50 protein-coding genes (1 of these 50 running past the window's edge) are annotated in these 57,671 nt (G+C 54.0%); 10 read left to right on the forward strand and 40 right to left on the reverse strand.

Annotation, left to right across the window (positions count from 1 at the left end; genetic code table 11):
- Positions 1-62 precede the first annotated feature (62 nt).
- From msrA to ACE6ED_RS11900, 5 genes are all read right to left on the reverse strand, one after another.
- On the reverse strand, positions 63-581 hold the full coding sequence (msrA, locus tag ACE6ED_RS11880) for a peptide-methionine (S)-S-oxide reductase MsrA (protein ID WP_410827526.1): 519 nt from the start codon (positions 579-581) through the stop codon (positions 63-65).
- An 18-nt stretch (positions 582-599) separates the two neighbouring features.
- On the reverse strand, positions 600-2,168 hold the full coding sequence (locus tag ACE6ED_RS11885; protein ID WP_410827527.1) for an acyl-CoA synthetase: 1,569 nt from the start codon (positions 2,166-2,168) through the stop codon (positions 600-602).
- Positions 2,169-2,473: 305 nt separating this feature from the next.
- Complete coding sequence (locus ACE6ED_RS11890; protein ID WP_410827352.1) at positions 2,474-3,601, reverse strand: DNA alkylation repair protein; 1,128 nt, start codon at positions 3,599-3,601, stop codon at positions 2,474-2,476.
- A 213-nt stretch (positions 3,602-3,814) separates the two neighbouring features.
- Positions 3,815-4,600: an SDR family NAD(P)-dependent oxidoreductase gene (locus ACE6ED_RS11895; RefSeq protein ID WP_410827354.1), complete on the reverse strand. Its 786-nt coding sequence runs from the start codon at positions 4,598-4,600 to the stop codon at positions 3,815-3,817.
- A gap of 215 nt (positions 4,601-4,815) precedes the next feature.
- Positions 4,816-6,540, reverse strand: a complete 1,725-nt coding sequence (locus ACE6ED_RS11900) for an alpha amylase N-terminal ig-like domain-containing protein (RefSeq protein ID WP_410827355.1) — start codon at positions 6,538-6,540, stop codon at positions 4,816-4,818.
- A 100-nt stretch (positions 6,541-6,640) separates the two neighbouring features.
- Here ACE6ED_RS11900 and ACE6ED_RS11905 point away from each other — a divergent pair, with 100 nt between their 5' ends.
- Complete coding sequence (locus ACE6ED_RS11905) at positions 6,641-7,654, forward strand: LacI family DNA-binding transcriptional regulator (protein WP_410827356.1); 1,014 nt, start codon at positions 6,641-6,643, stop codon at positions 7,652-7,654.
- A gap of 88 nt (positions 7,655-7,742) precedes the next feature.
- Here ACE6ED_RS11905 and ACE6ED_RS11910 read toward each other — a convergent pair whose 3' ends face one another.
- The 9 genes from ACE6ED_RS11910 to ACE6ED_RS11960 form a co-directional block, all read right to left on the reverse strand.
- Positions 7,743-10,298, reverse strand: coding sequence for an alpha-amylase family glycosyl hydrolase (locus ACE6ED_RS11910; RefSeq protein WP_410827357.1), 2,556 nt, complete (start codon positions 10,296-10,298; stop codon positions 7,743-7,745).
- Between the two features lie 422 nt (positions 10,299-10,720).
- A complete protein-coding gene (locus ACE6ED_RS11915; protein ID WP_410827358.1) occupies positions 10,721-11,329 on the reverse strand; it encodes a DUF4291 domain-containing protein in 609 nt (202 codons plus the stop codon).
- Positions 11,330-11,369: 40 nt separating this feature from the next.
- Positions 11,370-12,233 carry a TIGR02452 family protein gene (locus ACE6ED_RS11920; RefSeq protein ID WP_410827359.1) on the reverse strand — a complete coding sequence of 288 codons (864 nt, stop codon included), beginning with the start codon at positions 12,231-12,233 and terminating at the stop codon, positions 11,370-11,372.
- A 12-nt stretch (positions 12,234-12,245) separates the two neighbouring features.
- Positions 12,246-13,172, reverse strand: coding sequence for an NUDIX hydrolase (locus ACE6ED_RS11925; protein ID WP_410827360.1), 927 nt, complete (start codon positions 13,170-13,172; stop codon positions 12,246-12,248).
- 150 nt (positions 13,173-13,322) lie between these two features.
- Positions 13,323-14,909: a sensor histidine kinase gene (locus tag ACE6ED_RS29270; RefSeq protein WP_458782631.1), complete on the reverse strand. Its 1,587-nt coding sequence runs from the start codon at positions 14,907-14,909 to the stop codon at positions 13,323-13,325.
- A 3-nt stretch (positions 14,910-14,912) separates the two neighbouring features.
- Positions 14,913-15,620 (reverse strand): response regulator transcription factor, encoded by a 708-nt coding sequence (locus ACE6ED_RS11945; protein ID WP_410827361.1) that lies wholly within the window; start codon positions 15,618-15,620, stop codon positions 14,913-14,915.
- Between the two features lie 19 nt (positions 15,621-15,639).
- Entirely contained in the window at positions 15,640-16,425 is a 786-nt protein-coding gene (locus ACE6ED_RS11950) for a lantibiotic immunity ABC transporter MutG family permease subunit (RefSeq protein WP_410827362.1), read from the reverse strand.
- A 2-nt stretch (positions 16,426-16,427) separates the two neighbouring features.
- Positions 16,428-17,186, reverse strand: a complete 759-nt coding sequence (locus tag ACE6ED_RS11955) for a lantibiotic immunity ABC transporter MutE/EpiE family permease subunit (protein WP_410827363.1) — start codon at positions 17,184-17,186, stop codon at positions 16,428-16,430.
- Positions 17,179-17,895, reverse strand: a complete 717-nt coding sequence (locus ACE6ED_RS11960; RefSeq protein WP_410827364.1) for a lantibiotic protection ABC transporter ATP-binding protein — start codon at positions 17,893-17,895, stop codon at positions 17,179-17,181. Before ACE6ED_RS11960 ends, ACE6ED_RS11955 begins: the two co-directional genes overlap by 8 nt.
- Positions 17,896-18,150: 255 nt before the next feature.
- On the opposite strand from ACE6ED_RS11960, the gene ACE6ED_RS11965 reads away from it, so the two are divergent.
- The 3 genes from ACE6ED_RS11965 (at position 18,151) to ACE6ED_RS11975 (ending at position 19,847) form a co-directional block, all read left to right on the forward strand.
- Positions 18,151-18,879, forward strand: a complete 729-nt coding sequence (locus ACE6ED_RS11965; protein WP_410827366.1) for an AzlC family ABC transporter permease — start codon at positions 18,151-18,153, stop codon at positions 18,877-18,879.
- Positions 18,870-19,196, forward strand: a complete 327-nt coding sequence (locus tag ACE6ED_RS11970; RefSeq protein WP_410827367.1) for an AzlD domain-containing protein — start codon at positions 18,870-18,872, stop codon at positions 19,194-19,196. Before ACE6ED_RS11965 ends, ACE6ED_RS11970 begins: the two co-directional genes overlap by 10 nt.
- Positions 19,197-19,475: 279 nt before the next feature.
- Positions 19,476-19,847: a DUF1304 domain-containing protein gene (locus tag ACE6ED_RS11975; RefSeq protein WP_410827368.1), complete on the forward strand. Its 372-nt coding sequence runs from the start codon at positions 19,476-19,478 to the stop codon at positions 19,845-19,847.
- A gap of 144 nt (positions 19,848-19,991) precedes the next feature.
- On the opposite strand, the gene ACE6ED_RS11980 is transcribed toward ACE6ED_RS11975, so the two are convergent.
- From ACE6ED_RS11980 to ACE6ED_RS12000, 5 genes are all read right to left on the reverse strand, one after another.
- Complete coding sequence (locus tag ACE6ED_RS11980; protein ID WP_410827370.1) at positions 19,992-20,708, reverse strand: ABC transporter permease; 717 nt, start codon at positions 20,706-20,708, stop codon at positions 19,992-19,994.
- Positions 20,705-21,550 (reverse strand): ABC transporter ATP-binding protein, encoded by an 846-nt coding sequence (locus ACE6ED_RS11985; protein WP_410827371.1) that lies wholly within the window; start codon positions 21,548-21,550, stop codon positions 20,705-20,707. The genes ACE6ED_RS11980 and ACE6ED_RS11985 overlap by 4 nt, the downstream gene beginning before the upstream one ends.
- 280 nt (positions 21,551-21,830) lie before the next feature.
- A complete protein-coding gene (locus tag ACE6ED_RS11990) occupies positions 21,831-22,877 on the reverse strand; it encodes a LytTR family transcriptional regulator DNA-binding domain-containing protein (RefSeq protein ID WP_410827372.1) in 1,047 nt (348 codons plus the stop codon).
- 440 nt (positions 22,878-23,317) lie between these two features.
- Positions 23,318-23,695, reverse strand: a complete 378-nt coding sequence (locus tag ACE6ED_RS11995) for a VOC family protein (RefSeq protein ID WP_410827374.1) — start codon at positions 23,693-23,695, stop codon at positions 23,318-23,320.
- A 281-nt stretch (positions 23,696-23,976) separates the two neighbouring features.
- A complete protein-coding gene (locus tag ACE6ED_RS12000; protein WP_410827375.1) occupies positions 23,977-24,714 on the reverse strand; it encodes a spore coat protein in 738 nt (245 codons plus the stop codon).
- A gap of 174 nt (positions 24,715-24,888) precedes the next feature.
- On the opposite strand from ACE6ED_RS12000, the gene ACE6ED_RS12005 reads away from it, so the two are divergent.
- The gene (locus ACE6ED_RS12005; protein WP_410827376.1) at positions 24,889-25,260 is read left to right on the forward strand and encodes a hypothetical protein; all 372 of its coding nucleotides are present in this window, start codon (positions 24,889-24,891) and stop codon (positions 25,258-25,260) included.
- A gap of 296 nt (positions 25,261-25,556) precedes the next feature.
- Here ACE6ED_RS12005 and ACE6ED_RS12010 read toward each other — a convergent pair whose 3' ends face one another.
- The 4 genes from ACE6ED_RS12010 to ACE6ED_RS12025 form a co-directional block, all read right to left on the reverse strand.
- On the reverse strand, positions 25,557-26,873 hold the full coding sequence (locus ACE6ED_RS12010) for a DUF4129 domain-containing protein (protein WP_410827377.1): 1,317 nt from the start codon (positions 26,871-26,873) through the stop codon (positions 25,557-25,559).
- Positions 26,870-27,958 carry a DUF58 domain-containing protein gene (locus ACE6ED_RS12015; protein WP_410827379.1) on the reverse strand — a complete coding sequence of 363 codons (1,089 nt, stop codon included), beginning with the start codon at positions 27,956-27,958 and terminating at the stop codon, positions 26,870-26,872. The genes ACE6ED_RS12010 and ACE6ED_RS12015 overlap by 4 nt, the downstream gene beginning before the upstream one ends.
- A gap of 3 nt (positions 27,959-27,961) precedes the next feature.
- Complete coding sequence (locus tag ACE6ED_RS12020; RefSeq protein WP_410827381.1) at positions 27,962-29,029, reverse strand: AAA family ATPase; 1,068 nt, start codon at positions 29,027-29,029, stop codon at positions 27,962-27,964.
- Between the two features lie 124 nt (positions 29,030-29,153).
- Positions 29,154-30,029, reverse strand: coding sequence for an AraC family transcriptional regulator (locus ACE6ED_RS12025; RefSeq protein ID WP_410827382.1), 876 nt, complete (start codon positions 30,027-30,029; stop codon positions 29,154-29,156).
- Positions 30,030-30,226: 197 nt separating this feature from the next.
- Between ACE6ED_RS12025 and ACE6ED_RS12030 the strand changes: the two genes are divergently transcribed.
- Positions 30,227-31,288: a flavin-containing monooxygenase gene (locus tag ACE6ED_RS12030; protein WP_410827383.1), complete on the forward strand. Its 1,062-nt coding sequence runs from the start codon at positions 30,227-30,229 to the stop codon at positions 31,286-31,288.
- Positions 31,289-31,423: 135 nt separating this feature from the next.
- On the opposite strand, the gene ACE6ED_RS12035 is transcribed toward ACE6ED_RS12030, so the two are convergent.
- The 17 genes from ACE6ED_RS12035 to ACE6ED_RS12115 all read right to left on the reverse strand — a co-directional run bounded on the left by ACE6ED_RS12035 (position 31,424) and on the right by ACE6ED_RS12115 (position 54,722).
- On the reverse strand, positions 31,424-32,521 hold the full coding sequence (locus tag ACE6ED_RS12035; protein ID WP_410827384.1) for a GerAB/ArcD/ProY family transporter: 1,098 nt from the start codon (positions 32,519-32,521) through the stop codon (positions 31,424-31,426).
- A 14-nt stretch (positions 32,522-32,535) separates the two neighbouring features.
- Positions 32,536-33,684 carry a Ger(x)C family spore germination protein gene (locus ACE6ED_RS12040; protein ID WP_410827385.1) on the reverse strand — a complete coding sequence of 383 codons (1,149 nt, stop codon included), beginning with the start codon at positions 33,682-33,684 and terminating at the stop codon, positions 32,536-32,538.
- A complete protein-coding gene (locus ACE6ED_RS12045) occupies positions 33,684-35,135 on the reverse strand; it encodes a spore germination protein (RefSeq protein ID WP_410827386.1) in 1,452 nt (483 codons plus the stop codon). Before ACE6ED_RS12045 ends, ACE6ED_RS12040 begins: the two co-directional genes overlap by 1 nt.
- A gap of 328 nt (positions 35,136-35,463) precedes the next feature.
- Positions 35,464-36,561 carry an efflux RND transporter periplasmic adaptor subunit gene (locus ACE6ED_RS12050; RefSeq protein ID WP_410827387.1) on the reverse strand — a complete coding sequence of 366 codons (1,098 nt, stop codon included), beginning with the start codon at positions 36,559-36,561 and terminating at the stop codon, positions 35,464-35,466.
- A 32-nt stretch (positions 36,562-36,593) separates the two neighbouring features.
- A complete protein-coding gene (locus tag ACE6ED_RS12055; protein ID WP_410827388.1) occupies positions 36,594-38,009 on the reverse strand; it encodes an ABC transporter permease in 1,416 nt (471 codons plus the stop codon).
- A complete protein-coding gene (locus ACE6ED_RS12060) occupies positions 38,006-38,791 on the reverse strand; it encodes an ABC transporter ATP-binding protein (protein ID WP_410827389.1) in 786 nt (261 codons plus the stop codon). The genes ACE6ED_RS12055 and ACE6ED_RS12060 overlap by 4 nt, the downstream gene beginning before the upstream one ends.
- 7 nt (positions 38,792-38,798) lie before the next feature.
- Positions 38,799-41,687: a hypothetical protein gene (locus tag ACE6ED_RS12065; protein WP_410827390.1), complete on the reverse strand. Its 2,889-nt coding sequence runs from the start codon at positions 41,685-41,687 to the stop codon at positions 38,799-38,801.
- A 181-nt stretch (positions 41,688-41,868) separates the two neighbouring features.
- Positions 41,869-42,801: a hypothetical protein gene (locus ACE6ED_RS12070; RefSeq protein WP_410827391.1), complete on the reverse strand. Its 933-nt coding sequence runs from the start codon at positions 42,799-42,801 to the stop codon at positions 41,869-41,871.
- An 830-nt stretch (positions 42,802-43,631) separates the two neighbouring features.
- Positions 43,632-44,741, reverse strand: coding sequence for a GerAB/ArcD/ProY family transporter (locus ACE6ED_RS12075; RefSeq protein ID WP_410827392.1), 1,110 nt, complete (start codon positions 44,739-44,741; stop codon positions 43,632-43,634).
- Positions 44,738-45,958 (reverse strand): Ger(x)C family spore germination protein, encoded by a 1,221-nt coding sequence (locus ACE6ED_RS12080; protein WP_410827393.1) that lies wholly within the window; start codon positions 45,956-45,958, stop codon positions 44,738-44,740. The genes ACE6ED_RS12075 and ACE6ED_RS12080 overlap by 4 nt, the downstream gene beginning before the upstream one ends.
- Positions 45,958-47,604, reverse strand: coding sequence for a spore germination protein (locus tag ACE6ED_RS12085; protein WP_410827394.1), 1,647 nt, complete (start codon positions 47,602-47,604; stop codon positions 45,958-45,960). The genes ACE6ED_RS12080 and ACE6ED_RS12085 overlap by 1 nt, the downstream gene beginning before the upstream one ends.
- Before the next feature lie 201 nt (positions 47,605-47,805).
- On the reverse strand, positions 47,806-48,732 hold the full coding sequence (locus ACE6ED_RS12090) for a hypothetical protein (protein WP_410827395.1): 927 nt from the start codon (positions 48,730-48,732) through the stop codon (positions 47,806-47,808).
- A gap of 134 nt (positions 48,733-48,866) precedes the next feature.
- A complete protein-coding gene (locus tag ACE6ED_RS12095) occupies positions 48,867-50,180 on the reverse strand; it encodes an FtsW/RodA/SpoVE family cell cycle protein (protein ID WP_410827396.1) in 1,314 nt (437 codons plus the stop codon).
- Positions 50,177-50,515: a PadR family transcriptional regulator gene (locus ACE6ED_RS12100; RefSeq protein ID WP_410827397.1), complete on the reverse strand. Its 339-nt coding sequence runs from the start codon at positions 50,513-50,515 to the stop codon at positions 50,177-50,179. The genes ACE6ED_RS12095 and ACE6ED_RS12100 overlap by 4 nt, the downstream gene beginning before the upstream one ends.
- A gap of 158 nt (positions 50,516-50,673) precedes the next feature.
- Positions 50,674-52,134 (reverse strand): DHA2 family efflux MFS transporter permease subunit, encoded by a 1,461-nt coding sequence (locus ACE6ED_RS12105; protein ID WP_410827530.1) that lies wholly within the window; start codon positions 52,132-52,134, stop codon positions 50,674-50,676.
- Positions 52,135-52,259: 125 nt separating this feature from the next.
- Positions 52,260-52,829 (reverse strand): TetR/AcrR family transcriptional regulator, encoded by a 570-nt coding sequence (locus tag ACE6ED_RS12110; RefSeq protein WP_410827398.1) that lies wholly within the window; start codon positions 52,827-52,829, stop codon positions 52,260-52,262.
- A gap of 1,347 nt (positions 52,830-54,176) precedes the next feature.
- Positions 54,177-54,722, reverse strand: coding sequence for a hypothetical protein (locus ACE6ED_RS12115; protein ID WP_410827399.1), 546 nt, complete (start codon positions 54,720-54,722; stop codon positions 54,177-54,179).
- Between the two features lie 351 nt (positions 54,723-55,073).
- Here ACE6ED_RS12115 and ACE6ED_RS12120 point away from each other — a divergent pair, with 351 nt between their 5' ends.
- The 4 genes in view from ACE6ED_RS12120 to ACE6ED_RS12135 are tightly spaced (each overlapping or abutting the next) and all read left to right on the forward strand, a layout consistent with a single transcriptional unit that may run on beyond the window.
- The gene (locus ACE6ED_RS12120) at positions 55,074-55,652 is read left to right on the forward strand and encodes a CD3073 family putative ECF transporter S component (RefSeq protein ID WP_410827400.1); all 579 of its coding nucleotides are present in this window, start codon (positions 55,074-55,076) and stop codon (positions 55,650-55,652) included.
- Complete coding sequence (locus ACE6ED_RS12125) at positions 55,642-56,193, forward strand: CD3072 family TudS-related putative desulfidase (protein WP_410827401.1); 552 nt, start codon at positions 55,642-55,644, stop codon at positions 56,191-56,193. The genes ACE6ED_RS12120 and ACE6ED_RS12125 overlap by 11 nt, the downstream gene beginning before the upstream one ends.
- The gene (locus ACE6ED_RS12130) at positions 56,186-57,028 is read left to right on the forward strand and encodes an ATP-binding cassette domain-containing protein (protein ID WP_410827402.1); all 843 of its coding nucleotides are present in this window, start codon (positions 56,186-56,188) and stop codon (positions 57,026-57,028) included. Before ACE6ED_RS12125 ends, ACE6ED_RS12130 begins: the two co-directional genes overlap by 8 nt.
- Positions 57,013-57,671 carry the 5' portion of an energy-coupling factor ABC transporter ATP-binding protein gene (locus ACE6ED_RS12135; protein ID WP_410827403.1) on the forward strand. The gene runs 223 nt beyond the window's last position, so the window shows 659 of its 882 coding nt (coding positions 1-659); the start codon lies at positions 57,013-57,015; the stop codon falls past the right edge of the window. The genes ACE6ED_RS12130 and ACE6ED_RS12135 overlap by 16 nt, the downstream gene beginning before the upstream one ends.

Raw genomic sequence — 57,671 nt, forward strand, 5'->3', positions numbered from 1 at the left:
AAAAAGAAGGGCTCCGGTAAGAGCCCCCCTGACGGCATAGGAGAAAGCTCCGCTCCCGCAGCCTACTTGTTCCAGTTGGTATCGATAAATTCATCCCGGCCCGACTGGGCACGGTCTTCTTTATAATGCTTCGGGTTCTTCACATGGTAATTCTGATGGTACTCCTCAGCAGGGTAAAATACACCCGCCGGCAGCACCTCCGTTACAATGGGCTTGTCAAACCGGCCGCTGGCCGCAAGTTCCCGCTTCGACGCTTCCGCCGCAGCGCGCTGCCGCTCATTGTGCACAAAGATCGCAGGCCGGTACTGGCTGCCCCGGTCCTGAAACTGCCCGCCGTCATCGGTGGGATCCGTCTGAGGCCAGTACAGCTCCAGCAGCCGTTCATATGGAAAAATGCCCGGGTCAAACGTGATCTGAACCACCTCGTAATGTCCGGTCGTTCCCGTCTTGACCTGCTCGTAAGCGGGCTGCTCGACTGAACCTCCCATATACCCCGATACGATCCCGTGGATCCCCGGCTGTTCTTCAAACGGCGTCACCATGCACCAAAAGCAGCCGCCGGCAAATGTCGCCTGCTCCATCATCCTCCCGCCTTTCTGTCAGTTGCCGCCGAGCACCGCGCGGCGTTCGGCTTCTCTCAGTTCTACGCGCCGGATTTTGCCCGAGCTTGTCTTGGGGAGATCGCTGATGAACTCGATTTTTCGCGGATACTTGTAAGGAGCCGTCAAGCCTTTAACATGGTCCTGCAGCGACTTGACGAGCTCGTGTGTTCCCTCAGTGCCTTCCTTAAGTACGACAAACGCTTTGACCACATGGCCGCGGATCTCGTCCGGACTGGCTACTGCCGCACATTCTTTGACGGCTTCATGCTTCATCAGCGCTTCCTCGACTTCAAACGGTCCGATCGTATAGCCTGAGCTAATAATAATATCATCTCCGCGGCCTTCAAACCAGAAGAACCCGTCTTCGTCCCGGCTGGCACGGTCGCCGGTAATGAAGTATTCGCCGTGCGAGCTTTTTTCTTTGCGGCCCGGATCGAGGTAGTAGGTCCGGAACAAAGCCGGCATTTCCAGATGAACGGCGATATCGCCAACGACGCCCGGAGGCAGCGGCGTACCGTCCTCGCCAATCACTTCCACGAGCCCTTCAGCGATCGAACGGCCCATGGACCCCATACGGAACGGCGCATCCTTCAGGTTGCCGATGAGCAGCGTGCTTTCCGTCTGCCCGTATCCGTCCCGAATCGTAATGTCGAAGCAGCGGCGGAACGTGTTAATCACTTCAAGATTAAGCGGCTCGCCCGCGGAGACGGCGCTTCGCAGTCCCGAAAGATCATAACCTTCCAGCCCTTCCGTCTTGGCCATAATCCGGTATTCCGTCGGTGTACAGCAGAGAACGCCGACAGAATGGTCCTGCAGCAGCTGCAGATAACGTTTAGGGTGGAACGATCCGCTGTACACGAAGCCTGTCGCCCCGTTGCCCAGAACGGACAGGAAAGGGCTCCAGATCCACTTCTGCCAGCCCGGTGCGGCGGTTGCCCACACCAAATCGTCCGGCCGGATGTCGAGCCAAGGCGAGGTAATCCGCAGGTGAGCATAAGCCCAGCCATGACTGTGGACTACACCCTTGGGATGTCCCGTCGTACCGGAAGTATAAGCAAGGATCGCCATGTCATCCCGGTGCGTCTGCACCGTCTCGAACGTATCCGGACGGCCTTCCTCCAGCTCATTCAGCTCCAGCCAGCCTTCCGGGCGCGCTTGATCTTCATCCGCCATAACGGCGATCCGGAACTCCAGCGCGGGAAGATCGTCGCTAATCTGCTCCACCTCGCCGGCGACAGCGGACCAGGCTATCACCGCCCGCGCTTCGGAATGGCGCAGCCGGTAGGATAAATCCTTCGCGCGAAGCATTTCCGACGAAGGGATCACCGCCAGACCCAGCTTCAGGCAGGCCAGATAAATGACGTAAGCGGCAATGCGCCGCGGAACCATAACGAGCACCCGGTCTCCTTTGACCAGTCCCAAACCGGCAAGCCCTCCTGCCAAACGGTTGGCCCGCTTCAACAGCCTGCCATAGGTAATTTCCTCCAGCCCGCCGTCTTCTCCCAAATATTTCAGTGCCGTCCGGTCTGCCGGATGACGCTCCATCTCCGAAGTCAGGTTATACATTTCCGGTGCGATCCATTGCTCATATTTCAAATTGATCCTTCTCCTTTTACATTGGCTTCCTTCTCGTTCCTTATTATAGCACGTAATCCTAGTACCAGGTTCTAAAAATAATCACACTGGTCCTAATTTCTTCTCGGCCTTGCTGATTGTTATTGCCCCTGCTGTGGACATAGTTGAAATAGAAAAAGACGTTCCCGGCCGCTGTGTTGGCCGGGAGCGTCTGATATTGCTGTGTGCGCTGCATTCGTGTTTTACATTTAGGGCTGCTACTAGGACCACTAGTAAGACTGTCAGCTTTAAGTCCGTTAAAGGAGCCGTTCTCCTTCACCCTGCGGGACCAACGTAAACGCCGTTTCCGCCGCTTCCCGGCCATTGATCAGCAGCACGATCCGGTGCAGGCCAGGGTAATGCCGCCGTGTAGTCAGATCTGCCCAACGGTGCATCCGGGTTCCGCTAATCTCGCTGTCCGGCTGGAAGTCCCGGTCAGACAGGAGAAACAGCTTGCGGGACGTCTTGCCGCCGGATTTGACAAAATCGATGGCATATTCGATCCGCAAATGCATCCTCTCCTTACCGCCAAGGCGGATACGGTACCGCAATTCGCAGCTTCCCCCAATTGGAACCGCCTGCGGTTCGGCCTGCAGCCAGGCGCCCCGTACCGCGTTTTCCCCGTCTGCCAGATCGGCGTATCCGAACAAGGACAGGACCGCGGGGTCCGCTTTCCGGATCAGCGTCCGGCAGCCATGGCGGACAATCCAGTCCGTCCCCGGGTCCAAGCCGATCCAGCGGGCGGCGATTTCGGCGACAAGCCCAGGATGATCTTTGGCGATATCGTTCAAATTATTCGCCACGCTTTTGCGGACATAGGGGGATGGGTCGGCTTTCAGCAGCTCCAGCACACGCAGTACCCGGGCCGGATTCCGTTTGAACTCCGGCAGCGATTGCCCCCATGGCAGCCGCGGGCGGCAGCCTTCGCTGGCCAGTCGCCGGACATGCTCGTCCGGACTCAGCGCCCATTGTTCCATCTGACGCATCATCCGCTCCGGCGACTTGAGCAGAAACGGCCTGACCGCAAATTCCGAGGAAGAACCGGACGTAAAGACCTCCAAAGCCTGCATGGAGCGCTCCCAATCGTCTTCCGCTTGGCCGAACACTTCCACAAAATCCGGAAAAAACAAATAGGGAAAACCCGTGCATTCTGGACGCAGCTTATACAGAACGTCAAGCGCCTGCCCATAATCCTGTTGCAGGCAGTTGCCTAGCGCGGTGCTGATGGCGCGAATGCGCGCTTTCAGTTCCAGCTCCCGCCATGGCTCGTCCGTCACGAGCGCCACAAACCGCTCCGTGTCAAAGTTTTGATAAACCCGCTGGACTTTCTGCCCGAATTCGTTCAAAAACGCGCTGCTGTACATATTTTTTAAGGCTTCCGCCATCCTGTCCACTCCTTAGGCTGTCTTTAATCGCCAGTATAGCATGGGGAACAGGACAGCCCAGTGTCAACTTAAACAGTGATTCTCTGTAAGGTGCGGCAGACTTTAAAGCCTTATTTTGGCTTTATCCCACTCTTATTCCACTCTTGTTTAAGTCATATATTCAGCCTGTATCCAGGTTTATTTAGCCTTTTATCCAGGTTTATTGAGCTTTGCTCAGCCTTTAACCAGCGTCTCCGCTCCGTCGATATAAACCTCCGTGCCGGTGATGTGCGAAGCTTCATCGGAGGCGAGGAACAGCAGCAGGGCGGCAACTTCTTCGGGCCGGCCGGGCTCTCTTTTTAAAGGGGTGCCGTTATCCTCCGTTTCTATTGGGATTTGGATCGTGTCTACCGACTCCGTCTGCTTCACGGAATCAAAAATATTCGTAGTGATCAGTCCCGGCGAAATAATGTTCACCCTGATTTTATATTGGGCCAGCTCCAGCGCCGCCATTTTGGCAAATGCGGCAATGGCCGCTTTGGAGGTGCTGTAAGCCGAAAATCCCGCCTGCGCGAACTGGCGGCTTCCGCTGACCGAGCTGGTCACCGTAATGGACCCGCCCTGCTCCTTCATGTGCGGGATGGAATGCTTTACCGTATGAAAGGTTCCGACCAGGTTGTTGTGGATCGTCCTTGTCCAGTCCCGGGTCGCAAAGTCCTCGATGGTGGACAGCACCCCGACTATGCCCGCATTGGCAAACACGCTGTCGATCCGGCCCCATTTTGCAGCTGTTTCGTCCAGCGCACGCTGCACGGCTGCTTCATCGGTAATATCCAGCGAGAATTGAATCAGCTCGCCGCCATGTCCCTGAATCCATTCCGCGGTTTCGCTCAGCCGGGCCTCATGGTTGTCGATCAGGCAGACGCGCGCACCTTCCTCCGCCAGCCGGATCGCGGCAGCCCGGCCTATGCCGGATGCGGCGCCCGTAACAACGGCGACTTTTTGATCCATACGTTTCATTTTTTCGTCTCCCTTCTTTTTACAGGTATATTTTACCCGCTTGAGTACCGGCTAATCCCCCTGTCTGCTGTGCGCTGCCGCTGAATCCCGGCTTGGAGAAAGCCGTAATGAGCATGGTCACTGCACAAAAAACCGGACAGGTTATCCTGTCCGGCTGCCGGTGAGTACAGATTCTGCTGGAGAGACGCGTAGTTTTTCACCAAAAGGAGTGATTCCTACCTGCCGGTTTCCCTGGCCGCTTCCTCCTCCAAAATCAAACATTCAAACGGCCCGATCGAAATCCGAAGATTCTCGCCGCCTTCAATCCTGCGGTTTGACAGCACTTCCGTCATCGGCTGTCCGGTTTCGCTGAACGGACTGACATCCAGTGTATAAGCGTTGGGAGAATTGTTGATCAAGAGCCCTACGCGCTCTTGCCCGCTCTGCCGGACATACCCGATGACATTGCGCGGCTCGTCGGTGAACCAGACCCGAAAGCGGCCGCCCGTAAGGGCTTTGCGGTTTTTGCGGATGCTGATCAGCTGGCGGTACCATGCGAGCATATCGGCAGACTGCCGCTCCGTATCCCAAATCATCGGCCGTCTGCAGTCGGGGTCGGTCCGTCCTTCCATGCCAACTTCATCGCCGTAGTAAATCATCGGAATTCCCAGATAAGTCATTTGAAAAAACACCGCCAGCTTCATCCGCTTCACCGCCGTCGCTTCACGGTCCCAGCCTCTTCCCCGGCTGCAGGCAGTCAGGAACCGCTCAGTGTCATGGCTGCCAATGAGCTGAAAGTTAGCCAGATTCGCGCTGTCGTTGTACAGCGCCTCCACATGCAGCAGCTGCTCCGCAAACCCGGCGGGCCCCAGAGTCTGTTCCGCAAAAAAGGACAACAGCGCATCTCTCAGCACATAGTTCATCACACCGTCGAACCGGTCGCCTTTCAGCCAAAAGCCGGAGGCATGCATAATTTCGCCGATCAGCAGCAGCTCGGGGTTCAAGCCTTTGATTTCGCTGCGCAGCCGGTTCCAGAACAACGGGCTGACCTCGTTGGCCACGTCGATCCGCCAGCCGTCAATGCCCGTTTCCTTGATCCAATATTTTGCCACTTCGATCATATAATCGGCTGCCTCCGGATGTTCCAGATTCAGCTTCGGCATATAAGCCTCGGCGACGCCAAACGTCTCGTAGCTGGGCACCGGCGACTGGACAACCGGAAAGGAGTGAATATGAAACCAATCCCGGTAGGGCGACTTTTCCCCTTGATCCAGCACATCCTTGAAGGCAAAAAACGTATCCCCCGAATGGTTAAAAACCGCATCCAAAATGACCCGTATCCCGTGCTCATGCGCGGTTTGCACCAGCCGCCGCAGGTCGTCCAGCGTCCCAAACGCTTCATCGATTTTGTAGTAATCAGTGGTATCGTATTTATGGACTGAAGGCGAAGCAAAGATCGGTGTCATATAAAGCAGATTGATGCCCAGTTCTTTTAGATAAGGAAGAGTTTCTGTAATACCGGGAAGGCCGTCCTGGCAGTAGGAAGCAGGAAAAATCTGATAAGCCACCGTCCCCTCCGTCCATACGGGCAGCTCAATTGCGGTATCACGGTGCAGATAAGGCATCTGAAACGACCCGGCAAGGTCCCGGTTCTCCGAAATGCCCCGCTCGCCATACCAGGCGTACCGCCCGCTGGCATCTTCTGCGTAAAACACATACCGGCAGCGCCGGTTGGACGTCTCGATTATGGCTTCATGAATCTCATAAGGTCCCGCGGAACCAAGCTTCTCCATCGGAACAGGGGTTTCCCTGCCGGGAGGTTCGTAGCGGTCGCTGTAAGCGACACTGCAGGCAAGACCAAGGCCGTTAGGCGTTTGGAGCCGGATTTTCAGCCGGTTAGGGCCAACGGGAAATACGTACGGATCATCACTGATATGATGCAAAAACCAAGGATGGGACATCTTTCTCTGCACTCCTTTTGCAAAATCTGCTCATTATATTTATGAAAATGTGATAATATGGTTAAAAAATCGGCAGCTGCCTCGGGGAAGGATCTCTGCTATGAAAGTAACCATTGCGGACATCGCCAAAGCGGCGAACGTAGCCAAATCGACCGTATCCAAAGTGATGAACGACTCGCCCAAAATCTCCGCCGAAACCAAAGCCAGGGTGCGGCGGATCATGGAAGAGCTGAACTATATACCCAACGGAATCGCCACCGGCCTCGCCAGGCAGAGCAGCTGCAATATCGGGCTGCTCATCGATATGTCGAAACAGGATGAGTTCCTGAACCAGTTTTTTTACCCGATCATCGGCGGCATCGAGTCGGTAATCGGACCGCTTAAATATGAGCTAACGATCTCCAACGTACAGTCCGGCCCGCAGGGACAAAGCGTGCTGAACCGGCTTGTGCTCAGCAAACGGGTTGATGGGGTGATCGCCAACAGCTCGGTGCTGAACGAAGAGCTGACGGAAGCGCTGCGGCGCAGCGGGGTGCCATTTCTCTCCATTGGCGAAATCGGCTCGCCCGCAAGCTGGGTCGATTTTGACAACGAACTCGGCGGGTATACGCTGACCCGCCATTTGCTGGAGGAGGGCTACAGCAAGATCGCGTTCATAGGCGGTGAGCGGCTGGAGAGCATTTTTTCCCGCAGACATGCGGGATATATGCGGGCTATGTCGGAACACGGAAAGCTCCCCTTAAACACGTGGACAATAAATGGCCAAGCCGACGAACATACCGGATACCGTACGGGCTTGGAACTGCTGGGAGCGGCTGAACGCCCGGATGCAGTGGTCTGCATGAACAATTATGCCGCTTTTGGCCTGCTTCGCGCCGCGGCGGAGCTCGGGGTAGGCATCCCGCAGGAGCTGGGTGTAGCGGCGTTCGACGATTACCCGCTGTCGCGTTACACTACTCCGCCGCTCACGGCGCTTCACATTGACACCTTCCGGCTGGGCGTGGCGGCCGGAGAGCTGCTGATGGAGCGGATTTCGGGAACCCCGCCGCACCGGCAGCTGCTGCTTGTGCCGGAATTAATGATCCGTGATTCCAGCAGGCGTGTATTAGGATGAAGCAAGCCCCTGAGTACAAACGACACTAAAGAGCGGTCCCTTTGCGGGTACCGCTCTTTGGCCGTTTTTCGGCGGCGCCAGGGCCGGTTTATTGATCTTTCCAGCGGGCGACCGTGACATTGACGGACTGAGAGCCTCCGGTAGGCGTCAGCGACCGGTTGGCGACATCGCTGCCATTTGCGTTCACTTCCACCGTTGCCCAGGAGCCGCGGGTGAACTTGTACTGCACTGCGGTTCCTGCCGGCAAGTCCAGCGAAATCGAATATTTGCCGTCCGGTCCTTTAGTCAGCTGATACGCCGGATCGGCTGTATTCCAGCTGTTAAAGCTTCCGGCTACATACACCGGTCCGGATGCCGGTGTCGACGACGGCACCGTTACCCGCAGGGTGACGCCTTCCGGCTCAGGCTGCGGCTCCCCGGCGGTAATGGTTCCTCCGGACAGCGTCCAGATTCCGGCACCGAAGTGATAATTCTGCGTTCCATTATTGTCCCAGGTGTTGCTGCCGTTATTGAAAGCGGCTGTAATACCTTCGGCTCCGTTTAGCGGAATGGTGACCGTACGGTAACCGCTGAAGGCGGATTCCTGCATTTGCACACCGGGCACAGTCGTCCAAGTTGTTGAATTATCACGTTTGTAATGAATGTAAGCGGAAGAGAAGTCCGGATTTCTGTAATACACGGTTACTTCTTCACCAGTGCCCCCCGGCGGAGTCAGCAGGACAAACGCCGCGCTGGCGGCGGAAACATTGCCTGCGGCATCCATTGCTTTGACCGTATAGCTGTAAGTCGTTTCCGGTGTCAGGCCAGTATCCGTATAAGACGTGGTCTGGGACGTCCCGACTTTTACACCGTCCCGGTAAATTTCGTAACCCGTAACGCCTACATTATCCGTCGAAGCTGTCCAGCTGAGGTTCGCGCTGGTCGATCCAGCCGCAGTCCCCGTGAGTCCCGCCGGAACACTAGGTGCCTCCGTGTCAGGTCCAGATGTTTTCTCTACGGCATAAATCTTTGCACTGTTGGCGTCGACGCTAACGTTAATCCGCTTGCCGGTGACGCCGCCAGACTGAACCGTAACTGTGTCGGAAGGATTCAGCTGGTTCACAAGAACGGTACCGGCTGATAATGTGCTCTCTGCACGAAGCGGAATCGTTACGGTCTGCGTACCATGTGAGGCGTTGCTGAAGATCGAGATCACTTCTTGTCCCTGAGCCGCCCCGCTGTCCACCCGGCGGGAGAACGCGTACAGATTTTGCGCGGACCACATCTCGCGCTGCGTGCCGACGCGGAGCGCTTCGAACTTGGCGCGGATGCCATTCAGCTTGGCTACATGCTGATAAGTATTCGTATTCGGATTAAAATAATCCTGAATTACGTTGCCGCTTGCGTCCCGCTTGACCATCGACCAGCGGTTCCACGTATCCGCAATGCCTCCGCTGAGAATTTGGCCATTACCGTTACCTTTGTTTTGCTCGGTGCCTTGAAAGACGACCGGCGTTCCGCGGACCGTAAACAGGAAGGTCAGCGCATTCTGAAGCTTCGCAACACTGCCGCCGGCTTCCGTAAGGAACCGGTTGCGGTCATGGTTGTCTAAAAAGGTGACCATATGGTTTGCATTTCCGCCGTACAGCGAATCCTGGGCAAGTGTGCTTTTAATATTGGCGTCAAAGGACTGCTCATAAGCGAAGCTGTTCAAAATCGAGAAGAATAACGGGAAATCCAGCATACCCCATTCCTTGTTTGGTCCAACCCAGCGGGAAACGAATTCCGCATTCCCGTCAAAGTTCTCGCCAAACGTGTTAACCCCCAGGTAATCCTCCAGTTCCCCCAGATCGGACGGCTTTACCAGCTTGGCCGCATCGACACGCGCACCGTCCGCCCCCGTGTAAGTAAACCAGCCTTTAATCGAATCGAAGATCGCTTGTTTGGCTGCCGGCACGTCCAAGTCAAGGTCATCCAGGCCGCCCAGGTCGTGATTTTCGATGTAATCCTGCGCCCACTGATCATAACGTCCGTCTACCAGTGACCAGTTGATATCTCCGTTATGATGATACCAGGCCGGGTTGTTAAAAGGGGCCGCCGGCTGCAGCGAAGGAATATCATAGTAGTCCTTATTGCCCAGCATATAATCGCCGATATGGTTGGGCACAACGTCGATGATAACCTTGATGCCCTGCGCATGCGCGGCGTCAACCAGTTCTTTCAGCTTTTCCTTGGTGCCGAAGTAAGGATTCGCTTTGTTCGGGTCTTTCACGTTGTAACCGTGATAAGCGGTGTTTCTGCCGCTACCGTTATTGTCCCGGTTGGTCATTTGCGGCTCGGCGACCGGCGAGATCCAGATGGCCGTATAGCCCATTCCCTTAATGTAAGGAAGCTTGTCAATAATACCTTGCCAGTCTCCGCCTTTCATGTGGCGGAAATCCTCTTCCGAAGTTTCGCCGTAGCGGATGGCTGCTCCGGTTGCGTTGTTCGAGGGATCGCCGTCATGGAACCGGTCAACCATGATCTGATAGATGGAGTCGTTTTCCGTTACGGTCCCAATGCTCGCCGCAGCCGCCTTTTGCGGCGGAAGCACGGCCGCTTCAACCAGCAGGCTCATCAGCAGGGAAGCAATTACGAGGGGTGCAAACCAAACCTTCCGTTTCATTCATCCTCTCCCTTTCCCGAATAAAAGCGTTTGCATTCCGGCACCGAACAAGCCTCAACGTCTTGATGCCCTGTTCGTTTTTAACAAGAAAAAAACCAGGTGTGCAGGTGAAATCGCAGATGAGTTAGGGAAACCGGTTTCCTTCTAGAAATTACCATGGTGGCAATTTGATTGTCAACCGTCTTTTGCGAGGTTTATTCCAGACGTTGAAATTATTAGCGAGATCATTCAAGGTAAAATATAGTTAATCACATTAATATCTAATGACTTAAAAAACAAAAAAAGACCTCCCTGTTGTACCGTATGGGAGGCCGTTTCACTTCGCCAGATAAGGCGAAATTGAAGCATTTCAATTAATTAACTGCATGAATTCTAGTTTTTGGGGCTGCAGGCTTACTTCACAATCTGCTCCGGCCATTAGCTCACCATTTACTATTATATGTCTTCTCATTTGGTAACAACTCGTTATTAAACTGGCCGCTATTAATGAGGAGTTTCCATTCCCGGACAGTGCCGGTTATATCGTGAATATCTGTGATCCATTTCTTTACATACTTCTCAACCGCATCTCCCCGGAGTCCAAGCTGAATCGCTTTGCGATCGAGTTTATCCCCATAAATATCTCTGTCAGGATCAAATTGGACGATGATATCAGATGCATCTAATTCTTTTTTCCATTCCGCAGATGAACTGTGAATTTTGGGTTTGTATTTGGTCAATACAGCCTTTGATATAATATGGTCGAATCCTTCTCTTGAAATATTTATAGAAAATATTCTTTCCTGGCCGCTTTTACTGCCCCAGCCGCATCTATACATCATCCACAAAAACGACGGCTTTATCCATGTCATCCTGTCGAACTTGAAGGAAGGGCCAAACGTTCCCGTTTCTTCTATTTCATTTGCAATCGAATGGTTAAACGCTTGGTAAACCGTGACGTATTTATCTGTGTATTTTGCTTGAAAACCCGGATAGATTTGCATTGCCATCTCCATTGCCATTTCCTTTTCCATTTCCATTTCCATTTCCATTTCCTTTCTGCCTTATCACAAAGGAAATTAACGTTGTTAATTATGGCTCAATTTTTTGCTGAAAAGCATGGAGCACCCGTTGGGACGGCGAGGCGTCATAAACGGCAAAAACAATCCGTTCGAACAACCGGCCGTATCCTTCTCCAACAAGCACCTGCCGGAAATAACCGGCTACGTCTTCCGGGTCATTGCGGAATACGCCGCAGCCGTAGGCCCCCAAAACAAGGGCTCCATGCCCCCGCTCCGCGGCGACGGACAAAATATACCGGATTCTCTCCAGCATAACCGAATGAATTTCTTCCGTACGGCCGGGTTCCCGCTCTCTGACTACACCGGCATTGACGGCGGGAGCGGTTATGAATGACAAAAGATACGGCGAATCCAGCAGCTCGCCCCCATCCTCCCGGATCACCGGAACATCCGGCGAATAAATCATATAGTCGGAATAAAGGCAGGACTTAAGGCCTTTATTATGTTTGTACATCTCCGTTTGCGGCTCGATACAGGCAAACAGCGCGGACGAACGGGCCAAACTTTCTTCCTGCGCCTGGCTGCCGCCCAAAAAACCACCGCCCGGATTTTTTGCCGAAGCAAAATTTAGTGCGGCAGTCTGCCGTACGCCTTCCTTCGCAACCAGGCGGCGTGCCGCCTCCAGTGTCGTCTCCGCGGTCACTGTGATCTCCGCCAGCCCGGCCCCGGCGCCGGCAATCCGGCGTTCGGCTGTTTCCTTTAGTTCAGGAAGCATGCCGGGCCGGTACAATATAGTCCGCTTCACGGCTTGGCTTACCTGCTCTTTAATCGTGACAGTCTCCCCCGACGGAGAGATGTAGCTTCCTTCCGTTACAATGCGCAGCGTATCTTCAGCACACCGTGCCCGCTCATCGCGTCCCGGTCTCTTGATCATAGGTGCTCCTCCTTATATCCGTTCCTCTTCCCGATCCGTTTCCTCTCCGGCCTGCCGGTAACGGTACAGCTTGGACGGCCGGTGGCCGCCTTCCCGGGTAAATTCCTCGGTCTCCTCGACTCTGCCGGCGATCTTCCGCCGGAACGCCGCCGCCAGCAGCGGCTTGCCTAATATCACTTCATATACCCGCTGCAGCTCGGATAAAGTAAACAGCTGGGGCATCAGCGCAAATGCGATATCGGTATACTCCAGCTTGCTTCTCAGCCGCTCGATGCCGTATTCGATCATTTTGGCATGATCAAACGCTAACCCGCCTGAATCCACGACTTCTCTGCGAAGTGTCCGGCCGTGCCCTTCCCTGTGTTCGGTAACCTGGACAATCGGCTCCAGCCGCAGGTCTTCATTTTCCAAGACGATCCGGATCCGGCGCTCCCTGCGTTCGCCATCAGCCAGCGGCGTGTTTTTCTCGCTGAGGATTTCGCTGCTGACATCAAACCACCTGGCATCGTCGGCGTCGTCGCCCGCCTGCAGCTGCAGCTGGCTGCGGTCCATAAGCGCCATATAGGAGCAGCTTACCACCCGCATCCGCGGGTCGCGCCCTACCTCACCCCAGGTGTAAAGCTGTTCCAGATAGGCATGGTCAACGCCCGTCTCGCTCTTCAGCTCCCGTTTGGCCGCTTCGTCTACGCTCTCATGAATGCCCACAAAACCGCCAGGCAGCGCCCAACTCCCCAGAAAAGGGTGCTCTCCCCGGCGGATGAGCAGCACTTGAAGCGTTTTGTCGGCTGTCCGCCGGTAATTCTCTGGCGCGCTGCTTAGCACGGTGAAGATCAGCATGTCGACCGTCAAAGAAGGGCGTTCATAATCGCCTGGCCGGTAACTGCGCAAAAATTCTTCTTCCGTCAGACCGTTCCGGTCGACTTTATTTATGCCGGACATTGAATCCCTCCACCCATCTTTTGTTATTATCACTTTGTTATTATCTAAAAAGTAATATATGCCATACGGCGGTCTTTGTCAAGCCAACCGCCTTTTGTGCAACAAAAAAACCGGCAGCCTTCCCCGTTAGGGTAGACTGCCGGCTCAGGATTACTCCGATTGACTCGCTTGAATCGAAAAAACAATCTCCGCGCCTCCGCCATCCGCATTACACGCCGTAATGTCACCGCCGTGCTGCTGCACAAGACGTTTGGCGATGTAAAGCCCCAGACCGGAGTGGCCTTCCCCAATCCCTCTTGCCTTGTCGCTCCGGTAAAAACGGTCAAACACCTTGCCCCAATCCCCCGGGGCAAAACCCGGCCCCGTATCCCGGACAAGAAAACGCAGGATACGGTTCTCCGCCTGCAGCTTTATTTCGATCCTGCCGCCCGGCGGAGTATAAGCCATGCTGTTCATCAAGATGTTTCCCAGGATCCGCTCCAGTTTCTCCGTGTCGACCGAATAATACCCATCGTGGGTTTGTGATTTAGACGTGTGTGCCTCAGACATGTGTATCTCAGACATGTGTACCTCTGACATGTGTACCTCTGACATGTGTACCTCTGACATGTGTACTTCTGACATTTGTACTTCTGACGTTTGTGTCTCTGACGTTTGTGTCTCTGACATTTGTGTCTCAAACTGAAGCCGAATCCCCTTGCTCTCCGCTTCCAGTTCAAACTGCTTCAGCAGGGCTTCGGTCCAAGCAACGACAGGCACAGTGGTAAGGACGAGCTGGCCATCCGAACGTTCCAGGTCGGCGCTGAGCTGCATTTGCCGGACAAGCCGCGCGCTTTTGCTCGCATTGTCGCGAATAACCGTCAAATACCGCTGCCGTTTCGCTGCATTGCCTTCGGAATCAAGCAGCGCTTCCGCATACCCGGAAATAATCGATAAAGGCGTCTTCAAATCATGCGCAAGCGCTTCGCTCATTTCCGCCTGCTCCCGCTCCAGCCGCCATTGGGCCGACAGCGATGTCTGCAGCTCGCTCTGCATTTGCGAAAACGCCGTACACAGCTGCCCCAGTTCATTATCCGAACGGTAGCCGATTTCAAAGTCCAAGTCTTTGTTGGCGATTTTGCGCGAAGCCTCCATCAGCATCCGCAGCGGCTGATTGATCCGCCGGGCCAGACGTCTGGCCAAAAGGGCTGTGAACAGGAGAATATACAGGAACGGTGACAATAGAACCGCGGCATAAAGAATGCCCATCCACCCGCTCCCCTTTGCATAAGTGGGGCTTAATGTGTAACCCAAAAGCACAGCTCCCGACACCCGGCCGTCTTCCCCGATAATCGGCACAGTCTGCACATACCGGCCGTCAAACCGGGTTTGGGTATTCAGGCGGTCGTACAGCGCCTCCCGTCCCTCAATCATCGTGCCTTCCATGGTGCCGTACAGCAGCTGGCCTTCTCCATCCAGCACCTGATAACGGAAACCGTCCGCGGAGACATGCTCCTCCAGCAAAGAACGGCCATCCGGATGCAGCAGTGAAAGATTCGCTTTTTTAATATACGCCTTTATCTCGGGGAGCTGTTTTTCGTAATAATTGGCCGGATAGACTCCTTTGAATTCCATGCTGGAGTATAACAGAACACCGACGACATAGGTGATTGCCGTAGCAACCAGACTAAGCAGCAGAACAAGCAAAAATCCTGCGCCAAACTGCGTTTTCAGCGACCAGTGGGACCATTTTTTCATGCGTTACCCCTTATTCCATTTGTAGCCGATGCCCCATACCGTTTGAATATATTCCCCGGCGGGATCGGCTGCGGACAGTTTGGCCCGGGTTTTTTTGACATGCTCGACGATGGTGGCGGAATCGCCTTCGGCATCCCAACCCCAGATGCGTTCATAAATTTGTTCCCGTGAAAAAACCTGGCCGGCGTGCAGCGCAAGCAGCTCCACGATTTCGTATTCCCTGCGGGTGAGCGGAACTGGCGCACCGCCAACTGTTACGCACATGCCTTTCAAGTCCAGCTCCAGCCTGCCCCAGCGGAGAAGCGAAGCGTTGTTCCTGCTGCCCCCGCCGTCCTTATTCTCTCCTCTGGCACGTTGTTCCCGCCGGAGATTCGCTTCAATCCGAGCCATAAATTCCCGCAGTCCAAACGGTTTCACGATATAATCGTCGCCGCCGAGCGAAAATCCGCGCACTCTGTCATTTTCGGATTGTCTGGCGCTGACAAAAAGAATGGGACACCGGACGGTATCCCGAATGGTCCGGCACACGTCAAATCCGTCCCGCCCAGGCATCATAATATCAAGAATAACGAGATCCGGCTGGGAAGCGGCCAGTTCAATCCCCCGCTCTCCATCGTAAGCCGCAAGCACTTCATGTCCCCGGTCTGTCAGTTCATCCGTAAGCAGCTGAACCATCTCGCGTTCGTCATCGATGATTAAAATTGTGCTCAAATCCATCACCTTGCCTTTGTTATTCGTACGTTTTACGTCCTTCCCACCTGCCGAACCATATTGTACCGTACAAAAAGACAAGGATAAACGATAAAATGGCAAGTGTAAATGCAAGCACGTTCTGAGTCTGCAGTAAATACGCCATTTCCTGAAGCCCATGCTCTTCCGCCTGCCGCTTAAGAAGCGGGGACAACGACAGCCGGGCGGGCCACGACCAGGGGATATACATCCAAAACCGGTCGCCGATCATTGTTGTCCCGATAATCGCCCCAAGCAAAAATCCAGCCCCGCCAGCGGCAACCGATGCCCCCATTCCGAACGCAAACGCCAGCAGAAGCTGCAGCGCGCAAAGTGTAAGCGCCCCGATTACCGCATAAGAAGCGCCGGTGAGAAACATCGCAAAAGGAACAGATTCCAATCCCAGCACAACCTGCATTCCGCCGGCGAGAAGGATAGCCGCAATATAGATGCCAACAATGACGGGTCCAGCGACCATCAGAAGCTTGCCTGCATAACTTACATACCGCGGCTGTCGCCGGCCCAGCAGACCGCCAAATCTCCCCGCCTGCTCCTCCTGCTGTGCCAATAGACCGGACAACAGGCTGATGACAAGCGGCAGCGCAGTGGCAATCAGCTGAAAAAAAGTATCATATATACTGTAACTTAGCTCAGAAGTTACCGTCCGGCCGGAATAATACCACAGCAGTACAGCAGCCGCCAGCGGCGGAGCGGAAAAAATCAGCCAGCGGTAACCGGACCGCTTCGTCATCAGCCAGTCCGCACGGACAACACGCATCAGCTCCATCGTCAGCGCACCTCCCTGCGCGCATACCATACCGCCGTCAGCAGCGATGTAACCGCCAAAAACACTATAGAAGCAGCGATACCTACCGGAATCACAGACGGACTCAGCAGCGGATCCCCTTCAACCAGCGGGACACCGTTCGGATGGACACCAAACATCGGCGCCATCAGCCGGGTCGGCCAGCTCCAGGGAACGGCAACCCAGTAGGAATTGGCCGCGGATAACACACCGGCAAACAGGCCAAACAGGCCCAGCAAAATGGAAACCATGGATCCTTTCCATGCGGCCGCCATCAGCTGCAGCGGGATCAGCGGCAGGGACACCAGCCAAACCGTAAGCCCGCCCAAAATAATGTCCAGAACCGGCGGCTGCCCGTCTGCAATCAGCAGTCCTGCCGCCAAAGTGGAAACCATCAGCACACAGGAGGACAGAAAGGTCAGCCACCCGGTAACCGCAATTTTGGACAGCCACAGCCCTATCAAGGAAACCGGCCGGGCTCTCAAGCTTCTGTCGGCACCGGATTTTTTCTCCCGCGCTTCCGTAAGGGCGCACATCAGCGCCGTCCCGAGCGGGATGAACAGCACCGGCCACCAGTTGAAGACCATGTATAGCAGCAGATCCCAGGAGGCGAGCTGCTGGACCGGCATCAGCATTTTAACCACCAGCGCGTACACCACAAAAAACAACGGTGCGCCATACGCCAGCTTTCTGGCAAAGGTGCGTTTCGACTTCAAGGCTTCCGCACGCAGCAGATTAAACATGCCGGCTGCCTCCTTTCGAACGGTTATTCCGGACGACATCCATGAACAAAGCTTCCAGATCCAGCCCCTTCCGGTTCTCTCCTTGGTAGCTCAGCCGGCCTTCACTGATAATTCCGATCTCATCCGCGATCAGCTCCACTTCAGTCAGAATATGGCTCGATAAAATAACGGTAATGCCCTGCGCCGGAAAAGAGCGGATCAATTCGCGCAGCTCTTGAATGCCCAGCGGATCCAGCCCATTTGTCGGCTCATCGAGAATCAGCAGCTTGGGACGCTGCAGCAGCGCGATGGCAATTCCCAGCCGCTGTTTCATGCCAAGCGAAAATTGGGACGCTTTTTTTGCACCGGTATCCGCCAAATCAACGGTATTCAGCACCTCGCGGATCCGGGAAGCGGGTAAATTCAGCAGCCGGGTATGAACGAGCAGGTTTTCTTTGGCCGTAAGATTGCCATACAGCGCAGGCGATTCAATAAGGGAGCCGATTTCCCGCAGGGTATCCCGGGTCCACGGCTTGCCGTTGTAAGCAATGCTTCCAGAGGTTGGCCGCAGCAGCCCTGTGATCATTTTCAGCGTTGTCGTTTTGCCCGCTCCGTTTGGGCCCAGCAGTCCGTAGACGGTTCCGGTGTTAATCTGAAGCGAGACGTCGGTAACGGCGGTGTGTTTGCCAAATCGTTTTTCAAGATGGGTTGTTGTCAGAATCGGGTTCATGTGTATCATCCTCTATCGATATTTGGGGTATCTCTCCCCTGTGCCATTACACTAACAGCCAATTCTAAAGAAATGATAAAGAAGGATTAAAAAAGAGAATCCACGTCCCCTTGCCAACAGAAAAGAAAAGACACCTGCGCAGAACAGTTTCCTCTACGGGATTGACAGTCCTACCCTTCGTCTTTATAGTACAAGTACGCATGGACACCCTGCTATTGGTACATAGAATGACAACAGGAGATTGGAGGAGCTGCGATGAAGGAGCAAACGGCGGGCTCCCCCAAGGCGCACACCGGGGAGGATACGTTCCTGCGCGGCGTAAAAGACTGTCTGCCCACGCTTCTGGGCTACTTGAGCATCGGATTCGCCGCCGGAGTTGTGGAAAAAACTGCGGGACTCAGCATGCTGGAGATTGCCTTGATGTCCATTATTTTGTACGCCGGTTCGGCACAATTTATTGCCGCGGGCATGATCCAGGCGGCCAGCCCCGCAGTCAGCATCATCGTGACCGTATTGTTCGTGAATCTGCGGCACCTGCTGCTGAGCGCGGCTTTGTCGCCTTATTTCCGCCATTTATCGCATGTGCGGAACATGCTGGTCGGCGCGCTGCTGACGGATGAGACGTTTGGCGTCGCCATTACGCGAGCGGCGGAGCGCAAACAGATCAGCGAACGCTGGATGCACGGGCTGAATCTGACGGCCTATCTGAACTGGATTGTAGCGAATCTGGCGGGAGCATTTCTTGGCGAGTGGATCACGGATCCGGAAGCCTTCGGGCTTGATTTTGCGCTGCCGGCTATGTTTATCGGCCTGCTGGCGCTGACGCTGCTGTCACGGCGCACGCTCCGGCGCGATCTGATCGTTGGTACGGCTGCAGCCGTTATTGCGGTCATCGTGTCTTTAGTCTGGTCGACAGGGGCGGGCGTTATTGCCGCTACGGTGGCGGCATCAACCATCGGGGTGGTGTTAGAGAAATGGAAGTAAGACTGGACATCGTCCTGATCATTGCAGGCGCCGCGCTCGTCACCTTGATCCCGCGGATTGTTCCGCTCATGGTGCTCAGCCGGTTCAAACTGCCGGATGTGGCGCTGCGCTGGCTGAATTACGTCCCGGTGTCCGTCATGGCCGCGCTGGTGGCGCAGGAACTGCTGCTGTCGGACGGCAAGCTGGCGCTGACCGCAAACAACGTCAGCCTGCTGGCAGCGGTTCCCACGTTTTGGGTCGCTTTTCGCACCCGCAGTCTGCTGTCCACCGTACTGGTGGGTATCATAGCGGTTATGCTGTTTAGGCTGCTGGTGTAGCAGTATTGGGGATGGATATCCCCAACAATCGAGGAGAACCGCGCAATTGGCGGTTCTCCTTTGGCTTAATCAGCATTGACAAATCTTTTGTTCCTGCCTATATTATTTTACGTAATTATATTTTATAAAATATATTTTAGGACACAGCTGCACGCCTGCTCAGCTCTCACATGGCCAACCTTTCCATAGCCAAGGAGGCTGGAATCCTTTAGCGTAACTAACGACTGTTCCCGGGATTTTGCAGCTGGTCCGCAAATTAACCGGAAAGAAGGAGTTCAAATGATGATTCTAAGCACAATTCTGGTGGCGTTTGTTGCCCTGGAGCACGTGTACATCCTTGCACTGGAGATGTTTTTGTGGACCAGTCCCAGAGCGCGGAAGGCTTTTGGGACTACCAGCCAGTTTGCGGAGGAGACGAAATCGCTTGCCGCCAACCAAGGTCTGTACAACGGATTTTTGGCCGCCGGTCTGATCTGGGGGCTGCTGCATCCAAATGCCGCATTTTCCTTTCAGCTACAGCTGTTTTTTCTGATTTGTGTCGCTGTGGCGGCTGTTTATGGCAGTATCACTGCCAAAAAATCGATCCTCTTCGTCCAGGGTTTCCCGGCATTTGCAGCGATTATTGCGGTGCTCGCAGCACATTTTATTTGAATAGGCCCATAATCCCTTCAGGCAGCCACAGCTTCCGCACAATCAGCATCACGACCAGCAGGACCGCTCCGAAAATTAAGTTTTTGACCGCTTTATTCATCCTTCCGCCCTCCATTTCCGGTTGAATGCACCCTTTGCGAACGGTTACTTCTCATAACGCTGTCTGCTATACGCCGCAAAACAGAGTGCACCGGTCAGCACCATCCAGACGGTCAGTTGAAGCAAATGTCCTTGAATCTGGCGCAGTCCCCCGCCTTGAAGCAGCTCCTGAACGGCCGCTATAAATTGATGCGACGGCAGCCAGCGGATGATATCCATCAGCGCGGGCACCTCAAAACCGGGCACAAAGATGGGGCCAAATATAAACACCAGCAGAACAGGCAGACCTACAATGGAGGATTCGGAGGCGGTCCGGGCGATCAATCCGATCAGCGTCCCAAAGGCCATAAAGATCACAAGCAGCAGCAAGGTCATAATCGACAGGTACATCAAGTTCACGTCCGGCACTCCGGATACGGCAACACAAACCGCAATCACAAGGATAGCAAACAATACCGTTGTAGCGCTTTTTCCGGCCAAAACCTCCAGTTTGGAAGCCGGTGACAGCATTAGCGCGCGCAGCGTGTTTTTTTCTTTTTCCTCAGCAATCATCGCCGCCTGAACGAAAGCGCCCGTAATCGAAATGGCTACGAGGATAGGAATCGCCAGAAAAGTAAGATCTTCCGCATTGTTATCCTTCTGACTAAACAGTACGGCCAGCAAAATCGGCATCCCCGCGTTAAGTAAAATGTGCGGATTGCGGATTCCATCCTTCCATTCTTTTGTGACCATTGCCCGGAACCGGCGCATGGAAAATGTCATTCCAATCCCCTCCCCGTCATCTTTACAAAAATATCGCCAAGTGTAGGTTCATTGGAGTGTATGGCGAGCAGTTCTCCTCGTTTCATTAACTCCCTCACTGTTTCCGCACCCGCTTCATCCTGCTGCATAACCTTCGTTCCCCCGGGTGTTGTTACAGTGATCGTGTGATCCCCATGCTGCAATCGCAGCGCCTGCGGGGTATCCAATGCGGTAATCAGGCCGTTATTCAAAAAAGCCACCCGGTGGCACAGCGTCTCCGCCTCCTGCATGTTGTGTGTCGTTAAAAATATCGTTGTCCCCCGGCGGTTCATCTCGCGCAGGGTCTCGTGAATTCGGCTGCTGTTAAGCGGATCGAGAGCGGACGTTGGCTCATCCAAAAATAAAATGTCCGGCTGATGCAGAATCGTCCGGGCCAGCGTCACCCGCTGCTTCATCCCTTTTGACAGCTTGCCGACTGTCGTATGAAGGTCATCCGCCAAGTTGACGGCTTCCAGCACGGCTCCGATTCTCTTCTCCGCCACACCGTACAGCCGGCAGTACAACTGAAGATTGTCGTACACGCTGAGGCGCTCGTACATCCCGCTGTTATCGGTGAGCACTCCGATCCGGGCCAAAAATGCAGCATTCCGGTTACGGCCCGGGTCCGCGCCAAACACCTTTACCTGTCCGGCTGAGTACGTCAGCTGCGAGGTTAGGATTTTGACGGTGGTCGTCTTTCCTGAGCCGCTTGGACCAAGGAAACCGAAGATTTCCCCTTCCCTGACCTCAAAGCTGATCTTTTTTAAAGCGGGTCTGGTTCTGTACTGTTTTTCGAGGTTCTGCACCTCAATTACGGATTCCATTTCCTTTCACCTTCCCTTAACTGTGTAGCAGGTACGCTCGATTTCAGATTAAGCATTAAGGAGCCGGAACACCGCTATTTTGCCATGAAAAGCGTCATTTGGGAGGGTGAAAGCAGCAATTTCGAGGTTGAATGAGCACATTGGAGCGCCGGTAGAGCGATGTTAGAGTTCCTCGAGCGATTATAGAGCGCTATAGAGTCAGCCTTAGAATGACGGCGAAGCGACTATAGAGCGCTATAGAGCCACCATTAGTATGCCGGCGGAGCGACAATAGGTATCATCAGATCCCGACCATCGACTTTAGCTCCTCGAACTTCCCTTTGGACAATGGAATTCTGGACCGTTTGGCATCGTTCAGCACCAGACTGTAGCTGTTACGGCTCCATACGATCAGTTCGCCGATCGAATCAAGATTGACGATATAGGAGCGGTGGCAGCGGTAAAACCGGTACGGCCTCAGCTTGTCTTCCAGCTCCGCCAGCGTCCACGCACACGGGTAGCTGTCTTCTTTTGTATACAAACAAGTTGACCCTTCGCTGCTTTCCACATAAAAGACCTGCAAAGGGTCGATGAACACATATTTGTCTTCCGTCTTCACCATAAGTCTGGATAGCAAGACCGCAGGCTCCGGCGGCGTTTCGCTTGAAGGACTAAACGGTTCCTCCTCCGCAAAAGCAAACTCCGGTTCGCTTACATCCGTTGTTTCCTGTACCGGTACAGGGACTGCCTCCCCGCCGGCCAACCGGAAGATCCGGGATGAAAGTGACAACGACTGCTCCAGCGTCGAACATGTGACCAGCATCGCTGTATTTTTATTGACCAGTCCGTCAATCATCCGGCGAACGGTCATGCAGCTGTCCAGATCCAGGTGCTGTTCCGGTTCTTCCCAGATCACAAGCTCCGGTTCATGGAGAAGGCTTCGAACGAATCCGAGCAGCCGTTTCTCGGAATAGCTGAGCCGGGAGATCCGCTCATTCGTTTTTCGCTCTAGTCCAATCAGGCTGAGCAGTTCGCTTACTGTCTTACGAGATGCATGAAGCTCCGTCCAGAACTTCAGATAATCTTTTACTTTAAGACGCTCGTATAACCCTTCATCCAGGGCACAAAACCCGATCCGCCTGGCGGTTTCCGGACGGAACAACAACAGCGGTTCGCCGCGGTAGGTGACCTCTATAGGCGAAGGTGTTTGCTCTTCAAAAAATGAACGAATCAGCGACCGGCCGATCTCATGATTGCACTGCACCACGGTACATTGTCCGGGAAGAATTTCGATGCGGGCTGCGTGCTCCCCCTCCTGCGTCTTTTTATCATCCTTTAAGATAGTCATCTTTAATTCCTCCAAACGGTAAGTGGGTTAAGGTTAATGAATGTAGGTTAGGACTACGTATGTAAGTTAGGACTACGAATGTGGGTTAAGACTACGATTGTAAGTTAGGACTAGGAATGCGGGTTAAGACTACGATTGTGGATCAGGACTAAGAATGTAGGTCAGAACGAAGAATGTAAGATAAGTTTAATGTGTGGATAAAGGTTTAGGGGAAGGCTCATTCTTTTCCATTATCTGTACGGCCAACCTATCCGTCAAATGAAAGCCGGGAGCAAGGGGGCACTTGTAGAAGTCGATTCTTTTTTTACCGCCACATGTACGGCATACTTCCGGTCCTGCCAAAACAAATACAGCCCATCCTTCGACAGAAGAACGGGCTGTGTTTATGGGCTGCAGGTAGTGATGATACGGTTAGCGATTAACGGCGGACGGGATGCCGGCTACTTATCTTCCCTCAAAATATACTCATTGCCGTCCTGGTCTTTAAACGTAAACATCGTGCCAAACGGCATTTTGTTGATGGGCTCCACCTCAACTCCATTTGCCTGCATGGATTGATGCGCTGACTCAATGTCCGTAGTGCTGAACAGGAGGTTCGGGTGGGCGACCTTCTCCGGTCTTTGCTTTTCCATCATGGACTTGGAATACAGCACCAGCGTGGTGAATTCATCTTTACTTGGCACAACCTCTATCCAGGCGGCATTAGGACCCATTTGCTGTTCAAATTTTAGCGCAAAATTCATTTTGTTGATCCAAAAATCCTTAGCCTGCTCTTGATCGTTGACATAAATCGTGATTTTTCCAACTTTGTTAATCATTGTGCGGCTCCTTTCGTTTGCTTCCTATTTCCCCTGGGGGAGCGGTCCCTATTAAGGGACCGATAACGTTTTACAGCGGCTAAAGCTTCCATGGCTGTAAAACTGATCATATCATTCTTCTGAACAAGCTGCACCGTTTACGTTCAAAAATTCCAGCCGCCAAAATTATCGCAGAACAGTGCGTGAACCGGAATGTCTTGCAATCCGCACAGCTTCAAAAAGGACGCTCCAAAAATGGAGCGCCCCTGCTGATTAGAACGGATATGGACAAGCCGTCCGTATTACCCCTGGTTATGATACTGCGTGGAGGAGCCGGTCGTAGCGGAACCAAATAAAGCACTGTTGCCGGATCCCGCATTCATGCTGCCTGCACCTGTGAATGAACCCTGGAATCCTTGCTGGCTGCTTTGGGACATTCCGTAAGGTGCTTGAACGCTGGAGTTGCCGGTAACGCCGTATTGCTGCATCATCCCTTGACCTACAGGCTGGTAGGTCTGCATAAAGGTTTCCGCCGTATTTTCTTTTAAGGTAGGCACCTGATAGGTTCCCTGTTCGTTCATAAACAAGAACACTTCATAAGCTTGGTTCATGCAGCTGATGGCACTGTTTTGCAGCACCTGACGGAGGCTCGGGTCAGCGCATTCCAGTGTCGCCCAAGTGCTGTTTTTTGCGCCGTTTTTATGCTGGACCAGCATGGCCATCGCGATTTCTTCATCCTTAAATTCCGTGCCGTTTTGTGGAGCAATCGGGCGCGGGTGATCCAGACCATAACGGATTTGCTGGTTCTCCATTCCCCGGGTTTCCATGGTAGGGGCGATTGGAGTGAAGCGGCTGTTGCCGCGGGTCAAATTGACAATCGAGTTATATGAGCTGATTCCCTCTTGCAGATGGCGTGTGATCATGTCGCGCAGGCGCGGGTTTTTAGCCTGGCTGGCATACAGATTGAAGTGGTTGATACAGTTGATTTTTTCCGTAAGGCATTCGTGAACTTCCATCGTTTCGTGAGCACCAAATGGCATGACAAGACCCTCCTAATCATTTTATGGAACTATAGATAATGTTCGCCTTTTTGCGCAGATTATTCGTTTCATTTCCCCTTCGCTTTGAATGGTTTTTGTCCAAGCCAACTCTCGCAGCCCTTCATAGAATACAAGTGCAAGAGATTCTTAGAACAAGCTAGGAGGAACGGCCGCATGAAAAAAGAAGTTCATATTTCACAGACGTACCCGCGGCTGCGGGTGTACGAAGAAGAAAACTACAGCGGTAGGGTCCGGACTTACACGGGCAATCTGGGCATCCGCAACACGGACAATATTCTGGATGGTATCGAAAGTCTGCGTTTTTTCTCGACCAGCAGCAACGCTACGCTTGTGCTGTTCACCAGAACCCGGTTCAGAGGAAACTTCCGGGTCCTCCGGGGAAACCGTGATATCCGGGATTTGGACGATTACATTGCCGGCAATGATGTGGAATCGATTATCTCTACTAATCAGAGGCTGACACTGGCTCAAATCCGTGAGATTCGCAGCAGCGGTACGCTGCCATCCGGCTATCGGCTGATTTAATCAGGCCTCCCGCCCGAACCGGAAAGTTCCGTCGGTGCGGGTGTTACGGTGTGCAGAAAACGAAGTGGTGACCGGGCTATAAATAGCGGGGCATTGAAGAGTTTCGGTTACCAGGCAATCTATAGGGGGCATCGGGGAACTTCGGTCCCGCTCTGGAGCCTCGGTCCGGCACTATGAATGAAAAAAGAGGATGCAGCGCGGCTATTCACCGTGCTGCATCCTTTTGTTTTCTTGACAAGCCGCCCGCTTGCATGACATCACTGACCGCTCATTGTGCCATGGCCCTCAGCGCCTTGCTACAGCTTCAGCTTGCTTCTAATGGCCGCCAGCTCGGCGGCGTCCGGTTCTTCCTCGCCATATCTTGCCCGCTCATACTGCTCCACCAAGCGGCAGACTGTCTCTTCGTCCGCTGCGGGCTGCAGGGTGCGGCCGCTTTTGCGCCGCCCCTTCCCTTCCCAGCCGGCGGCATCGCGCGCCGTCTCTCTGGGGGTCAGCTCGGGGCGTCCGGCATACCCTCGGGCCGTTAACGCCCGCAGCCAGCCGCGGTACAGCCAGCGCGCCTTCGCACGTCCGTCCTGCAGCGTGTCCCACCCCGGTTCCCGGGGGGTGCGCCAGCCGGACAGCAAACGCGTCTTCGCGGACCGCAGGGCCTGTTCCCAGGTGAAGAGGCTGCGCTCTTCATCCTGGTAAGCCGGCGGCGCGGCAGGCTCGTTCCGCTTGCTTAAAAAAGCAAGCAGCGCGCCCGTCCAGCGCCGCCACCACGGTCCGCTGCGCCGCAGCCAGCGCAGCGCGTACCAGAGCGCCGCCGCCCCTGCGGCCGCGGCGGCGAAGAGGAACAGCCCGTTCAGCACGCGGGCGAACACGCCCGGTTCCCCCGCCTCGGCGGGCGGGAACGCGGGCATCGCCGGCGGAGGCGCAGCGGGCTGTGCCGGCGCTTCCGGCTGGCCCGGTTCCCCGGCCAGCCACTGCACCACGCCCCGGACGGCGCTCCACAGGAGCCGTCCGGCGGCATCGCCGGCGCCTGCCGCCAGCGCGGCGCCGACCAGCAGCAGCCCGCCGAGAAACAGGCGGTTGAACCGCCGGATGCCGGCGGGCAGGGCCGAAGCGCCGCCTGCGGACGCGCCGCTTCGCAGGTGGCTGCCGCTTGCTGCAAGCAGCGTCAGCACGAAGCAGGCTGCGCCCAGCCATGCCAGCGGCTGCGCGGCGTACGCCAGCGCCGGGATGCGCACAAAAGCGACGGCGGACACAAAGTACAGGGCGGAACCCGCCCAGTACATCCGGTCGTCGCCGATGCGCATCGCCGCGGTGCGGCCGAGCCACCAGCAGACGCCGGAGGCCGCGGCCAGCGGCAGGGCCGGCCAGTGCAGCCCGGCGGCCAGCCCGCCGCAGAGGGAGACAGCTGTGCCGGCGAGCACGGCGGACCACCGGCGGGTCAGCCTTCCGCTGAGGAACTTGCCAGCGGCCGCCGCGGCCGGCAGTGCAAGCAGCGGCCACGCCGGGTGCAGCCACGCGGTCAGCGCGATCCATAGCGGAAGCAGCAGCACAAGCTCGGTTGCGACTAGAAGCCATAACGCCATCTCCCCCCGGTTGATCCGGTTCATCCGCGCATTCACCGGCCCTCGCCTCCCTCTTCCGGAATCATCAGCCATTCAACGCCGTTGCCGGCGGCTTCAAGCTTTGCGGCTGCCGCTTCAAGCAGAGGGCCGCGGTGGCAGGTGATCAGCAGATAGTCGGCCGAGGTTTCCCCCATCTCCAGCCTTTCTTCAATCAGCCGGTCCATAGGGAGCGAACGATCGAGGAGCAGCCCCGCCAACGCGCCCAGCAGCGCTTCCTGATCGTAGACCGGCTCGACGACCGCCGGCTCCCGTTCCTCCGCCCCGGGCAGACGGCCGTTCGAGATCAGCCCGGTTTGAATGCCATTATGCAGGGCATAGGTAATAACTGTGGCGGCGTACCGGATTCCCCGCTCGATCCGGGAAATATCCGTTGCGTTTCGCCACATGCCCGCGCTGTCTTCAACATTAAGGCAGACGACCAGCTTCGAGTCCGCTGTTGTCCCTTTTTTATGGACCTGTAGGATTCCTGTGCGGGCGCTGGCCTTCCAGTGAATGCGGTGAAAAGGATCGCCAGGCGCATATTCCCGCGTCCCCGCCTGAAGGAACGGATCCTCCATGATCCAGCGCTTCACCGGCAGCTCGCCCAGCCAGCCGTGGACCGGAAGCGGAAGATCTTCGAGTTCAAGACAGGACGGATACACAGTCAGATGCAGCTCCAGCGGATACCGGCGGACTTTTTTGGTAAACCCCAAGGGGTCTCCCGTTGTCATCGTCGCCGATTCCAGCAGGTAGATTCCTCTTTGGGCACAGGTAACCGTGTGGCGGCGCCGAATGTGCCGGTAAGGCTTCAGATAAAACAGGCTGTTGTGGTTTTGGGAAATCTCCCCGCTGCTGACGCTTAGATTCTCCTGGCTGCCGAACTGCAGTCCGGCAGGAACCGCCGACTCGAGCCGCAGCCAGGTCAGCGGAAGCAGCTTCGCATTGACGATCTCTTCGACCATCTCTACCGTATCGCCTTCGTACGCCTGCGTCCGGTTAAAATACCGCTTGTATCCAACGCCGCGCAACGCCCGCTTGTCATACAGCAGAATGAGGACGACCAGCAGGAACAGCGTACTCAGCATAAATTGCGGCAACGGCATGGACTACTCCGCCCCCTTGAACAAGCCGGAGGCGGTCTCTGCGGTTTTTGCGGGTCTTGTGGTCCCCGCGGTTTTAGCGTCTCCTACGGTTGCCTCGGTTCCTGCGGTCTCTGCGGTTTTTGCAGTTTCCGCCGGCACTTCAATCCCCGCCAGCACGTCACGCACAATCTGAGCGGCGTCGGCCGCCCGCACCTGGGCTCCGTGGCTCAGCACCAGCCTGTGCGCAAGGACCGGGACTGCGGCGGTCTTGATATCGTCCGGGGTCGCATATTCACGGCCCCGGATAAGAGCCAGCGCCCGGCTTGCACGGAGCAGCGCCGCCGAAGCACGCGGGCTTGCGCCGAGCCGGACCAGCGGATGGGATCTTGTCGCCTCGGCAATCCGGACAATATAAGCCATCAGCTCGGAGGAGACGCGGACAGCGGCCGCTTCGGCCTGAGCCGCTTGAACGGCCTCGGCGGTTGCAACAGGCTGAAGCTCGCGCAGCGGATCCGCGGCACCAAAACGCTCCAAAATTTCCACGGCTTCTTCATGGGACGGATAACCTGTCATAATCCGCAGCATAAACCGGTCAAGCTGGGCTTCCGGCAGCGGAAACGTCCCCTGGTTATCTACCGGGTTCTGCGTGGCAATCACCAGGAACGGCGATTCCATTGGCCGGGTTACCCCGTCCACCGTCACCTGTCGTTCCTCCATGCATTCCAGGAGACTCGATTGAGTCCTTGGTGTGGCCCGGTTGATCTCATCGGCCAGCAAAATGCCGGCAAACACCGGGCCTGGCCGGAATTCAAACTCTCCTGTTTTTTGATTATAGTAGTTGATTCCGCTTACATCCGACGGCAGCAAATCCGGCGTGAACTGAATCCGGCTGAAGCTGCAATCCAGCGAACGGGCCAGCGCCTTGGCAAGCAGTGTTTTCCCCGTTCCCGGCACATCCTCCAGCAGCACATGGCCGTCGGCCAGCAGAGCGCACAGCAGCAGTTCAATTCCTTCTTCTTTGCCGACCACCGCCTTCGCCAGATTCCCGCGAATTGCCTCGATCAGCCCGTATGCTTCTTTTCCTTGTCTCATCCTGTAATGCCCCGCTTCCCCCTGAAAATTCCAATTCATTCTCTTATCATACCAGAAATGGCCATAGAGATTCATTATCCGAGATCAATAGACATAGACAGGGGGCGGGCATTGCCAAGTACATTTATTTCTTCCGGATCGGAATCCAAATCTCGCTTTTGAACTGCGGCGAGCTGACGTCCTTATGTTCGTTCCAGAGAATTTCCGGGCCTTCGCTCAGTTCATAATCCGCAGACGGGAACCATTCCGAGTAAATACGGCCCCATGTCTCCTGCAGCGCGGCCGGAAACGGGCCGACAGCGGTGAACACCGCCCAAGCCGATGCAGGCACTTCCAGCTGCGCCAGGTCTTCCGGCACCTCCAGCGTTGTTGCTGCACCGATGTATTGATCCAGCCCCCCCTTTTCCTCCATCCGCCCCTCGCTGAAATGAACGGAAGCGCTAATCAGTCCGGAGGGTTGTATATTCGACAGCTGTTTCACCCGGGCAATCCATTCGGGCGTTAACGAGGACCACATGGATGCGATATCCGGATTCACCCCCTCGAACACAATCGGCACTCTTTTGGCGATGCCGGCAATCCGGAACGCCCCTTTTTCCTCAATACGATAATTCATTTCGTCTCCTCCTTTAATGGTAAGCTGAAAAGTCATTTTGGGAAAAGCCTTCAACGGCGCTCCCGGAATCCGGGCTTCCGACGGTGTAATTCCATGCATGGCCTGAAAAGCCCGGGCAAACGCATCCGGTGAGCCATATCCGTATTTAAGCGCCGTATCCACAATTTTTGCGCCATCTCCGCGGCTTAACTCCAACGCAGCCAAGGTCAGCCGCCTGCGGCGGATGTATTCCGCCAGCGGGATGCCGGCCAGAAAAGAAAACATCCGCGAAAAATGATATTCGGAGCAGCATGCAATCCGCGCTGCCTCCCGGTAATCAACCGTGTCGGCCAGATTGGCTTCAATATAGCTTAATGCCTTGTTCATCTGCGCCAGCGCATTCATTCCCTCACCTCCTTGCTTGTTCCCAGCATAGCAGAAAAAAAACGGTGATACCCGACCTTTCCTGCACACTGCTGCAGGGTCACTGACTACCATTTTGAGTTAAAAAAATGCCTGTTCCCATAGTTGCCAATTACGAAACAGCACGCTATAATACATATGAACAATTGCTCATATATTAACAACAAGTCGCGACGGAGATGATAAGGATGTATGATGTTTTAATTATTGGAGCCGGACAAGCGGGTTTGGCAGCCGGATATGATCTGAAACAATCGGGAATGCGCTTTTTAATAGTTGATGCAGCTTCATCAGTCGGCGATTCGTGGCGTAACCGGTACGACTCTTTGCATCTTTTTACTCCGCGGATGTATGACGGATTGCCCGGGAAGCCCCTTAAAGGGGATAGAAATGGCCTGCCGGATAAAGATGAAATCGCAGACTATCTTGAAAAATATGCTCAACAAATGGAGCTGCCGGTACGAATGAACTGCAAAGTGGTCCATCTCAGTAAAGCAGAAGAGGTATTCTATGCTGAAACGACCCAAGGGAGGATTGAAGCCCGGAATGTTATAGTTGCCACGGGACCTTTTCAGATTAAAAATGTGCCTTCCTTTTCAGAGTCCTTATCGGAGCACGTTACCCAACTTCATTCTTCGGAGTATAAGAACCCGTCACAATTGAAACCCGGAACCACCCTTATTGTTGGAGGTGGAAATTCAGGAGCACAAATCGCTGCGGAAATAGCGTTAGAAAGCAATCAATCCGTATCGATTTCGATTTCCAGCAAGATGACATTTAAACCGCTGTATATCATGAATCAGAGCATATTTTGGTTTTTTGAAAAATTCAAATTAATACAAGCAAATACAAATAGCAGGCTTGGAAAGTGGCTGCGAAATCAGCCAGAATACGTCTATGGATATGAATTAAGAGAGTTAATAAAAAAAGGAAGGGTCAGCGTATATACCCGGGCCTCACACGCAATAAATGACCGCATCCTATTTGAGGATGACAGTGAACTAAAGGCTGATAATATCATTTGGGCGACCGGTTTTAAACGAAACGATAGTTGGATCGATATCGCCGGCGCTTTGGATGCCACAGGTGTAATTTTACATACAGAAGGCGTGTCGCCAGTTAAAGGACTGTACTACATAGGACTACCTTGGCAAACTTCAAGAGGTTCGGCGCTGCTGGGCTGGGTGAAATACGATGCTCACAAAATAGTTCATCATATACTTTCATGTAGGAGACTGTAGCCCTGAGGAGGAATATTTAACAGCAAAAAACCAGCTCCCTGTCAAGGCGATGAGCTGGTTGTCCGTTAATCATCATAACCGGCTACCGGCTAGCCGGTCCGCCGGTCCACATCCATTCGCTGTTTTCACCTTATTTCAATCCTGTGCGCCGGCCGGACGCTCCTTTTTTCGTCTTATACGCAGGAGCAGTGCATAGAGTGCGGGAATGAATTCGAACCCTATCCAGACCCAAATCAGCCACATGGAGTAGTAATCTTTCATATACCTCTCAATGTTCCGGGAATACAGCGCGGCAATCGCAAAAGCTCCGATTCCGAGTAACGGGATGACATACCCGCTCCCCCGGTTTTTTATAAAGTACTTGACGCACCGGCTGGCGATATAAATCACAAAAGAACTGTGAATCAGCATAGAGGAGGCCCACAGCCCGATCAGCAGCGGATCAAGATTCAGCGCTCCCCGCTGAGCTGTGGCCCGGACCGTACCAAGGTAAGGAAACTGCATCTCCCGGGCAAGGTATGGCCCAAAATTCAGCAGTGTCAGCAGCCACCCCAGCAGCACAGATAGCATAATTGTCAGCTGAACGGCAGCCAGCTTCTTGAATGCACCCTTCTGCTGGAGGAGCTGCGGTCCGATAAACAGAAAAACAATCCACTCGGAAAACCAGGAAGCTACGGTCAGCGTATGCGTGGCCGTTGTTTTTAGATCAAAATGATGGAACACGGCCGGCAGCATGCGGAAATCAGCGGTTTGCATGAACATGCAGAGCGTAAAAACGGTTACTGCCGCGATAATTACAAACAAGCCATCCGTCATATAAATAATGGTGACCCGTCCAAGCTGAGCCGTAAAGATAATCACCACTGTGATTGCTGCTTGAATGAACCAGTGAGGCGTCTCTCTCAAATAATTGGAGCCGAAGAACAGGACAAAATTCTCGATGTCTGAGGAGGCATAATATACGCCCCATAATAGAAGCAGCACTACCAGCAGACCATGCACCCATCTCCCCGTCACTTCCTTCCCAAACCTGATCCATTCCTCTCCAGGCTTGGCCCGCGCAGTATACATCATCGCCGCCAGCAGGAGCAGACTTACCGCCGTACCGCCCAGAATACCTGCCCAGCCTTGGTAAGGTTCTCCGGAGTATAAGGCTGGGACCAGGAAGGTTGTCGCTTGAGAATTAAAATAGACAAACCCGAAACGAAACAGCTGCCAGCCGGACGAACGCATCCCCTGCCTCCTCTCTATTTGCTGGAACCAAAGTCCACAAGATGAAAATCCGCAGAAACCTCAATTTGTGCGTCATTGCGGTAGTAATCCTCCCACTTATCTTTCAGCTTGCGCCACTGATCGGGATGATTCCATTCCAGGCGCTGGCCTAGCCGAAGCACATCACACCCGCTTTTTTGGCTTAACCGGATCGCTTGTTCCAGGTCTTTGCTTAGTTTTTGTTCCAGCTGTTCGACGATGGTGGAGCTGACTTCAGAGGTCTGCCGCCGTTTGAAGTCCGTGTTGAATATAACACTGGCTCTGCCTTTTAGCCGAATCCGGAATACCGGTCCTTCCGGCGTCATTTTTACCTTGGTAGATGAAGACCTCCTGACAAAAACAACCGACGCTCTGCTTTTACCTTCGTCCCACTCCACCGAATAGGTGGGCGACTTGGCGCCTCCATCTGCCCACGCTAAAGCGCGGGACGGCGCCAAGCTCATCACAGATTTCATTTGGTCTCCTTGTATCAGCAGCGCCCCCTGCAATCCTCTCCAGCTTTGTTCGGGTTTTCCTTCTCCTAACGGAGGTTTATTAGACGTAGTAAGCAAATTGACGGGTGTGCCCATTTGTCCCCTGACTCCCATCAGAACATCCTTTATCGTTGTAGTGAACATATATCCTTCCGACGCCATTTTAAGCAGCACTTCCGACGGCAGCTGCTCGTAAACGGGCGTGATCTGGGCCGCCTTCTTGGCTGTATCCGGCGAAGCCAGTATAAAGGTACCGAGCGGTACGGTCGGCTCGCGGCTCACCCACTCCAGCAGGTCGGACAATCCCGCCTTCGCGTAGGATTCACTGACCACAATCACTTTAATATGGCCAAGACTGAGCTGCCGGGTTAAATCCTTTTGAATATTGGCCAGAGCCTCGGGAATCGTTGGACCCGATCCGGTAATCATAGAGTAAGTATTTCCATGCTGCCCGCCGCTGCCCGCCTGCTGGCCCGACATCAGCCGGTTGGGCAGAGGGGTACTGATGGTGATTTCAACCGTACCAGGCTGCTTTCCTTGATCTACGAATAGACCAAAAATAAAGGTGAGTTCGTCCATCTCTACTCTGGACCAGCAGCCCGTCAGCGGAATCAGCAGTACGATGAGCAACAGGAGTTTTGCCGCTTTCATCAGTTCCCTTGTCTCCTTTTGTTACGGGTGTTGGTATAGGCTGTCGTCCGTTTGCCCATCAGCTTTGACGGAACGCGCAGGAACGTATCTCTCCAATCCGGAAGAACCAGCGGCGCAATCGGCTGCAGGTAAGGCGTGCCAAGTGAATTCAGGGCTGCGAGATGGCCGTACAAAATAAACAAAAGCACGATAACGCCCAAGAGCCCCATTAGGCCGCCCATAATTAGAAGCGGGAAGCGCAGCAGCCGGAGAGCAAGCCCCAATTCTAGATGCGGAATGATAAACGAGGCGATCCCGGTAATAGAGACTACAATGACCATTGGGGCTGACACGATCCCCGCCTGTACGGCGGCTTGTCCGATAACAATCCCGCCAATGATGGAAACCGTCTGACCGACGGGCTTCGGAATCCTCGTTCCCGCTTCGCGCAGCGCCTCGAAAGTCAATTCCATAATCAGCGCTTCCGTTAAGGCGGAAAAGGGGATATTCTCCCGTGCCGACGCAATCGTCAGCAGCAGATTGCTTGGGATAATCTGCGGGTGGAAGGTCGTAATGGCCACGTACAGTGAGGGTAGCAAAAGGGATATAATGGAAAAGAAAAACCGGATAATTCGAATCCAACTCCCTGCAAAGTAATTCTGGTAGTAATCCTCGGAAGATTGCAGCAGGGATAATAAAGTGACAGGTGCCAATACTGCCGAAGGGGTTCCGTCCAGCAAGATGGCTACCCGGCCTTCCATCAGCGAACCCGATACGGAATCGGGACGCTCCGTATATTGGAACAAGGGAAACAGTGTGCGCCGGCTCCCCTTAAATTGTTCGGTTAAATAGCTGACTCCGAGCACCCCGTCGATATCAATCCCCTGCAGCACCTGTTCGATCCGCTCCAGCACGTTCGGGTTGCATAATCCTTCGATATAAGCAACCACAACCTTGGTCTGGGTGTATCTTCCAACCGAAAATTCCTTAAGCTTCAGATCCGGGTGCTTGATTCTATGGCGGAGCAGCGACAGATTTGTCTGAATGTCTTCAATAAACGCTTCCTGCGGACCAATAACGACCAGCTCGTTCTGGGAGACGGTGACCGCCCTTGACTTATATTTGACCGTTTCAAAAGCGTACAGCGTCCCTTCGCCGCCTTTGCCGATAAATAACGCAACATTGCCTTGAACGACCGCATCGACGACTTCATCCTCGCTGTGGAGCGGACGGTTCGTTACGGAAAACGATTTGCCGTCTTTGATATCCTGCAGCCATTGCTCCAGTGAAGCATGCTGGCTTTCGGCCTTTCTCAGCGGCAGGGCGATATGGTCGCGCAGCAGCACTTCATCGACGATGGAGTGGATGTAGATCAAGGTGCAGTCCGTTCTCCACAATACCATGGGCTGAAATACAACATCCGCGCAGTTTTTTAGTTTATTCCGGATATTCTCAATAGAAGATTCAGGCATCCTCCCACCTCCGTAGATTCCCTAAAGCTGGCAAAGATTAGTGTGTGTTTCTATCCGCCCTCTTATGCGCCGATTTGGAATCTCCTGTCAGAACGGACTATACGTAATCGGAAATCCGAGTGAACACCAATAAGCTAATCTTACCGGCTGAACTGAGGAACACAGGTGACGCTCAGCAGCCACTTAAGCGAAGCCGGCCCTCCGGCCATCATCCGTTCACACGAAAAAGCCGGCGACGGATTTCTCCATCACCGGCTGTCTGCCAGATGCTTATGGACTTCCAAAAGCCCGCTTTCGGTTTTTTTTTGAAAGTCCGGTCCTGTTCAGTTTAAGGCAGAACCACTGTATCTCCGGGTTTCAGCCCTTCAATGATTTCCACCTTGTCCAGCGTTTCCATGCCGGTTTTTACGTCTCTCCGCTCCGTTTGCCCGTTGCCTTTGTCAATCATGACGTAAGCCTTTCCTGGCTCCCGCTGGACAGCCATTGTGGGCACCGCGGTGACTTTTTCTTTACGCACTGTCACAATTTCGCCGGTCAAGCTGAGTCCGCCGATCAGATGTTCATTTGGCTCCAGCGAAATGACAACTTCAAACTGAGGGGTGCTTTGCGTGGTGCTTTGTGAGGCGTTTTGTCCGCCGGTAGCCAAAGCGAATTTCGATACCTCAAGCACAGTGCCCTTCAGCTTCAGATCTTTTTTGGCGGTCATGCTTACGCTGACCTGCATTCCTTTTTTGATGCTGAAAATGTCCTGTTCACCCACAACCGCAATAAACTGCAGCTTGGACAAGTTTACAATTTTGCCGATGTATTGGTTGTCCGTCACCATCTGCGGAATTTCGGTCGCATTATCGAACAAAAAGATACCGGAAGCCGGCGCGTGGACAACGGCGGAGGACACCTTCTTTTTCTTATCCGCGATTTCGCGCTGCTGGATTTGTGCGGTTACCTCGTTCAACTCCTGGTTCAGCCGTTTTGTCTCCTGATCGGCCAGCACTTTCAGCCGTTCCGCTTCGGTTGCGCCAATGGGCGCCGCTTCCTGGTCCTGCAGGCTGACGAACTCATTCAGCTTCGTTTCCAGCTCTGTTTTGCGGATATTGGCCTCCTGCTGTTCGATTTCCGTTTGCAGTGCCGTCTGATCCAGCGTGAACAGCACGTCTCCTTTGCCTACCTGGCTGCCGTTCTCCACCTTCCACTTTGTTACTTTGGATGCAAAAGGGGCGTAAACAAGCGTCTCATCTTCATACTTTGACTTGCCTTTTACCTGGATCGATTTGGTCATCGTCTCTTGGGTTGCCTGGAAGGAAATCACCTGCGGAGGCTCAATCGGCGCGGCTTCCGGTTTTGGTTTCAATACAAGTGTGTACAACGCATAGCCGGCGCCTCCCAAAATCAGCAGCACGATCACCCATTTTATGATTCTTTTCATCAAAATCGTTTCCTCTCCTATCGCTTATATCGCTACTCGCGTTTGATCGCCGTCAAGGCATTGGTGCGGGATGCGCTGATCGCAGGATAAATCCCTGACAAAATGCCGGTCATAATCGCAAACGCCATGCCGATCGGCAGGGTCATCAGCGGGATATAGATGGTCAACGTTGGTCCGCCCATACCTGGGCCGCCCATACCGCCGCCGCCTCCCATGGAACCGCCCGAAATCAGCTGATTGATCCCGTAGACGATGAGATAAGACAATCCCACACCCAGCGCGCCGCCCATTGCGCCAAGAAACGCCGCTTCGGTGATGAACATTTGCCGGATCTGCCGCATGTTCGATCCCAGCACCTTCATAATGCCAATTTGCCGCCGCCGCTGATGCGTCGACATGGTCATGGCGACGATAATCGAGATCGACGCGATAATCAGAATAAAAACGCCTACCCCCAGCGCAGCCGACTTCACCATTTTGAACTCGTCAGCAAGGGCCTCCTTCTGGAACAGGTTGTCGCTTGTATTCAGATTCAGCTTCTGGATCAGCTGCGAAATTTGAGGGATATACTTGATGTCATCCACCTTGACTATCGCGTTGTTAAAGCTTTCCTCTTTGGAATCCTGGCCCGGCTCTCCGCCATTGTTGTTCAGCTTCAGCTGCTCTTTCAGCATTTGGCCGGTTTCGTAGGAGACGTACACCGTCTTATCGTACATCGCCATCCCGGGATCCATGCCCGAAGGGACGCCGAGCACCCCCGCTACGCGAAGCGGCATACTTGAGAGCATCTGTCCGGATGAAGAGGGGTCCTGGCTCGGCGACTGAAACTGAAACTGCTGCTGAAACATATCCGATGGCTGCATCGACAGCCGGTCAAATTCCGCATAAACCTCGTTGTTCCCGGGATCGGAATTCATGCGTTCGAACAGTTTGTCCCTTGTTTCGGTGTCGATGAACCCGTAGGTAGCTCCGGAGTTAAATACCGCCATGCCGGGCTGATCGGACGGGCTTCCCTGGGCGAATTTCTTGTCGAATTGGGTAAGCATCGTCAAATCCGTAGCGATCACCTGGGCATTCGATATCCGGTTATCCATGGTCATGATCTGCATGTACCCGATCTCTTGAAAAGCTGTGGCCGCTTTGACATGGCGCAGCCCTTGAATCACTTTCAGCTTCTGATTGGTCAGCTTGCCCCGGTTCGAATTCGCCCCGGTTGGATCGCCGCCGGCGGGATCGGGCATGCCCTGCATCGGATTTACGGTGATTTCATCCATTTTAAAGCTGGCATTCATCATCTGCTCGCTGTAATCCCTGGCGGATTCTCCAAGGCTTAATGCGACTATGATCGCCGCACAGCCGATGGAGAGACCGGCCATACATAGGCCGGTGACTACCTTCCGCCGTTTGATCTGGCCCCAGGCCATCCGCGAAATATCGCCGATTCTCACTGCGATCCCTCCCCTGCGCCGGCAGCGGCGGGTTCCTCTTCCGCCGCCACGGCAGGCTCTTCGGCGGGCTGCTGCTGTACCGGAGTCTCTGCCGGCTTCTCGGCAGGCTTCGGCGGACTGGCAACCAGATGGCCGTCCTTCAGCGCAATCATCCGTTCCATCCGCGTTGCCACTTCAAGCTCGTGGGTGACAATAACGAATGTGGTTTTCATCCGCTTATTGAGCTCCACCAGTATGGCGATAACTTCTTCCTCCGTTTTGGTGTCAAGGTTGCCTGTCGGCTCGTCCGCAAAAATAACCGATGGCTCGGTAATCAGCGAACGCGCAATACTGACGCGCTGCTGCTGGCCCCCGGACAGCAGGGACGGGAACATCTTTTCTTTGTCCGGAAGTCCCACCATTTCCAGCAGCTCCAGCGCCCGCTTTTTTCGTTTGCGCGGAGAAATCGACTGGAATACGAGCGGCAGCTCCACGTTCTCCCTCACGGTAAGACTGGGGATCAGCTCGTAAGCCTGGAAGATAAAACCTATATTTTTGCGCCGGAATTCCGCGAGCTTGTTTTCGCCCATCTTGACTATGTTTTTATCGTTGATAAAGATATTTCCTTCCGTCGGCTTCATCAGCCCGGCCATCAGGTTCAGCATGGTTGACTTGCCTGAACCGGAGCTACCGGTCAGCGCGACCATCTCCCCCTCTTTGACGTGAAAAGAAATATTATGAAGCACGGGGTTGACCTCGCTGCCATTCTTGAATACATGCGACAGCTGTTCTACTCGAAGCATAACCGGTTTATTCCCCTTCCTTGGCCGGAGCGGGGGTCGGGCTTGGGGCCGGACTTGCATCCGGAGAAGGCGTAGCCGACGGGCTTGGCGTCGGCGCCACCGTCGGGCTTGGGTCCGCACTCGGACTTGGACTTGGCGTAGTGCTTGGGCTCGGGCTTGGCGTAGCGCTTGGGCTCGGGCTTGGACTTGGCGCAGGTGTTTCCGGTCTCTCCACTACGGGAAGACGTTCAAATTTCACGTTATACGCCTGGTTCGCCAGTTCAATTCGTCCGCCCTGGAATTCATCCAGCAGTGTAATCCGGAACGCTCCCCCGCCCAGGTTTTTGTACGCCTGGCTGTTGAAGGTCATCGGATAGCTGTTCATTCCGGCAGGCAGATCCGTGCCTGGCACCACAATGCGCTCCTGCGACAATCCGTACGGATCCGTCATGCGGATGACCAGCTTATGGCCGGACTCGCCCGATTCGTATTGGTCGGTCCGCGCCAGACGGTAGTTCAGGACGACATTCATTGTCTCGCTGTTTTCCGTGATTGTGCCTGTCGCTCCAAGCACTGTCATGGTATACGGATAGAAATTCACATCATTCAGCGCACCCAGAACGGTTGGCTTGGTCAAATTCAATCCCAGTTCGGCGGTATGAATGTAGCCGGATGGCTCCTGTCCCGGCTCGCTGAGCGCGCCGCCGGTTACGCCGGGACCGATGTACAGCGACGTATCGGTAACCGAAATGCTTTTCGGGAGCTTGGTCCAATAGGAAATCAGCTGGCTGCCTCCAGGTGAAGTCGAAGCCGCGGACTGATTGGACTCGGCTTTGTAATACTGGCCGTCTCCGGTCTTATAGTAGCCCTGAAGCAGAGCCATCTTGCTTTGCCGCGACTCCTTGTTCTTCATAAGCATCTCGGTGTACAGCACGTTGTATCCTTCAGCTTCATATACAATAGTCCGGTTCTCTTTGACTTCGGCATTTTTGCCTTTCACCGTGATGTTGTAAGGCTGGCCTTTGGCAATGGCCGGAATGGAATTCGTTGAGCTGTCGGTAGTCAGCGTAAGCAGCGGAACTGCCGCCGGCTTGTTTTCTCCGCCTTCGCTAGTTATAGGATACAGAATTACTTTTACGCTGCCGAAGTTTTCGGTGTAAGGCACTTTGGCCAGTACATAGATTTCGGCCGATTTGCCAGTTGCCAGAACGGCTGAAGATTTGTCCATCATCAGTTCGGTTGAAGCGGTCAAATCGTTTTTATCCAGCTTCATGGCGGCTTTCAGATTCGGCAGGGACAGCGACTCGGTGCCCATATTCGTCAGCAGCAGCTTGGCCACAACGACGTCTTCATTCAGCCAAGGCAGGCGCTGCAGCGACTCCAGCGAATACGCAAAAGTGCCGTATTCATTGGTCGTCCGGTACTCCAGTCCGCGCAGGCTGTCCGTCTTCGGCGAATACGGAACCTTGTACCAGCCGAGCGGGAAACGGGCCGTATCGGTCTCTCCGGCCGGCTCCAGCACCTGCAGTTGAAGGTGGTTCTGCGTAAACTCCAGCGGTACCTGGGCCGTGAGCGTAATCAGCTTGGATTCCGTCGGCTTCAGGCTGATATTAGCTCCGGAGGCGTTTACCGCCGGGAAAAACGATCCTTTGGTCGTCCGGATGGAATATTCGTAGGCCGGTATAGTTACAGTTTTGTTACCTTTATTCTTGAACCGGAACTGGAAGGTCCAAAGGCCTTTCCCGTCTTCCGCAGACACGGATGCGGAAGCAAGCTGCGTTTCCACCGTATTTTGGCTGACCGTAATTTTCTTGATGGTGCCCTTCTCGACCACCGGGTTGTACGTGGTTGCCCCCGGAAGCTTAAACGAAGCCACAGGCAGCTCCAGATTCAGTCCTCCGTCGGTCCGGGTAAACGCAAGGCGCATGTTATCCAGCTTCATATAACCCGGAACCTCGGTAATGAACATGACCGTTTTCTTTTCCGAAGGCTGAATCCGGTATCCCGCCGACGAAGTGTCAAGGCTCATATCAAAGATGGAGCCGGTCGGCGACAGCAGCGACACCGCGTACCCAGGCGACCCGATCGCTTTGTTGCCCAGATTGGTCATGGCGACACCCGCTTTGGCGTATGTCTTGCCGTTTGCTTTGAAGATTTGCAGCGACTCGGTTTTATAGGCTACCGGAATACCGTTGATGCGAACCGTCCGGCTTTTGCCGTAAGGGATCGTCTCGGTGTAAGAAGCGGGAATGGCATACGTGCCCACCCGTTTCAAATATCCTGCCGTCTTAACGTCCCAAATCAGCATGCCGATTTTGACGCCTTTGAGCGTGCTCGCTTTGCCTAAGTTGACATAGTATGTAACCCGGATATTGCCCCCGGCAGGTATTTTTTTCTTCGTTGCATCCTGGCTGATCGGATTGGCCGAAATGACGGCTCCCCCAGCGGTAGTGACCCTGGAGAAATATTCGATCAAATTCCGGGCGGCGGAGCCAGAGTTCACATAGTTGACGGTGTACGTCAGAACCGTACCGTCTTCCTGCTGCCAATGCTTCACGTCCTCCAGCTTAGCTGTAACTCCCCGCCCCATTGGAATGGAACCGAGCACAGCGGAACCTGTAATCTCCGTAATAATCTGGCCTCCGGCCGACTCGCCTCCTGGCGGCGTGGAAGGCTGCGACGGTGTAGACGGCTGCGACGATGCCGATGGCTGCAATGGTGTCGATGTCGCGGACGGCTGGGTAGTCGGCGATGGCCCGGACGAACCCTCCGGGGAAGTGCTGGACGCCGCGGGCGGATTGGAAGCCGCAGGCGATGCGGCTGTGCCGGCGCCGGTCACAGGATAGGCCGATGCCAATTGGCTGACCAAAAACGTGCCGGCGAGGACAGCAACATATCGGTGCTTATATTTCTTCATGAATTCCCTCCGGTATTACAGAACCTTTGTTTCATTTTCCATAACAAAGTCCTATGATTTGGTATAAATTTCTTTGTCTATTATAGTAGATTGAATACTAGGAGTTGTTTCCAAGTTGTAACCTTCTGCTTCGTAAAAACAGAAAGAAACCGGACGATCTCCCGTCCGGTCAATAATTAATTTATTCGTGTGCGCCAATCTCTAACCTGCGGATGGATCCCAGAGCAGGCAAAGACTCCATAATTGCCCCAGTACTCCAAATGCGGACTTCCATTCCGGCATGAAGCGAGCCGAAACTCACAGTTTTCCCGTTCTCGTCCAATAGTTTGGAGGCTTCATTAATAGAGAACCAGTAGGTTGGCTGTTCTTGGCCAGGTTCAAGGATCAAAATCCGTTTCCGTTCCGCATCCACCCGTTCGATCGCTCCCGTAATTTCCGGTTCGCCGAGTTTCCGCACTTTCAGGTGCAGCAGACCTGGATCAACTGCCTTTTCAAGTGCCTCTTTGACGCCGAGTGTACTTTCCTCTGGAAGCTCCACATTCAACCGGTTGGCGATGACATCCACACCGGACGAATATAGATTCAGTTTCCGGTACAGGTCCTCCTGCTCCAGTGTTTGTTGAGCTTCTAACAGCTCTTCGATGGTATAAGCCACATCGTGCAGCTTGTACGCCGCCCCAGCAAATTGCTGCGCAAATTTACCCTCAACTTCTTCATTCAGCCCGGCGACATTTACATGCACGAATCCATCCTGCAGATAAATATCGCCATTTGGAATGCGTTCATCGGACAGGAACTGCTTGATTTGTCCGGGCAAGCTGGCATCCGGCGCCAATGCGCTTTTAATCGGTTGGCTGGGAGAAGGCGACGGGCTGGCGGTGCCTTTAATCGGCTCACTGGGAGAAGGCGGCTGGCCGGCGGTGCCGTTAACCGGCTGGCTCGAAGAAGGTGACGGGCCGGCGGTGCCGTTTGAGCTTAAGCCTGACGCCATGGAAGGCTCCGCTGTTTCCCTCCCCGGCTCCGGCCCCGCTGCAGGTCCGTGATCCCGTTCTGCGCCGCAGCCCTGCAGCATAACCGCTGCCGCAAGCATCAGCACAAACACTGCTTTTTTCAACGGATTGGCCTCCTATTCGGTCGTCTTTCCTATCCAGACGCAGGAGCAGGCGCGCAGGTTGCAGGCAGGGTCAATCTGATGGAGTTTGACTAAGCTTAACTAGAATCTGTACGGAGACTTACTTCAACTATAACGTCATCGAAATCAACGCCAAAAAAGCCTTGAACAAGATCGCTGTCTTGTCATAGCGGGTTGCCAAACGCCGATAATGTTTCATTTTATAAAAAAAGGCATTCATGCTTGAGATTTCATCCCAGATTCCCGCCTTTTGTAACCGCCAGAGAAAGTGTGGGTACAAGTGGACTCAGAAGGCCCTATTTGCTGATTATTCCGTGTTTTGGCAAAGTTTCGGACTCAGATTCACCTATTTACGCGTAGAATGCTTAGTTTGCATGTTTTCGGTACGAATAACGGCTTTTGAGTCCGCTAAGGCATACCAAAGCCCAAGAATTTCAGAAATAACGGTCGCTGGGTCCGCGAAGACCTCCATGTCGCGTTCTAAAGACCTGCGTATCGCATACTAATGACCTCCGTATCGCGTTCTAAAGACCTCCGTATCGCGTTCTAAAGACCTCCGTATCGCGTTTTAAAGACCTCCGTATCGCGTTTTAAAGACCTCCGTATCGCGTTTTAAAGACCTCGGTATCGCGTTCTGTGGTAATCCGCCGCGGGTGTGTCACAGGATAGGGGTCGTATATCGATCTGACAATAAAAGGTGTAGATCCAGGGTTGATAGCATTTTGTAACCCATCACGGAATCGTTTGACTGACCCTTAGTTCCTTATTTACAGTTTGCGTACACACCCAAGCAGATTAAACCCGAACTTCCTCTAATTTGCAGCCGTTTGCCGCTTCCTGCGGAAACGCAGGACCGATCCCCCCCAGAGCAGCAGCGGGATAGCGATCATATTTACCGGGAAGACGTAACGGACCCAAACCGTTTCCAGCAGAGCGGCCGTAGACGGATTCAGCCGGATCACAACCATCCCGATTCCAAAAGCAGACCCCGCGACGAACCATAGTGTACGTCTCCACTGCTGTTTTTTGCCGATCCATTGCGAAATGCCTACGCTGGAAACAAACAAATAAACGGACAGCTTGACGAAAATGCTGACCAGCCAAATCGCCATCAGAAAAATATCCATGTTCTGAATGAACTCCATGAGGTAGACCATTTTGACCATTTCAAAAAAAGGAAAATGCAGCCTGGAGCTGAGCACCGGCCCGAAGGTAAGCGTCACCCACAACGAACCCAGCGTAACGACAACCGCGGAAGCCAGCACACCGCCGAGCACATAACGTTTCGTCTTTGAGCCAGGGTTGGAAATAAAGGGCACGAGCATCATGATCAGAACCGACTCTCCAAACAGCGACGCCGGCTTCAGGGCGCCTTTCATAATTCCCAGAGCTCCCGTATCGTAGTAGACGGGCAGCATATTCTTGATATTCAGATTATGGAGAGTCAGCACAAAGGTCAGCAGCAAAATGGCCGACAGCAAGGGACCCCACAGCTGGCTGCTACGGCCAACCGTCTCAATCCCGCCGCGCCGTACCGCATAAATCACAACCAGGAGCATGGAGCCTATCACGACCCAATCGGGTGTTTTGTACAGCACATTCAAGCGAAGAAAAACAAACTGCTCCTTGAGAATCAGCGCCATCACCCAGACCCACTGCAGAAAATAAGGAATCACAATCAGCTTGCCCGGCCATTTGCCCAAAATGGTTCCGGCGAACTCCACCAACGTCTGCTTTGGATGGCGCAGGCTGACCGAAATTGCAACATAGGTGACCACAATTCCCAAGGCTCCCGCGGCAATAAAGGACATCCATACGTCCTGTTTGGCGTCTTTGGCGGCAAGGGTGATGGAAATAAGCAAATTAATGCCCACATCCAGCATCCAGAGCATCCAGAACACCTGTTTTCCGTTAATTTTCATTGTTCGGGTCCCCCCATCTTTTTCGGAAGGAGCGATTTGTCGGTGCTTCCCGTATCGGTAATGTTGATTTTTACACTCAGCTTTACTTCGGCCTTTGGAAAAAGCTCCTCCCAGCGCGATTCGATATCCTTCCACTTCCGGGGATGCTGACGATGCAGTGTGTCGCCGAATTCGAACACGTCGCATTTAAAATCCTGCTGCACCTTCTCCACCACCGGTTCAATCTGCTGAAGCAGCCCTTTTTCGGCAATTCGCTCAGCTTTAAAAATATTCTGCTGTCTGGACAGATCAAGCGTTGAATTATTTTCATTCAGCGTACCCATCCCCTTCAGCTTCACATCAAAGCTGATTTTGTCCCCCTTGATTTCGGATTTAATTTCACGCTTGAACTTGTCCATGGTGATGGTAAAGTTGTTATCCTGCTCATCCACCACCCCAGTCACCACTCTTCGCTTCAGCTTATCGACAAGCCACAGACGAACCCAAAACTCTTCCGTGTCCAGATAGCCTTTCAATTTGAAGTTCCGGTCGAATATAGAGACACCGGCATGCTCAAGCGTCGGTTTGGGCGGGCTGTCGTCCTTGCTTTCCGTTTTGACTTTTTTCTCCGGCTGCACGATGCGGAGCGTCGGCATAACCGCACATCCCGGGCCATTAGCCATCATATAAAAATCAACCAGCGACCTGGCGACCGGCGCCCCCATTTTTTCCTGTGTCTTCTGCACCGCAATCGCCGGATTGGTCTCCAGCTGGTATCCGAGGCTCATTACCTGCTGCGCGGTGCCGCCCTGTACGACAAAAATATTGGTTCGCGGACGGACAGTCGGGTTCCGGCTGTATTCGTCCAGAACGCCGGCAATGCCGTGCCGGGCCAGCTTTTCGCCGATAAAAATATTCCGCCGGTGACCGGGAAAAATCGTCCGCGACAGCTTCTTCTGCATGTTTTGCGCCACATCATTGTTATTCCGGCCCGTCGCGCTTTCCGTCATAAAGGAATTGGACCCGCCCTGCTCGCCTCCCGCCTGCGCTCCTCCGCCTGCTTTGGCTCCTTTGGGAAGAACGATATTTGCGGTTCCCAGATAGGTTCCGTCTTCCTGCAGATCAAGTCCCCAGCCAAGAACAATGGCCCGGTCATTCAGCTCTTCCCTGTCCCAGCAGCCTGTGGTGAACAACGACAAGCCGAGCAATGCGGCCAGCGCCTTGTTTCGGCTTCGCATCAGCGTTGCCCCCCTTTTCCGGCGTCTCTTCCAGATGAAGTTTGATCCGCTTTTGCCGAAGAAGCGGGCTTGAGACTGTTCAGCTTCGTTTTATGCGCGCGGATCAGCACGTCTTTTAAACCATTGGAATTAATGGGAGCGTAAGGCGTCATATAGGGCACGCCAAACGGCTTCAATGTCACCATGTGGGCGCTCAACGCGATGAGAAACAGCACAATGCCGTAGAACCCGAGAAAACCGGCCACGATCAGTAGCGGAAACCGCAGCATCCGGTAGCTTGTGCCAATGTTATACCGCGGAAAAGCAAACGAAGCGATTCCCGTTAGAGAGACGATGATGACGAGCGGTGTGGAGACAATTCCGGCTTCCACAATCGCCTGCCCGATAACCAGCGCACCTGCGATGCTGACGGCTGGCCCCACCTGCTGCGGCAGCCGGATACCGGCCTCCCTCAGCGCTTCAAAAATAAATTCTAAAAACAGCGCCTCAAACACGGCGGGAAACGGAACGCCCTCTCTAGCTGAAGCGATGCTGATCAGCAGCGGAGTCGGGACCGTTTGCGGGTGGAATGTAGTTAATGCCACATATAGGGAAGGCAGCAGCAGCGAAATATGTACAAATGAATACCGGACCCAGCGGATAAAAGTAGCGTAGACCCAGCGTTCGGAATAATCGTCCGCCGCTTGCAGACCCGACCAGTAGGTCATCGGCAAAATCAGCACAAACGGCGTGTTGTCGACGATAATCACCACCTTGCCCTCTAACAGGCTGGAAGCCGCCACATCCGGCCGCTCCGTTACCTGGACCTGCGGAAAAGGCGAATTTTTATTGTCTTCAATCCATTCCTCCACGTCACCGGAGTGGATCACGCCTTCCAGCTTCACCTGTTTCAGCCTATGTTTGACTTCATCGACCAGCGACGGTTTGGCTTTACCTTCGATATACATGACCACAACGGAGGTATTCGTCAGTTCCCCCAATGTGGACGATTCCGATTTGAGACGAGGGGAACGGATTCGTCTGCGAAGCAGGGTAATGTTTGTCCGGAGCGTTTCCACGAACGCATCTCGCGGTCCCCGGACGACTTTTTCGGAAGTGGGTTCCTGAAGCGACCGCTCTTCCTTTTTTGACAGATTAATCAGCAGCGCGTAAGGCACGTCCCGCAGAAAAATGGCGGTATATCCGCCAAGTACTTTTTGGATGGTCTGCTGCAGGCTGCGGCTTTTCTCCACAATCATCGCATTCACCAAAAAATCCTCCGGCGATTCTTTGGGAATCCGGATCCCGCCTTCCTGCTCCGTGTTATTCTTTTGTTCCAATTGTACAGATGGATTCGCCTGCTCTGCGGCTTTGGTTTTAAAATAATTCATCAGCGGCCGGAGAACGATATCCTCCTGCTGATTCGTGTCAGTCATCCCGTCAAAAAAGACGAGGGTCGCCTGTTTGCCGCCCCCGGCTTCAACCGAACGGTACAGCAGATCCGAACAAAGGGTGAGCTCATCCTTAAGCTTCTGTATATTCTCGTCCAGATTGGAGGAAATCTGGTCGCTGTTTTTTGCACCGGATGAACCGTTCTGTGTCTCTGCATTGGTTGGACTCTTGGCTGTTCCTTTACTTTCCTGCTCTTCCGCGCCGGATGATTTCATGTCCGCATCCCTCCTGTTCAGTTGGTATTTGCCGGAGATGGAGGAAATATTCATCGGGCAGGCTGCGGACTGCGGAATGCAAGAAATGCAAAAAAACGCACCGCCGGCAGATTTGGCCAGACAATGCGTTTTGATTTTTATCAAGCGAATCTCAATATAATCCGAACCCTAACCTGCTCTTACCGCCGCTAAACAGCCCGCTTATTGATCTGCCTGTTCGTCCAAGTAACGCTGTATCTTAGGCGTCAGTTTATTGCCGCTTTCGTCCAGCAGGACAAGCAGCTGCTTTAACATTGCTTTGAGCTCGCTCCCTGCAGGAAGCTTTTTGACCGCCAGCTCGTAAGCTTCTCTCAGCTCTGCATCCAGCTCCGGCTCGGCCTGCTCCCCGCTGAAGGAGTCATAAGCGGGCGTGTTGCTGTCGCCGAACAGCAGATGGGATTTATACAAACCGTACATTTCCTTCACGTTTTTTATGCGGCTCGACCCGGGATAACGTTTGACGAAATCACCGGCTGCTGCCGCCCGGTCAATAAGCTCGGACCAGGGGATGACCACACCGGCATCGTAAGTAGAAGGCTGGTTCGATTCAGCGGCCATCAGGTCGATGTAGATGCCGATATCTTTTCCAATATACGGCTTAAGGGTCTTGTAGGCATCATAATCCAGAACGGGATAATACAGGCCTTCGGAAGTCTCCAGCTTATACCCCGTCTGGGACAACTGGTACAGCAGGTTATGGGTCTTGTCCTTCAGGCCGCCGGAGTTCATTAGTTTGCCAAGCGATAGCGTTTGATGCTTCGTATAGGCCTTGCCCAGCTCATCCTGAATGGCTTCCGGGTAGAATCGTTCGCTTACTGTACCAAGCAGGGCATTTTGCGCATTTTCCAGCTGCAGTGTCATCCTGGTGCCTGTCCATTTATCCACTTCATCCACATGATTTTTCAGATATTTTACCGCCATGGCCAGCTGTTGCGGATCTTTGACATACCGTTCGAACTGGTTAAACACTTTGGCTGCATTGGCCGCTGCAGCAGGCTGCGGCGCCGCCTGGACGGGCGAAACAGGAACAGCTGTCAGCGTAAGCGCTGCTGTGAGCATGACAACTGCGGTAGTTCTGTTCAATTTCAATTTGGAACCTGCGATGAAACGAAACGGATATGGGACCATAGGCTGCTCCTCCTCGGCTGAATGGGTATCACCGTTTCCATTGTACCTTAGACGCCTGAAGCAGGAAAAGATTAATGCCTTTGTTGCGGTCCCTTTTATTTTGCAGACTGATGGTGTCGGGAAGAACTCGAAGGATAACGAATCAAATCCTTGGTGCGGTATACGCCGAGCAGCAGCCCCATTGCGGCATACTCGATGATCAAATGGCTCCCGCCATAACTCATAAAAGGAAGCGGCAGCCCGACCAGCGGAATTTCCCCGCTGAGTTTTAGCAGGTTATAGATAAACTGCACGCACAAGAGTGTCGCAATTCCGGTCATCAGCGCACGGCCATAACCTTCACGCACAGCCATCGAGGCCATGAACGCTTTGACAATCAGCCACAGAATGACACCGGCTACCGCGATTCCGGCCGCCCAGCCGAAGGCGTAGATGAAGTAGGTCAGCAGCATGTCCGTAGAGGGATAAGGCAGCATGCCGGTATCCATACCGTATCCTTGTCCCCACCAGCCCGCTTGATCCTGTACCTTTTTGAGAACTCCAAGCACATAACCTCCGCCATCCGCACTTCGTGCCATTTCAAGTCTGCCTGTATACAGCGGATTGGTTCCCAAAATCAGGACAATTACCGCAGCTCCTGCCGCGCCGGTTAAGACCGCAGTCCGCCACTGCTTTGAAATTCGAACATACAGCACAAGAGCGGTGACCAGAAACAAAAACATCTCCGGCAAAACTCCACTGCTTTTTGAATACAACCAGAGAGGCAAAATGAGCAGCGGGAGTCCTTTCCATCCTTTATAGTCTGCTGTTGTCCCCGTCCGGGTCCAGATACCAGCCAGTGCAATCACCAGCAGATAACAGCTCCAGCCCATAATATCAACGACCCCCAAAAAACCAAAATGCAGCCATTTAGTTGCCCCATTTACCTGCTGCCCATCAAGCAAGGCGGCCATCATTCCGAGGAGTGTGATACTATACAGCAGCCATGATAAGCTTTTTAGCTTGCGATAGTCGATAAAATAAAGAACTCCCATAATGACAAAGGCCATAGCCAGATAAATAGGGTGATTACTCCCGTATCGCTGGACAAGCTGTTCGGAGGATGAAGCGGAGTAGGACAGGATCCCCAGCAGTCCCGCTCCCCCGAGCAGCAGTACAGCGGCAAGCACTCCCCAGTTCAGTTTCGGTTTGTGCAGACGGTGCAGCTGCCTGCCTACCGGTTCAGGGTCTCCCATTTGTTCAACAGCCCAGGCCTCCGCCTCTTCACGCGTGTATCCGGCCTCTTCCCGGTTCGCCGCCAGCTCTTCCAAATGGTCGCGCAGTTCGCCGCGCAGCTCCCGGTGGATTTTTTTGTACTTTACATGGGAACACACACGGGTCAGATATTCCTCAATTACTCCTCCGGTCATACTCCGGCACCTCCTTGATCCAGTACGGAATCGACAGCTTGTCTGAATACAGTCCATTCCGCTTTCTTTTCTGCCAGCATGTCTCTGCCTTTATCCAAAATCCGGTAATATTTGCGTTTCCGCCCGTCCACCGTCTCCCAATACGCTTCCACCCAGCCCTCCGATTCCATGGCATGCAGGATGGGGTATAAAGTGCCTTCCTTCATCGTAAAAACCCCGCTCGACCGCCGTTCCAGCTCTTTAATCAGCTCATATCCATACAGCGGCCGTCCGGCCAGCAGCGTCAAGACCAAAGTAGCCGTGCTGCCTTTTACCAGTTCTTTGCTGATAGGCATGTTGGGTTCAACTCCTCTCTTCAAGCTATGTATCCTGACTGCAATTATACATAGATAATCTATGCATAGCAATACTAGGTATCTATTTATGCCAAAAAAAAGAAAAAAAGGCCGTCCCCCGCCTCTATAGGCAAAGGACAACCTTCTCAATAAACGAATTAGTGCGGCATCGAAGCCTGCTGGTTATGCTTCACAATCACACGTTTGATGAAGAAAGACACGAGCAGCCCCGCCAACGCCATAACCATGGCAAAAACAAATGCGTCCTGCACCCCCTGCGTAAACGCAGGAATTTGGTGCGCGGGGTCAAGCGGGTTCTCCACATGGCTCAGGTACCCTTTGCTGCCAGCCGTCATGATGCTGACCGCCAGCGCCGTACCGATTGCTCCGGCTACCTGCTGCAGCGTGTTCATGATGGCCGTGCCGTCAGGGTAAAACTCCAGCGGAAGCTGGTTGATGCCGTTTGTCTGGGCAGGCATCATGATCATCGAGATGCCGATCATCAGCGCCGTATGCAGCGCAATGACGAAGGCCACTGTGGAAGCCGCCGTAATGCCCGAGAAAAACCACAGCGTCGCCGCAACGATCAGCAGCCCCGGGATAACCAGCCATTTTGGCCCGTATTTGTCAAACAATCTGCCCATTACCGGGGACATCAGACCATTCACGATACCGCCCGGCAGCAGCAGCAGGCCGGCTTTAAATGCCGAATACCCTTGTCCCTGCTGAAGATACATCGGGAGAATCAGCATGGAAGACAAAATCACCATCATGCAGATAAAAACCATCAGCACCCCGACCACAAACATCGGGAACTTGAAGACACGCATGTTGATCATCGGCTGCTTCATCGTCAGCTGGCGGATAACAAACAGCACGAGGGCGACCAAGCCGATAATAATCGAAGCGATGACCTTAGCGCTGCCCCAGCCCGCGGATTCTCCGGCGCTGCTGAATCCAAATACGATACCGCCGAAACCGGCAGAAGACAGCAGGATGGACAACAAATCGATTTTCGGCTTTGTTACTTGGTTGACATTCTCCATAAAGAAGATACCGGATACCAGCGCAGCGGCGAGGAACGGAAGCGCCAGCCAGAAAATCCAGTGCCAGCTCAGGTTCTCAATCAGCAGTCCCGCAATAGTCGGGCCTACGGCCGGCGCCACCATGATGACCAGACCGATCATCCCCATCGCTGCCCCGCGTTTCTCCGCTGGGATAATGATGAGAATCGTATTAAACATCAGCGGCAGCAGCAGCGCCGTTCCGATTGCCTGCACCACCCGTGCGGTCAGCAGGAACTCGAACGACGGTGAAATCGCCGCCAGAAACGTTCCGGCAATCGAGAAGCTAAGCGCCGCCACGAACAGCTGCCGGGTGCTGAACCACTGCAGCAGCAGGCCGGAGATAGGCACCAAAATGCCGAGGGTCAGCAGATAAGCCGTTGTCAGCCACTGGGCCGTATGCGGTTCAATCTGCAAAATCCGCATCAAATCACTAAGCGCGACATTCAGCGCCGTCTCACTAAACATTCCAATAAATCCGCCGATCAGCAGCGAGATCAGGATCGGGATCGTCCTGTATTTGCGTTCTTCCTGCCGTCCGCCGGGCGTTTGTATCGTTTTTTCCACTCTTTCCATCCTCCTGAATCGCTTTGACGATTCTATCTTTTTGTTTTTCTCTGTCTCTTGCTTCGGGATATTGTGTATCCCGATTTTCTTTCGACCGGACTCCGTGCGGGCCGTTAAGCCAGCACTTTACCGACTAACTCCGCCGCGGCCAGCAGCGGCCGTTCATTGCGGAAGGTCAGCGCCTGCAGAAGAGCTCCCTCAAATAAAGAGATCGCCGCGGACGCTTTATCCAGCGCCGTCTGCTCGTTCTCTCCCTCTATGATCAACCGGTCCGCGATCAGCCGTTGCCAATCTCCGAACGCCACCTGGCAGTCCGAGCGCAGCTGTTCGCTGACACAGGAGGTTTCCGCCGCCACCCAGAAGCTGAAAGGACGCAGCACTTCAAAGGAAGATTGTTTGGCATTCTCCGCCATACCGCGGATAAAGGCCGCCAGTCCCGAGGCCGCATCACTTGCATCCGACAGGGTATCCCGCAGAATTCCGGAGACAAACTCCCCGCTGCGGTGAATGCAGCAGGACGCTAGCTCCTCTTTTCCTTCCGGGAAGTAATAATAGAGCGACCCCTTCGGCGAATCGCTGTCCTTCACGATCTGGTTGAGCCCGGTACCGTGATAGCCTTGTGTAAAAAAAAGCCTGCTGGCGGTGTCCACAATCGCTTCGCGGGAATTCGGCTTTTTGTTCATCACTCTTTTCCCTTTCTTTATAACAATCGGTCTATATAATAAAACCACAATTTTTCGCCTATGGTCAATCCTTAAATTTTAATTTTTTAACATTAAAATAATGAAGGCGTTTTCGCCATCCCAGCTTTAATCATTTCAAAAGGGGCTGCAGCAGGTAAGTTATTAACTCAACTTTCGCAGAGCGAATATCAGCTAAGCTCCAGTCCTGGCGCGGATTTAACTGCAATAAAGCAATCGTCTTGAAAAAATAGAAGAACACCGCTTCATTGCGGCGAATGCACGCTCGGTGTGCTATTTCATTTACGGTGCGATGAAGTTAGCACGCTAGACCGGGCAGTTGCCTTGGCGCAACTCATAGAACGGCTGAACGAAATCGACTCAGGTTGGGAAGTAACTCCACCCTGATTCAAAGTCAACTCCAGCACTGGATCTCCGGTTTGCCAAGTGATCTCAAGGCATATCTGCCGAATTCGGATTGCGCTGCCGATCTCGGATTGCGCTGCCGATCTCAGGCTGAATCTCGGGTTGCGAAAGTAGAGTTAATAAAAGCAGCGGCAGACCAAGACTTGATAAACCATGACTTGGACTGCCGCTGTTGTCGTTGAACTAACTGGAACGAATCCTCTCCTGCAACAGACCCGCAGCGGATTACCAGCGAACGCGATACCGAGGTGCTTTCCGGACCCAGAGGACGTTATTTCTGAAATACCTAGGCTTTTGGGATGCCTTGCGGACTCCAGATCCGTTATTCGTACCAAAAACATCCAAACGATGGATCCTCCGCGTAAATAAGTGAATCGGAGTCCGTCTCTTGGCCAAAACACGGAATAATCAGCAAATTAGGTCCTCTGAGTCCGGCAAGAAAGTCATAGGGGAGGACAAGGTTGAGCAGCTTCAAAAGGCCTCCAAAGTTCTGAAAAGCAAGACTGTGTTCAGGCAGGAGATGTTGTTATAACGTAGAGTTACGCACCTTTCATGTTAGCATGGTTGGTCGCACTACCATGATCCGAAACAAGTGAAGTGTTTTTTGTCAATACATTACAAGTCAATCTATTGAATTTTTCATACTTACTCAAGGGTCTAAACCATTTTTCCAGCTGTGAATGTTGAGTTATTAAGATATGCACTGGGCGGGTAACAAGCCCGCGCTACAGGTAGATTCAATAGGAGGCCGCAGCGCGCGGCAGGCCAGCGCAAAAAGCCTTTTTCAAGGTGAAAAAGGCTCTGCGGTATACGATTGTCGGGTGGGATTCCGCCCGCCTGAGCTGTACACTCAACTTTTGGGTTGGATTCAGCCCGCTTGATTTATTCACTCGACTTTTGAATTGAATCCGCCGATTGATTTGTTCATTCCCCGGCTGTCTGGCCCTCTGAATCTGCGGTCTCCCACCTGTGGCGATAGGCTTCCAGCTTCGGATGAATGTCGGCGGGCTGCTCCGACAGGACAAGCCTGATTTTACGAATCCACTCTTCAAATGAAGAATAGGACGCAAACTGGTTTGCGGTCTCGGGCGTCATATACAGGAAATGGGGTCCCGGGTACCGCTCAGCGATATGCCGGAGCGCCAGATCAAGCGGCGTGTATTTTTTGCGTTGGCCTTCAAAGCCTTCCACTGTGACAAAACCCGCTCCCTGGTCTCTTTTCCATTCATGCACACGGTCTTCCCGCTTATAGTAACGGCTGACCGGTGTTTTGCTCATTCGTCTGACCGTTTCCTCATGCAGCGGATAGAGCACGAGCTTCGTAAATTTCGCCCTGCGGGTATATTCCAGCGCAGCGTTCAGCTCCTCATCCGTTGTTGTCTCAAATGCGTCATAAAAAATCACGGTCCCCTTCCGCTCAGGCGCCGCAGGCTCAAAGCCGTAAGGTACGGTGTAGGTTTCGCGTCCCATCGATGATAACCTCCTTTTTGTCTTCCGGCCGATGCCCTCAAGCCGCGGACCCGGTTCATCTGCACTCCTGTTCTTACCTTACATTAACAATCCGCCGGGATGCCGAAACCATTTCCCCTATCTCTTAGCGGTCCCCAGCAGGAAAGTCTTGTATTCGTCCGGCACTCAGCTATACTATACCATTGGAAGAATCATCCTTGCCCGTTTACGGAGCAGCGTCTTCAAATAAGGCGTGCGGCCGGCCTGCGCCGGGTCAAGCATGAGACAGTCTATCGGTTTTTTATGGGAGGAGGAAGCAGCCGCGGGGCGGCCAGTTCACATTTTAACATTCGGAAGGACGGATTTACGAACATGAATCGCAAAACTCAGATGATTACCCTTGGAGCGCTGGCTATTGCCATCAACGTGATCGCAGGCACAGTCATCGCCAATCTCAAAATTCCTTTTATTTTTTTGGATACGGTGGGCACCATCTTTATGGCTGCCATATACGGCCCGTTTTGGGGCGCACTCGTCGGTTTGCTGACAAATCTTGTGCTTGGCGTTACTTCGGGCTACACACAAATCCCGTTTGCTTTGGTTAATATCATCGTTGGCCTTGTCGTCGGCTTCGCTGCGCGCAAAAACGGCTACCGCTTATCTTCCGCACTGATATCGGGCATCCTGCTTGCCGTTTTGTGCCCCGCGGTGGGTACCGTCATCGCTATCGGCGTGTTCGGCGGTCTGACCGGAGGCGTGCTGGATGTAGCGGTGCTGTGGATGAAGCAGGCCGGCAGCAATCTGTTCACCTCTGCTTTCCTGCCGCGTCTTGGTGAAAACCTAGTCGACAAAATTTTGTCCGCACTGCTCGTTTATTATGTAGTTAAAAATCTGCCCAAATCGCTGCTCCGCCGGCCCGGCTCCGGCAAAGGGAAACATTATGCGGCGTAGCGGCAAAATCATCGTCGCCTCCCACTGCGTCATCAACCAGAACGCGGTTGTCGAAGGCGAAGCACGCAGCCCGGGCGTCATGAAATCGGCTGTTGATTGGGCCAACGGCCAGGACTATGGTATCGTCCAGCTGCCCTGCCCGGAGTTCACTTTTCTGGGTCCGAAACGCCCCCCGATGACAACGGAAGAATACGATACTCCCGAATTTCGTGAGCACAGCCGCAAAATTTTGCTGCCCGTGATGGAGCAGTTAAAAACGTACCAGGACTACGGGTACGAAATTGCGGGCGGTCTGGGGATTGCCGAAAGCCCGTCTTGCGATCCGGGCCGAGGCGTATTTATGCAGGTGCTATTAGAGCTTGCCGGTGAGTACGGCGTACAGCTTGATTATTTTTGGCAAATTCCGGGGAGTGAAGACGGCCATTTCGATCCAGCCGATCCGGCCAGCGTATTTGGACCGGTTGGCCGGCAAGCGAATGCAAACGATGCAGACAACGAACGAACCAACAACACCGGGAAGGAATCCGGGTCCCATGATTGAAGCGGCTAACGTTACTTTCCGGTATGTGGACCCGGATACGGAGCAGGAAGAAGCGCTCTCCCCGCCTGCTCTCCGCGGCGTTAATCTGAGGATTGCGGAAGGAGAGTTCGTGGCGCTGCTGGGACGCAACGGTTCAGGCAAGTCTTCGCTTGCCCGCCTCCTCAACGCCATCGAGCTGCCGACGGAAGGCGAAGTCCGGATAGACGGGCTGCGGACCGCGGACAAAGGAACTTCCGCTCCGATCCGGCGGGCCGTACAGATCGTGTTTCAAAATCCCGAGAACCAGCAGGTCGGCTTGACCATCGGCGAAGACATCGCCTTTGGACTGTCCAACATCGGCTGGCCGCAGGCGGATATCGCTGCCCGCGCCGAATGGGCGGCAGACCTTGCCGGCCTTGCGGCGGACCCCGACCGGCTGGTGTCCGCCCTCTCCGGCGGGGAGAAGCAGAAGCTCGCCCTCGCTTCAGTGCTGGCGTTGTCTCCCCGCTGCCTCGTGCTTGATGAGTCGACCTCCATGCTCGATCCGGCGGCAAGGCGGCAGTTTGTTGAATCGCTGCAGGCAGCAAGACGCCGGGAGCGGTTCACGCTGATTTACATTACCCACCATGTGGAGGAAGTGCTGGACGCCGACCGCTGGATTTTGTTCGATGCAGGTCAAATCGTTGCTGACGGTACACCGGAGCGGCTGACCGGGCAGCAGGAACTGCTGGAGGCGTGTGGATTGGAGCTGCCTTTTTCGCACAGTCTGGCCTACTGGCTGCGGCAAAGCGGCGTTCCGGCTTCCTCCAAACTTCATCTGGAAGAACTGAGGAATTTGTTATGCGCATCGAGCTGAAGGATGTTTCTTATGCCTACGGACCGAAACGGAAAAAGCGGAAGCCGGAAGGCCCGCGCATCCTGGACCGCATTGGGCTGGTTATTGAACCCGGCGAAACCGTTGCTTTGGCCGGGCGTTCGGGCTCAGGCAAATCCACTCTTTTACAGCTGATTAAGGGATTTCTGGAACCCGCCGAAGGTGCCCTGCTCCTGGACGGCATCGCTCCCTATGCGGCGAAGCAGCCCGAGCTGTTTGACCGCATCGGTTATATTTTTCAATATCCCGAGCATCAGCTGTTTGCAAGAACGGTCCGGGAGGATATCGCCTTTGGGCTGCGGAGCAGGAAGCTTAGCGAGGAAGAAACGGACATTAAAGTTCGCGAGGCCATGCAGGCTGTGGGTCTCGATTATGAGGTCTATGCGGAACGCAGCCCGTTTGAACTCAGCGGAGGCGAAAAACGCCGGGCTGCGATTGCCGGCGTTATCGTCCTGGAGCCGGAGGTGCTCATCCTTGATGAACCAACGGCCGGACTTGACTTGCCCTCCAGGCAGGGACTGTTCCGGCTGCTGGAACGGTTGAACCGTTCAGGGACCACGATTCTATGGGTCAGCCACCAGCTGGAAGAGATTCTGGCTCATGCGCCGCGCCTGCTTGTGCTCAG

The organism is Paenibacillus nanchangensis (assembly GCF_046543445.1).
Classification (GTDB): domain Bacteria; phylum Bacillota; class Bacilli; order Paenibacillales; family Paenibacillaceae; genus Paenibacillus_AQ; species Paenibacillus_AQ nanchangensis.

What these genes read in the sequence shown, in the direction of transcription:
- ACE6ED_RS12110 (WP_410827398.1), bottom strand. Translation starts at nt 52,829, where the DNA reads ATGAACAAAAAGCCGAATTCCCGCGAAGCGATTGTGGACACCGCCAGC.
- ACE6ED_RS11885 (WP_410827527.1), bottom strand. Translation starts at nt 2,168, where the DNA reads ATGTATAACCTGACTTCGGAGATGGAGCGTCATCCGGCAGACCGGACG.
- ACE6ED_RS29270 (WP_458782631.1), bottom strand. Translation starts at nt 14,909, where the DNA reads ATGAAAAAATGGTCCCACTGGTCGCTGAAAACGCAGTTTGGCGCAGGA.
- ACE6ED_RS12100 (WP_410827397.1), bottom strand. Translation starts at nt 50,515, where the DNA reads ATGCCTATCAGCAAAGAACTGGTAAAAGGCAGCACGGCTACTTTGGTC.
- ACE6ED_RS11975 (WP_410827368.1), top strand. Translation starts at nt 19,476, where the DNA reads ATGATGATTCTAAGCACAATTCTGGTGGCGTTTGTTGCCCTGGAGCAC.
- ACE6ED_RS11890 (WP_410827352.1), bottom strand. Translation starts at nt 3,601, where the DNA reads ATGGCGGAAGCCTTAAAAAATATGTACAGCAGCGCGTTTTTGAACGAA.
- ACE6ED_RS12125 (WP_410827401.1), top strand. Translation starts at nt 55,642, where the DNA reads ATGCGGCGTAGCGGCAAAATCATCGTCGCCTCCCACTGCGTCATCAAC.
- ACE6ED_RS11970 (WP_410827367.1), top strand. Translation starts at nt 18,870, where the DNA reads ATGGAAGTAAGACTGGACATCGTCCTGATCATTGCAGGCGCCGCGCTC.
- ACE6ED_RS12035 (WP_410827384.1), bottom strand. Translation starts at nt 32,521, where the DNA reads ATGCGTTCGTCCGGCTGGCAGCTGTTTCGTTTCGGGTTTGTCTATTTT.
- ACE6ED_RS12040 (WP_410827385.1), bottom strand. Translation starts at nt 33,684, where the DNA reads ATGAAAGCGGCAAAACTCCTGTTGCTCATCGTACTGCTGATTCCGCTG.
- ACE6ED_RS12020 (WP_410827381.1), bottom strand. Translation starts at nt 29,029, where the DNA reads ATGAGACAAGGAAAAGAAGCATACGGGCTGATCGAGGCAATTCGCGGG.
- ACE6ED_RS11995 (WP_410827374.1), bottom strand. Translation starts at nt 23,695, where the DNA reads ATGATTAACAAAGTTGGAAAAATCACGATTTATGTCAACGATCAAGAG.
- ACE6ED_RS12000 (WP_410827375.1), bottom strand. Translation starts at nt 24,714, where the DNA reads ATGCCATTTGGTGCTCACGAAACGATGGAAGTTCACGAATGCCTTACG.
- ACE6ED_RS11960 (WP_410827364.1), bottom strand. Translation starts at nt 17,895, where the DNA reads ATGAACCCGATTCTGACAACAACCCATCTTGAAAAACGATTTGGCAAA.
- ACE6ED_RS12060 (WP_410827389.1), bottom strand. Translation starts at nt 38,791, where the DNA reads ATGCTTCGAGTAGAACAGCTGTCGCATGTATTCAAGAATGGCAGCGAG.
- ACE6ED_RS12075 (WP_410827392.1), bottom strand. Translation starts at nt 44,741, where the DNA reads ATGAAAATTAACGGAAAACAGGTGTTCTGGATGCTCTGGATGCTGGAT.
- ACE6ED_RS11950 (WP_410827362.1), bottom strand. Translation starts at nt 16,425, where the DNA reads ATGGAGCTGATGCGTGTTGTCCGTGCGGACTGGCTGATGACGAAGCGG.
- ACE6ED_RS11965 (WP_410827366.1), top strand. Translation starts at nt 18,151, where the DNA reads ATGAAGGAGCAAACGGCGGGCTCCCCCAAGGCGCACACCGGGGAGGAT.
- ACE6ED_RS12050 (WP_410827387.1), bottom strand. Translation starts at nt 36,561, where the DNA reads ATGAAAAGAATCATAAAATGGGTGATCGTGCTGCTGATTTTGGGAGGC.
- ACE6ED_RS12115 (WP_410827399.1), bottom strand. Translation starts at nt 54,722, where the DNA reads ATGGGACGCGAAACCTACACCGTACCTTACGGCTTTGAGCCTGCGGCG.
- ACE6ED_RS12015 (WP_410827379.1), bottom strand. Translation starts at nt 27,958, where the DNA reads ATGCCGTTGCCGCAATTTATGCTGAGTACGCTGTTCCTGCTGGTCGTC.
- ACE6ED_RS12120 (WP_410827400.1), top strand. Translation starts at nt 55,074, where the DNA reads ATGAATCGCAAAACTCAGATGATTACCCTTGGAGCGCTGGCTATTGCC.
- ACE6ED_RS12025 (WP_410827382.1), bottom strand. Translation starts at nt 30,029, where the DNA reads ATGAATGCGCTGGCGCAGATGAACAAGGCATTAAGCTATATTGAAGCC.
- ACE6ED_RS12095 (WP_410827396.1), bottom strand. Translation starts at nt 50,180, where the DNA reads ATGACCGGAGGAGTAATTGAGGAATATCTGACCCGTGTGTGTTCCCAT.
- ACE6ED_RS12080 (WP_410827393.1), bottom strand. Translation starts at nt 45,958, where the DNA reads ATGCGAAGCCGAAACAAGGCGCTGGCCGCATTGCTCGGCTTGTCGTTG.
- ACE6ED_RS11920 (WP_410827359.1), bottom strand. Translation starts at nt 12,233, where the DNA reads ATGATCAAGAGACCGGGACGCGATGAGCGGGCACGGTGTGCTGAAGAT.
- ACE6ED_RS11955 (WP_410827363.1), bottom strand. Translation starts at nt 17,186, where the DNA reads ATGTTTAATCTGCTGCGTGCGGAAGCCTTGAAGTCGAAACGCACCTTT.
- ACE6ED_RS11990 (WP_410827372.1), bottom strand. Translation starts at nt 22,877, where the DNA reads ATGACTATCTTAAAGGATGATAAAAAGACGCAGGAGGGGGAGCACGCA.
- ACE6ED_RS11900 (WP_410827355.1), bottom strand. Translation starts at nt 6,540, where the DNA reads ATGTCCCATCCTTGGTTTTTGCATCATATCAGTGATGATCCGTACGTA.
- ACE6ED_RS12130 (WP_410827402.1), top strand. Translation starts at nt 56,186, where the DNA reads ATGATTGAAGCGGCTAACGTTACTTTCCGGTATGTGGACCCGGATACG.
- ACE6ED_RS12085 (WP_410827394.1), bottom strand. Translation starts at nt 47,604, where the DNA reads ATGAAATCATCCGGCGCGGAAGAGCAGGAAAGTAAAGGAACAGCCAAG.
- ACE6ED_RS11980 (WP_410827370.1), bottom strand. Translation starts at nt 20,708, where the DNA reads ATGACATTTTCCATGCGCCGGTTCCGGGCAATGGTCACAAAAGAATGG.
- ACE6ED_RS12005 (WP_410827376.1), top strand. Translation starts at nt 24,889, where the DNA reads ATGAAAAAAGAAGTTCATATTTCACAGACGTACCCGCGGCTGCGGGTG.
- ACE6ED_RS12065 (WP_410827390.1), bottom strand. Translation starts at nt 41,687, where the DNA reads ATGAAGAAATATAAGCACCGATATGTTGCTGTCCTCGCCGGCACGTTT.
- ACE6ED_RS11910 (WP_410827357.1), bottom strand. Translation starts at nt 10,298, where the DNA reads ATGAAACGGAAGGTTTGGTTTGCACCCCTCGTAATTGCTTCCCTGCTG.
- msrA (WP_410827526.1), bottom strand. Translation starts at nt 581, where the DNA reads ATGGAGCAGGCGACATTTGCCGGCGGCTGCTTTTGGTGCATGGTGACG.
- ACE6ED_RS12030 (WP_410827383.1), top strand. Translation starts at nt 30,227, where the DNA reads ATGATAAGGATGTATGATGTTTTAATTATTGGAGCCGGACAAGCGGGT.
- ACE6ED_RS11905 (WP_410827356.1), top strand. Translation starts at nt 6,641, where the DNA reads ATGAAAGTAACCATTGCGGACATCGCCAAAGCGGCGAACGTAGCCAAA.
- ACE6ED_RS12045 (WP_410827386.1), bottom strand. Translation starts at nt 35,135, where the DNA reads ATGCCTGAATCTTCTATTGAGAATATCCGGAATAAACTAAAAAACTGC.
- ACE6ED_RS11985 (WP_410827371.1), bottom strand. Translation starts at nt 21,550, where the DNA reads ATGGAATCCGTAATTGAGGTGCAGAACCTCGAAAAACAGTACAGAACC.
- ACE6ED_RS11895 (WP_410827354.1), bottom strand. Translation starts at nt 4,600, where the DNA reads ATGAAACGTATGGATCAAAAAGTCGCCGTTGTTACGGGCGCCGCATCC.
- ACE6ED_RS11915 (WP_410827358.1), bottom strand. Translation starts at nt 11,329, where the DNA reads ATGGAAATGGAAATGGAAATGGAAAAGGAAATGGCAATGGAGATGGCA.
- ACE6ED_RS11925 (WP_410827360.1), bottom strand. Translation starts at nt 13,172, where the DNA reads ATGTCCGGCATAAATAAAGTCGACCGGAACGGTCTGACGGAAGAAGAA.